Source organism: Pseudomonas sp. UBA6699 (assembly GCF_002454615.1).
GTDB lineage: Bacteria > Pseudomonadota > Gammaproteobacteria > Pseudomonadales > Pseudomonadaceae > Aquipseudomonas > Aquipseudomonas juntendi.
Genome location: NZ_DKJF01000129.1, coordinates 1 through 56400 on the forward strand (window position 1 = coordinate 1; position 56400 = coordinate 56400).

Here is a 56400-nt window from a genome sequence, read left to right on the forward strand (position 1 = left end):
TGAGTTCGCCGGACGCTTACCACCTAAGACGACTGTAGCGGCCCCAACGCCCGCCCCAGCCGCACCCACGGTGCAGTCCGCGCCTGCGACAAGCAACACTGCAGAAAGCACCGACACCCAACAGGCTCAGTCCGCAGCGAATGGGCGCAAGTCCCTCCGCATCGACCTGACCCAAGCATCCACCGGGAGTAGCTCTTCGGGGCTGAACATCCCTCTATAACGAGACCCCATGGCGAAGACCGAGCAAGAACCCGAACGGGGCCTTGCCGCAAGTCTTTATGCCAAGCTCGCACCAGACCGCGAGACCTTCCTACAGAGGGCGCGGGACTGTTCCAAATACAGCATCCCCACCCTGATCCCGCCTGCCGGTCACGCAAGTGGCACGAAGTTCTACACCCCATGGCAAGCGGTGGCCGCCCGAGGCGTTAACAACCTCGGAGCAAAATTGCTCATGGCCTTGCTCCCGCCGAACTCTCCCTTCTTCCGCCTGGAAATCGACGAGTTCACCGAAGAGAAGCTGACCAGCAATCCGCAGATGCACGCTGATGTTCAAGCGGGTCTAGCGAAGATTGAGCGAGCGGTGCAAACCGAGATTGAAACCACCGCCATCCGTGTGACTGGTTTTGAGTTGCTCAAGCATTTGATTGTTGGCGGCAACGGCCTTGTGTACCTGCCCCAGCAGGGCGGCATGAAGTTCTACCCCCTTGACCGCTACGTGGTCCGGCGTGACCCAATGGGCAACGTCCTGGACATCGTGGTCAAGGAGGAGGTCTCCCTGGCGGTACTGCCAGAAGAGGCCCGGTCATTAGTCGAGCCTGGCGATGACTCCGGCGACACCCCCCGAGACCATAACAAGAACGTCTCGATCTACACCCACATCACCCTCAAGGGTGAGACCTGGAACGTGTATCAGGAGGCCAAGGGCCAGATTGTTCCCGGCTCCCGAGGCACGTACCCGAAAGACAAGTGCGCCTGGCTCCCGATTCGATTCGTCAAGATCGATGGTGAGAACTATGGCCGCTCCTACGTGGAAGAGTACCTGGGCGACATCAAGTCCCTGGAAGGTCTCTCCCAGGCCATCGTGGAAGGCTCCGCAGCCTCCGCGAAAGTCCTGTTCCTGGTGAACCCCAACGGGGTCACTAGCTCCAGCGAGCTGGCCGAAGCGCCGAACGGCGAATTTGTGGATGGCGTGGCATCTGATGTCCAGGCCCTCCAGCTTCAAAAGTCCGGTGACTTCCGTGTGGCACTGGAAACCATCAACACCATCACTGAGCGCCTTGAGTTCGCCTTCATGCTGAACTCCGCGATTCAGCGGAATGGTGAGCGCGTGACAGCCGAAGAAATCCGGTACATGGCCGGGGAATTGGAAGCCGCCTTGGGCGGTGTCTATTCCATCCTCAGCCAAGAATTCCAGCTTCCGCTAGTCAACCGCATCATGTTCTCGATGCAGCGCCGCAAGAAGCTCCCCGAACTGCCCAAGGGCACCGTTAGCCCCACCATTGTGACGGGTATGGAGGCCCTTGGACGTGGCAATGACCTGACCAAACTGGACCAGTTCATCTCCACCATCATGCAGATTCCTGATGCCGCCTCCCGGATCAACTGGGGCAACTACATGACCCGAAGGGCCACCGCCCTTGGGATCGACACAGACGGCCTGGTGAAGACCGATCAAGAGGTCCAGCAGGAACAACAACAGCAACAGATGCAGCAGGCAATGCAGTCGGGCGTAGCCCCGGCAGTGCAGGCCGCTGGTCGCATGATGGAGAAAGGCCAACCCGATGGCAGCCAAGCGCAAACCTAAAGAGCCCGAAGAGGGCGCAGTAACAGAGCCCCTTATCGAATACTTCGGTGAGGGCGCAGAGCAAGTTCAATTCAATATCAACCCCCAGGCCAAGCGATACCGAGTGTTCGCTAATGGCCGCGTTCTCGAAGACCTTTAATGGAAAGCATCGAAATCGTATCCCCAAACCCGTCTGCCCCCGAAGGGCATGATGAGGCAATGATTGCCGCCATCGACAAGGCCAATGCTGGCCCGGTAGGCGACAACATCACGACCCCTGCTGAAACCGTAGAGCGCCCCGAAGGCTTGCCCGAAGGCTTCGATTCCTGGGACCAACTGGCGAAAGCCTACGCCGACCTCAAGGCACCTGCCCCCGAGACTCCAGCAGCGACCGCAGAGCCCGAACCCTCTACGGCCACCCCGGATGAGGCGAGCAAGGCCCTGGAGTCGAAAGGCTTGGACCTGGATGAGTTCTCCCAGGAGTTCGACCGCACGGGCGCATTGAGTCCCGAAAGCTACGACCGCCTGGCAAAAGCGGGCTATCCGCGTGGCGTGGTCGACCAATATGTGGCGGGCCAGCAGGCTCTGGCAGACCAGCACATCTCCGCAATCAAGGGCGAAGCTGGCGGTGCCGATGAGTACGCAAGCCTGGTCACATGGGCCAAGGCCAATCTGGCACCGGCTCAAATCGAAGCCTTCAACACCGCAGTAAATGGCAGCTTGGAGCAAGCGAAGCTGGCCGTGAATGGCCTCAACGCGCAGTACCGCTCCGCCATTGGCAGCGAACCAAACCTCATTGGCGGTGGCAAAGCAGCCGCAGCCGATGTCTTCGAATCCACCTCCCAGGTGACTGAGGCGATGAGCGATAAGCGCTACCGCAGTGACCCGGCATACCGTGCCCGAGTCCAGGCCAAGCTCCTCCGTTCCAACGTCTTCTGACGCCTGGCCGCAATAAGACAAACAACAATGAGCGGCTTCACCGACGAACACTTCTCCATCAAGTGGATGGAGGAAGTGGATGGCGTGGACTACTGGGCATCTTCGCCTTTCCGCTACTGGATCGGTCCCGAAGGGACTGGCCGGTACGTGGATGTCCCCGCTGGCTTCATCACTGATGGAGCTTCTGTACCCCGTCCGTTCTGGTCACTGATCCCCCCATGGGGCACATACGGCCAGGCGGCAATCGTCCATGACTACCTGTGCGAGACCCTCACCGTCCAACTGGATGGCGTGCCTATTCGCATCACCCGAAAAGAATGCGACCGGATCTTGCTCCAGGCCATGACCGACCTTGGAGTCCCCCTGTGGAAGCGCTCCGTAATTTATGGGGCCGTGCGTGCTTACGCATTGGCCGCAAACGTGACCCAGCCGTCCGGCCTGGTCCACCTACCCAACCCACCCCAATAAAAGGAAACACCCCCATGAGCTTTCTGAAAACCGTAGCCGTAGACGCTGAGTCGTTCCTGGCAAAAGTCCTGGCAAACCTGGTCTCCGAAGTCGCCGCTGACGGCACTGTGACCAAGGCTGATGCAATCCAAGCGGTGGCATCTGCCGCTGTTTCGACCCTGGCGAGCGCCACTAGCGCCTCCAGCACTGCCGCTGCATCCGGTGCCGTTGTCGCTGACAACTGATCCACCCGGCTTGGCCCGTAGCCGTTAATACGGGCCGCCTCAGCACCTTGAGAAGCAACAGAAAAGTCCAGCCGCACTGCGCCCCTGCGCGGTGGCAACGCGGGCCTCGGGATTCCTCCCGGCTCGCTCCATCGACTTTTTCTCAAGGATTCACCCCCGCAATGTCTGATGCAAATGTTTCCCGCCTGGGCCAAGCAAACCTGAGCGGCGATGCCAAAGCGCTCTTCTTGAAAGTGTTCTCGGGCGAAGTCCTGACTGCCTTCCAGGAGTCGTGCGTCACCGCTGACAAGCACCTGGTCCGCACCATTACCAGCGGCAAGTCTGCCCAGTTCCCAATCCTGGGCAAAATCTCGGCCCAGTACCACACTCCGGGCTCTGAGATTGCTGGCCTGAGCGTTCCTGCGAACGAGCAAGTTATTACCATCGATGACTTGCTCATCTCGCACGCCTTCATCGCTTCCATCGACGAAGCCATGAACCACTACGATGTCCGTGGTCCGTACTCGACTGAGATGGGCCGCGCTCTGTCGTACACCTACGACAAGCACATCCTGCAACTGGGCGTCCTGGCTGCCCGCGCATCGGCCCCGGTCTCGACCGAAGCTGGTGGCGGTTCGGTAACTGACTCCGCGCTGCTGACCGATACCACTGGCGAAGCCCTGGTAGCTGCACTGTTCGCAGCCGCGCAGAAGCTGGATGAGAAATTCATCCCGGCTGATGAGCGTTACGCCTACCTGACCCCAGCGGCGTACTACATGCTGGCTCAGAACACCAAACTGATGAACTCTTTGTGGGGCGGCCAAGGCAGCTATGCCAAGGGCGAACTGCCACAAGTAGCGGGCATCAACCTGGTGAAAGCTGTCCACGCTCCGTTCGGTTCCAACATCGCCACCGTTGCGAATGGCGGCACCGCGCTGACCGCAGCCACTAGCGACAAGTACGCTGTAGATGCCACCAGCACCGCAGCCCTGGTCATGCACAAGGCCGCTGTGGGCACCGTCAAGCTGATGGACCTGGCGATGGAGTCGGACTACGACATCCGCCGTCAAGGCACCCTCATGGTCGCCAAGTACGCCATGGGCCACGGCATCCTCCGCCCAGCAGCTGCTGTAGAGCTGAAAACCGCCTAATCACCAACCTAGCCTCACTCAAGGACTTCCTTGTGTGGGGCTTTTTTTTCGTGCCTAGAAAATGAAGACACTCGCCCAAACGACCGAGCTAGATGCCGTAAACATCATGCTCAATACCATTGGCGAGTCGCCAGTCAACTCCCTGGATGATGGCCTTCCCGTAGCGGATGCCGCCATCGCCCGCTCAGTCCTCCGCGAAGTCACCATCGACGTGCAATCGCCTGGATGGCAGTTCAACACTGAGCGCAACTACAAGCTGACTCCGGCTCTCCTCACGAAGTACATCACCGTCCCCGGCAACTGCCTGGAGGTCACGCCTAGCGGCAAGAGCGCCACCCTGGACATCACTCTCCGGGGCATGCGCATTTACGACCGCCAGAACCACACGTATGAGTTCGGCTCCTCGATCACCGTGGACATGATCGTTCTCCTGGACTTCTCCGAACTTCCACAATCGGTGCGGCACTACATCACCGTCCGGGCCGCCCGAGTGTTCCAGCAGCGGAATGTGGGCTCCGATGTCCTCAACGGCTTCACCGAGAAGGACGAAACGCGGGCCCTGGTCGCCATTCGCAAGTACGACTCGGAGACCGGGGGCTACAACGTGCTGACCGGCAACTACTCCGTCATGCGGGTACTTGACCGATAGCCTATGTCCTTAATCTCATCCTCCATCCCGAACTTCGTTAACGGCGTCTCACAGCAACCATTCACCCTTCGTCTGTCCTCCCAACTGGACGCCCAAGAGAACGGCATCTCGACCGTCTCTGAGGGACTGATGAAGCGCCCCCCAACCACCCACCTGGCCCGAGTGACCGCCTCCCCATTGGAGTCGGCATTCGTCCACACCATCAACCGCGATGCCAGCGAGCGATACCAAGTGGCGATCACCAACGGCGGACTCCGTGTATTTGCCGTAGACGGCACTGAGCGCACGGTGTCTTTCCCGGATGGAACCGGCTACCTGGCCGCAAGCGACCCGGCAAGCGACTTCACCGCGATCACCGTGGCGGACTACACCTTCATCGTGAACAAGGCCATCACCGTGGCGAACCGTGCAGCCGTGAGTGCCACCCGTGGGCCCGAGGCTCTGATCAGTGTCATCCAGGGTAACTACGGGCGCACCTACGGGGTCATCCTCAACGGCGTGACCGTGGCTACATACGCGACCCCAGATGGGTCCGATGCCACGAAAACCTCCCTGGCCTCCACGGACTACATCGCCACGGAGCTGGTGGCGGGCATCCAAAGCGCGGGCTTCACATGCGTGCGTGCGGGCTCCTGTCTGTACATCACCAGCACCGCGGACTTCACCATCGACTGTTACGATGGTTTCAACAACAACGCCATGAAGGCGTACAAGAAGGTAGTCCAGTCGTTCTCCACGCTGCCTTCCAACTGCACCCAGGCCGGTGGCTGCCTGTTCGAAATTACCGGCGACCCTGGCGATTCTTCGGACGACTACTACGTCTACTACGATGTCGGTACTGACAGCACTGGCGTGTGGCGTGAGTGTGTCGGCCCTGGTGTGGCACTGGGCCTGGACGGCTCAACCATGCCGCACACGCTGGTCCGTAACGCGGACGGCACCTTCACCTTCCAGGCAGCCACCTGGACGGACAGAGTGGCAGGCGATGCGGACACCAACGAAGACCCGTCCTTTGTGGGACGGACAATCAACGATGTTGTCTTCTACCGGAACCGCCTGGGATTCCTTGCCGATGAGGCCGTGATCTTCTCGGAGTCGGGGAAATACTGGAACTTCTACCGCACCACTGTGACGGAGCTTCTGGACAGCGATCCTATCGACGTGTCCAGCACGTACACCAAAGTCGCGATCCTCAAGCACGCGGTGTCGTTCAACAAGCAACTCCTGCTGTTCTCCGATGAGGTCCAATTCCTGATCGACAACGGGGACACCCTCACGCCCAAAACCATCTCCATCAAGCCGTCCACGGAGTTCGTGTGCAACGCCTTGACCACTCCTCAATCCGTGGGCAAGAACGTGTACTTCGCCTCTGACCGGGAGAACTGGACGGCCATCCGGGAATACTTCACGGACACCAACGATGTCTCCAACGACTCCACGGACGTGGCTTCGCATGTTCCCCAGTACATCCCTTCGGGCGTGTTCAAGATTGCCTCATCCAGTTCTGAGGATATGTTGTGCGTCCTCACGACAGGGGACCGCCATTCCATCTACGTGTACAAGTTCTACTGGGACGGTGACACGAAGGTGCAAAGCTCCTGGAGCAAGTGGACCTTCCCGGACACCGATACCATCCTGAGCGCGGAGTTCCTGGATTCCGAAGTGTTCCTGGCGATCAACCGCGCCGATGGCTTGTACTTCGAAAAGCTCACTGTAGCCACGGACAGCCTGGGCACCAATGAGCCGTATCTGGTTCACCTGGACCGAAAGCAATACGTCACGAAAGACACCCTGAGTTACGCGGACGGCTACACCACCATCCCGCATTCGTGGGCTATGGATGACGGCACGTACATGGCCGTGACCGCCACCGGGCAGACCCTCAAGCCTGGAGTGGTCGCTGAAATTGTGTGGGATGGGACAACAGCGAAAGTGAAGGGGAATTACACCTCCTCGGACCTTATCGTCGGTCGGCGGTACGTGTTCAGCTTCCAGCTAAGCACCATCACCGTGAAGACCCAAAGCGCAGGCGGGGGCACCAAGAGCGACACCGAAGGCCGCCTCCAGCTTCGCAAGGCGTCCGTGAACTTCGCCAGCACCGGGTACTTCCAGGTGAAGGTGACGCCACGTTACCGGGACACTTACACCTATACCTACTCGGGCAAGGTACTGGGCACCCCAAGCGCCACATTAGGACAGGCAGAGCTAAGCACCGGCAAGTTCACGTTCCCCATCATGACGCAAAACACGGACGCCACCATCGTTATTCAGAACGACTCTCCGATGCCTTCGGCCTTCCTGAGCGCGGACTGGGAGGGCTTCTTTGTCAAACGCAGCCAGGCTGTCTGAGATCGCGTGGGTACTTGAGACGACACCGACACACTGCCATGAGCTGGCCGCCAACATGCGGGAGGAAGACCGGGACGAAATCTGGAAGTCCTCCCGCCTGCAACCCCTGGAAGCATTGCTCCTCGGGCAGATGGATTCCCTGCGCACTTGGACCTTCCTGGTTCATAGTCGTGTGGTCGCCATCTTCGGTGTGGCTCCGCTGACAGATATAGTCGGCGCTCCCTGGATGCTCGCTTCCCCTGAGCTTCCGCAAGCCCGCAAGACATTCCTGGCCCACTGCCGGGACTACATCAACCAAATGCACGAACTCCGTCCGGTCCTCATGAACCGGGCGTGGACGGGCAACCCTGTTCATCTCCTGTGGCTCCGCTGGCTGGGCTTTGAGTTCTGCGACCCGGAACCCTTCGGCCCCGATGGCGAAGCCTTCCAGGAATTCCAGAAGGTCCAATTCCCATGTGTACCATCGTAGCAGCAGCGTGGGCCGCAACGGCCATCGCAGCGGCTGGCACCACCGCGTCCGTGGTCCAGCAGAACCAGCAAGCGAAATCGACCGCAGCATATGAAGAGCAGCAGTCTGAGAACGACTTGAAGGCGTATCAGGACAACCAAGCGCAGACCGGGTATGCGAACGAGCAGGCCCGCCAGTCTGCCTCTCAGCAGGAATACCAGAACAACCTCAAGGCCCGAGCGGCTATGTCCACCGCGCGCGCCCAGGCGAGTGAAGCGGGCGTAGAGGGCAACTCTGTGGATGCGCTCCTGGCCGACCTCTCGGCTCAGCGCGACAACTACAACCAATCCGTAGAGCAGAACTACAGCACGACCGTAGCGAACAACAACACCCAGCTACAGAACAACTACTACGGCACCCAAAGCGCGCTCAACTCCCTCCGCTCTGTGGACTCCCCGAACTACCTGGAAGCGGCCAGCCGCCTCGGCTCCAGCGCTCTCGGGGCCTACAGCACCCAACTCCGGGCCAACTCCGGCTCAACCACCGTCACCCCTAATGGCTCATAAGGAGGCCCCATGCGTGGACAAGTGAACTATGGCCCTGGCGTCCAGGGCATAGAACAAGTAAACCCAATCGCCTTCCAGCCAGTCCGGGCGCACCTGGATGACACGGCTGGATTGAAGGCGAACCAATTGGCCCAGGCACTGGGCTCCTCAGCAATCCCCCAGGCGCTCCAGCAGTTCGGCTCCGCTGAGGACCAACAGGAGCGGCAGAAGGCCCAGGACACAGCCGACTCCATGACCGTGGGCGAGCTGGGCCAGAAGATCAAAGACGGCTCTATCCTGGCCTCCCAGTCCCCAGCCTTCCAGGGCACGCTCCAGCACATCTACGGTGAGAACCTGATGCAAGGCATGGAGCGGGACACCATGTCGAAAATCCAGACTGGCGAACTCCAGTTCACCGACCCGCAGCAGGTGGACGAATACCTCACGAAGAGCCGCAATGAGGCACTTGAGGGGCAGAACCAGTTTGCCGTGGCGGGCTTCGACAAGGGCTATAACGCCTTCCGCATGAACGTGTTCGACACGAACGCACGGACGATGAACGCCAAGGCCATCACCGAGGGCATCCAGCAGTCCAGCGACAACCTCATGAACGTGGTCGGGGATGTCACTGGGAACCAGTTCAACGGCACCACTGACCAAGCCGCCCAGGCCATCGCCAGTCGATTCAACCTTCTGTCGTCCACCTCGTTACTCCGGGACGATGCCCGCAAGACCACCTTGAACAACACGCTGGTCCAGATCGCGCAGACCGGGAACAAGTCCCTGGTGGATGCGCTCCTGGCTCAGAAGCTGTCATCCGGTGCCACTGTGGCGTCCACGCTGGGCGGCACCACCGCTGCCGAAGTGAGCCTCCACGCGCAGAGCATGGATGACCAGAACCAGCGCAAGCGTGTGGATGATGAGATTCGCCCGTTCCTGACCCAAGCGGATGCCGGTGAACTGGACCAGAAGGGCTTCAATGACTGGGCGCAGAAGAACGAACGGTGGGTCACAGCCAGCACCTGGAACGCTGTCATCAACCATAGCCAGTCCCAGTTGAATCAGCGGCAGAACAACATCAACCGCTTCCAGCTTCTGTCCACCGCCCAGCAGTCCATGGCGAACGCCCAGCAATCCACGCGGGTAGCCATCGACCAAGGCAACCTGGCGTACCTCCCGCCCCAGCAGGTGATGAGCCCCGAAGGCAAGATGAAGGCTTTCGAGACCGAGCAGTACGCCCAGCAGTACATGGCAAACCGTGTCCAGCAGGAGCAGATGCCGTTCGACAAGCAGGTGCAGTTCTACTCCACGAACAAGGTGGACAACCCGCAGTGGAAGAGCATTCTCCAATCGGGTCTCACCAACCTGGCGTCCCTCGGCTGGACCCCGGACGGGAAGCAGCAGGGCCAGCTTAACCAGCAGGGCCAAGGCGCAATCGATACCTTCAACCACATCAACGCGGTGAACCCCGCATACGCCCAGCAGCTTGCCGGTGGGGCATACCAGAAGCTCTCCGACATCCAGTTCCTGATGGAGAAGGGCGGATTCCCCGATGCCAACTCAGCGGCATCCCTGGTCTATCAGGGCGGCAACTCCGGTGTCACCGAGGCCGATATGGGGGCCATGAAGGCCAACGTAGCGAGCGCTGTGAATGACGTGGTGAACCCCGGCTTCCTATCTCGCTCTGTCCACTGGGCTGAGGGGCTTTGGGGCAATGACCAGACGAACCTCACGGCAGTCCAGGCGGACATCCGGCGAAGGTCGGAACTCCTCCTCAAGTCCGGTCAGGTGCCCGATGCGGCCAGCGCAGTGAAGGCCACCGTGCAGTACCTGCAAGACCCGAATGTCTCCACGAACATCAACAACACCCTGTACCTGAATAAAGACCTGCCTCAAGTCCCCAAGGGAGAAGACCGGGGGAAGTGGGTAGAGCGCTTCATTGACGAGGTGCCAGGGAAGGTCGCGGATGACCAAGACATCGGCAAGGGGAACATCCGCATGGAGCCCAATGACCGAGGCGGTTACACCATGTGGACCGGGGGAGTGCCCCTCACAGGCGTGAATCACCAAGTCCTCAACTACTCCCGCCAACAGGTGGAGAAGTGGATCGGCAACACCTACGCCGCAGACCTCAAGGCTAAGACAGCCGCAGCTAATGCAGAACATGCCGCCGAAGTGCAGCGTGCGCTGAATCCTATTGACCCGCAGTACCTCCAATAACAAAGGTAAGTAATGACTCAAATTTCTCTGGAAGATGCCCGGAAAATCACTGATTCGACCGAGCAACAATATGGCCTCCCTCAAGGGACGCTGTTCAAAATGAGCGGTGAGGAATCATCGTTCAACCTCGATGCCGAAAGCGGCAAGGGTGCCGAAGGTCCGTTCCAACTGATGCCCGCCACTCAAAAGGCATACGGCGTCACTGCCCCCCACGACTACACCCAGGCCGCTGATGCCGCTGGGCGCTACATGCGGGACAGCCTGGCTAAGTACAACGGCAACATGGATATGGCCCTGGCCGACTACAACGGCGGCCCTCGGGCTGCCAAGGCGCTGGCCGCAGGGAGTCCCTGGCCGGAAACACGGGACTACCTGAGCAAGTTCAACGGCACCACGCCCGCAGCAGGGCAGACCCCCTCGGGAAAGCCTGACCCCCTGTCCTCCGCTTTCACCTCCGGCGATTCGGTCAACCCGGATCAGAGCACTTCCGCCTCGGACCTGGTGCAGATGCAGGCCCAGCAGCGGGCAGAGAACGGGGGGCTCATCAACAACGTAGAGAATATCCCCCAAGCTCTGGCCCTGGGCTTCGCCTCGGACAACTCCGTGGTGAACTGGTGGCGGGACAGGGGCACCCAATCGACGGACTGGAATTTCTCCTGGGACAACGACAAGGCTGGCAAGTACCTGGAGGGCATTCCCGAGAAGAACTGGGACTACATCCTCCAGGCCACAAGTGACTCCGATGCTGACTTCCGGCGCTCCCGTATGCAGCAGTCCATGCAGGATGAGCAGAAGCTGTCTGAAATGGGAGTCGCAGGCTTCGGGGGCCGTTTAGTCGGCGGGCTGGTGGATTTGCCCACGCTCATCGGATTTGTCCCCGGTATGGGCGGCGAAGGCTTACTCACGGCTGGCTCACGGATTGCCAACGCAGTCCGCATGGGCGTGGTTGGGGCTGGGACCAACGTGGGCTATGACGCGCTGATGAACCGATACAACCCGCTCCGCACGGATGACGACTTGTACATCTCTGCTGCGATGGGCCTGGGCCTCGGGGCCATTGGCGGTAGCCTCGCTCACGTAGAGGGGCCGCTGGCTGAGGAAAACGCCCGCCTGGCCCAGTGGGGCCGCCAGGAGTCCGGCAAGGCGCAAATCAAGGAGCTTACCGATTCGGGCCTCATGCGCCCCGGTGAAGGCGCGCTGAGCCAGCCTGAGTTTCTCCGCAGGTTCGGCCAGGACGTGGACACGAAGAACACCCCTGGCAACGCCATTATCTGGCGGACTGAGGACGGAGGCTCCGCCCGCATCCACTCGCCGGGGGAGGAACCCAAGACCGTGGACTTGCCGCCCGAGGAGCCACGGGCACCAGAGGAACCACCGGCAGCGGGTGAGCCACGGGATGAGCCGCAGGAACCATCAGTGGGTACCCCTGGGCGCAAGCAGCCTTGGAGCGAAGAGTGGGACACCCCCCGCTACGAAGCCAGTGGCGGCCGGGATGACAACCTGATCCTCCCCAGTGGCGTCAACCGCGTGAGCCAGTTGGCCGATTACGTCCGGGCGTATTCAAAGAACCCCGAGACGGTCAAAGTGCTGAACCGTGTCCTCAAGGCTGTGGACCTCCGCAAGATGAACTTCAAGGTCATCGAAAAGGGCCAGAAGTTTGGCAATGCGGCGATGGACGCGGTGATTAAAACTGCTAAGGGCGCGGTTCTCACCCCGCACCAGTCCACCGGGGATGGCATTCAAATGTTCCTCCGGGGCCATTCCTACATGAGCCCCACCGGGCGTCTGTCGGACCTGTCTGGCCTGAATGAAGAAACCTTCGTGCATGAGCTGGTCCACGCAGCCACCGTGTACAAGATGCACGCCACCAGCGACCGCCTGATGTCCACGGACCCGCAGATCAGCAAGGCCACTACGGACCTCAGCACGCTGCACGGCTCGATGCTCAAGGCTGCGCAGAGTGAGTTCGGGGAACACTGGAAGAGCGCTCTGGAGGGCCGCCTGGGGATTAACCTGGACAACCCCAAGGAGATGATCGCCTACGGACTGACTAATGCCCGGTTCCAACAGTGGCTCAAGGGGAAGGCCCTTCCAGGCAAGCCCGATGCTTCCTTGTGGGACCGCTTTGTCGGGGGCCTACGAAAGTTGCTGGGAATCGGCAAAAACGAACACAACGCCTTGTCCCGTCTGGTGGAGCTGGCGAACCCACTTACCCGCCCAGGAGGCGTGTCCAGGACGGTGCGCAGCCCCGCATTGGAAGGCAGCGTGGATGCTCAGGCCGCTAAGGCTGCACACATCCCCGAAGCGTTCGGCTGGGGCCTCGGTCTGGAAAACAAGCTCGGCAAAGCTGACTCTCCAACCGCAGTCCGTGCGCTGGCCGCCAAGCTCTTCGGCACGTCCATTGGCTACAAGGACCATTCCGTGGTCGGGCCCAATGCCTGGGACGACACGACGAAGTGGGCAGAGGGCTGGGCCACGCAGATGAAGAAGACCTCGCTCCCGCAGTTCCAGAAGTGGTTCCAGGCCAACGGCTTCAAGTGGCACCAGAAGGCTGAGGCATTTGACCACTTCGGTAGCCTGGTGTCGGACTTCATCCGGGGCCGGGATGCTGACTTCCCTGATGAGGTAGTGCGTGCTGGTGAGGCCATCCGCAAGACCCTGGACCATGTGGCGGACTACATCAACAATCCGCTCAAGGATGAAGGGCGGATCAAGCTGGGCCTGACTGAAACGGAAATCCGTGACTCCGACACGGGCGCTACCTCCGTGGTCGGCACCCTGGAAAAGAACCCGAACTACCTCCCGCGAAAGCATGACGTGAACAAGTGGAACTCCATGGTCAACACCTGGGGCCACGAAGCTGTCACCGGCTGGTGGGCTAGGGCGTATCAGGGAGCCCGTGAGGGCATCTCGGATGAGGCCGCCAACCGCTGGGCGAAGTGGTACGTTCGGACTATCGAAGAGGCCCATGCGAACCGCACGCAGGACGCGATGGGTTCCATGATGATGGGCACCGACCGGGAAGCCTTGAAGCACTCGCTGATGCTCAATGGCGGTTACTCCGAAGAGGAGGCCGTCCGGGTCATGGACGATATGCTGCCCACGAAGGGGACTGATGCGGGGCGTACTGCCTCAAGCCTCAAGAACCGGAACTCCGTGAACGAGCTGCACACCGAGACCTGGACAGGTGCCGATGGGACGAAGAGCGCTGTTTCTCTCAACGACTTCATCCACACCAACGCCTTCGAAGTAGTGGAGCCGTACCTGCGCCGTATGGCAGGGAGCGTAGCCCTTGCAAAGCACCTGGACGTGTACAAGGGGCAGGACATCGAAAAGGCCATCATGGCCGCCACGGAGAACAAGTTCGGGGAAGGGATGCGCCCAGGCGCGAACGTGGCCGGTATGCGAAAGGACTTGAAGTTCGCCTTCGATCGCATCCAGGGCCTCCCGATGGAGGAGTTCTCCACGCTCAACAAGAGCCTGGAAATGTGGCGTAACTTCAACGTCATCCGCCTCATGGGCGGGGCGGTATGGAACCAAGTCTCCGAGCTGTCGCAGATCACTGGGTCCATGGGATGGAAGGCCACGCTCCAGGCCGTGCCCACTCTCCGAGCACTGCGCCGTGACATCGCCACCGGCAAAGCCCCGGATGACCTCCTGGACCACCTGGAGAACACAATCGGAGGTGCCGGGGCTGACTACGTGGCCCGCCTGAATTTCAGCGCCAAGGACGATTGGGTTCGCCATAACGGTGACACCGCGTTCAACCGCAAGCTGGATGCCGTGGACAACGGGCTACGCAAGGTCGCCAAAGGCGTCCTGGACTACACCGGCATGACACCGCTCATGATCCAGCAGAAGCGCATCCATGCTATCGCCCTGGTGAATCACTGGGTCAATCACGCCAATGGTGCGGCGTCCAAGCTCCTCACCGATGACCGACTGGCCTGGATGGGGATGAGCAGAGACCAAGCGAACGGCGTTCTGGCGGACCTCAAGAAATACAGCACTCCCCGGAATGGTGCCTTCGGGCCTTCCCATAAGCTGGACTTCGGGGCCTGGGTTAAGGACTCCCCTGAGAACTACTCCAGGTTCATGACTGCGATGCACCGTGAGTCTCGCCGTGTCATCCAGGAGAACGACCTTAGCTCCATGATTCCACTCATGGGGACCACACTAGGAAAAGCCATGTTCCAGTTCATGGCCTTCACCATGCACGGCTGGAACAAGTCCATGCTATTCGCCGCGAACCACCGGGACTGGGCCACGTTGTCCACTGTCCTGCACGGGGGATTCCTGGCGAGCCTGACCTACATGGGCCGAACCATGCTGGATTCCATGGGGATGAATGAGGAGAACCGCCAGAAGTTCCTGGACCAGCGTATGGCCCCCGGTCAGATTGTGGCCAACAGCTTCGGCAAAATTTCTCAGGCTTCTCTTCTGCCAAACCTCTATGACACGGTGTCTCCGTACCCGCTGTTCTCGGGGATGCGGACCACCAGCGACCTGTCCAGCTTTGTCTCCAACCCAACCTATCAGGCCATCAACGGCCTCATCTCCATGAAGAAGCTCGTCAAGAACGGGCTCTCTGATGACTCCCAAACGTCCGCTTCGGACATCAAGAACTGGGCTCGCCTCCTGCCGCTGAACAACGTAGCGCCCGTTAGCACCATGTTGAACATGATCGCCAACGACTACCCAACCGGCTCGAAGCAGCACTGACACAACCACCTCTACGGGAACCCCGGCTTCGGCTGGGGTTTTCTTTTTTGGAACCCTCTATTTGGCTTACACACCCTACAGCTACGTCCAGTTGAAAGCGGACGGAGCAACCACAAACTTTCCCTTCAACTTCCCATACCTGGACACGGCCCACATCCAGGTGTCCGTAGATACAGTGGTCACGGCCTTCACATGGGTAGATTCGTACACCATCAAGATCGCCTCCGCGCCTGTCGCTGGTAGCGTGGTCGAGATTCGCCGGATCACTCCCAAGGATTCCGCCATTGTTTCTTTCCAGGATGGCTCCACGCTCCTGGAAGCCGACCTGGACCTGATGGTCACGTACAACCTGTACTGCGCCCAGGAGGCGTATGACGGCACCCAGGCCAGCATCCACCTGACCGCTGATGGTGTATGGGATGGGCAAGGCGTCCGCGCCACTGACTTCGCAGACCCTGTAGATGAGCAAGACCTGATGACGCTCAACTACATGAACGTCAACTTCAAGAACACCATGCTCGCGATTGAGCAGGACTCCATCGACAAGACCACGGCTATCCGTACAGCCGCCAACAGTGACCTGGAGGCGATTCACACGACTGCTGTGAACGACCTCAACACCATCACTCAGGCCGCAGAAGCCGCAACCTCAGCTTCCCAAACGGCTGCCAAAACGAGCGAAACCAATGCCGCGAATTCGGCAGCCGCAGCTTCGGCATCGGAGACAGCCTGTGCCGCCTCTCAGACCGCTGCGAAAACCAGCGAGACCAATGCCGCAACGTCTGAGCAGCAGGCAGCCGGTTACGCTGCGAGCTTGAAGCTGCCTGCCGCAACGGGGGAGGCGCTCCAGGCTCTTCGGCAGAACTCCACGGAAACAGGGCTGGAATACTTCCCGTCCCACCTGGCGCATGGCCTGGGGGCCGTTGTGGACTTCCGAAGCACCACCATGGCGGCTGCAACCCCAGCGGACTTGTACGGCACAGGCACCCAGGTGGGGTTCATCTCCGGGGGGCCAGCAGGGTTAGCTATCCCAGGTCTAGGCGACCCTACCTACGGCGTCCTAGTGAATCATGCGCAGTGGAAGGACTCATCGGCGCTGACCGCCATCTGCCAGGAGTTCTCCTCAGGCACTGAGCGCTTCTTCCGTTACGCCACGGCAGCAACTACCTGGTCCGGCTGGCTCACGGTGTACAACAGCGCTCACTTTGCTATCGCTGACTACCTCAAGGCAGGAGAGACGCACGACACAACGGGGATGCGCTTTGCATCAGGCAACCCGCCCGCCATCGCCAATATCACCTCTAGTGGTGCAGCCAACGCACTCACCATTGGTAACGGCTCTAACGACTATGCGTCCGCCGTCATGGCCTTCATTCGCGAGGGGCAGTACGCCTGCTACCTGGGAATCGACACGGACAACGTGTTCAAGGTGGGAGGCTGGTCCATGGGAGACGTGTCCTACCCAATCATCCATGCGGGCAACTTAGGGGCGTATACCGGCCAGCTCGCAGTGGGCGCAGTCGGCACCTACGCCTTCATGTGGGCGAACGGCAACTACGCCCCAGGCACACTCCTGGCTGGCTCTGCCATCTACTACGGCTCCTACAACTACCAATCTTCCGTCACGGCATCCGGCACCTGGATGGTGTGCGGATACCTTTCCTCCGGCTACAAGGCCACTGTTATGTTGCGAGTAGCGTAATGACTGATACCAGCACCACCAGCACCACTCCAGCGGTGTACACCACGGCTTCGGGCCCGGCCTATGCCAACGCTGACAAAACCGCCGTGACCCTCATTGTCACCTTCACGGGGATTGGTGAGGCCCCATTCACGGCCAGCCAGGATGACACTCACGACTACGGGCGCGAGCTATTCACACGCGCAGTAGCAGGCGACTTCGGGACCGTAGGGGACTTTGTGGTCTCCAGCTCCACCACACGGATGGAGTTCGTTCTGAGCCGCGCCGATGCCGTTGCTGCCATCACAGTAACCACCACCGCAGGTAATACCTTCAACGGCGATGAGGCCAGCCAGAACCGCATGGCTCGCTCCATTGTTGCCCTGGGCGACACCGACACCATCACTTGGGTACTTGCGAACAACAGCACCATCCAGGCCACCAAGGCCGAACTCCAGGAGGCGCTCAGGCTCTCCGGGGAAGCCCAGACGGCCCTATGGGTCCAGACCACCACAACCTCTTAATTGATTCGCCCTCGGGAGACCGGGGGCCACCACTTGGAAAACTGCAATGAGCGAAACAATCGACCGTCGCGTGACCCGTCTTGAGGTCCGCGTGGAGGCGCAAGAAAAAGAACTGGGCGTGGTCCAGAAGATGACCGAAGCCTTGAATGAGGCCCTGACCAACATCCAGGACAACCTCACTCAAATCAAATGGCTCGCCTTGGGCGTAGCTATCACCATGGCCGTGAACTACCTCGGCTTTCCCAAAGCACTCGAAATGGTAGTCCACCATGTCCTCGGATAGAGCAACCGAAAAGGAACTTGCAGTAGTCCACAACGAGTTCGCCGTGTGGTGTCTAGAAATCATGCGTGGCGTCCCCGTGACCATCGACGGCGAAGGGGTGATGGAGGAGGGAAAGCTGGTGCGTTCGCCACCTGCACCGGCCTATCTCAACGTCATCCGCCAGTTTCTGAAAGACAACAAGATTGAATCCCTGGCCCCGAAGGGAACCACAATGGGAGACCTTAGCGACCTCCCAGTGTTTGACGATGACAATGTAGTTACGTTGTCACGCTAGCTTCTCATATTCAGCTTTGAGTGCTTCGCTTAACTCGCGATAAAAAGTATCGCGTATTTGGACTCTCTCTTCTGATTCGCCAGGAAAAGCCCCCGTTTCCGCCATCCTAATCAGAGCTTCTATATCTATGCTTTCAGTGTCATCAAAGGGGAATTCAGATTCTTCACAGTGCTTGTAAAGCCAGCCAAGTTTTGACTCTGCGAGGGCGTATAGATGGTCTGATTTAAATTCATCGCTAACAGCAGTGAGGCTCAATATGTAGCCAGCGCTCAGTCTTCTATCCATATCATTTGAGTAGTCTGCTGGGGTGAGTGCGAATCTTCCAGATATGTGTTCCAGGATTGATATGCAGTACAGAAGGACGTAAGGCAATCTGCTGTAAAGGTAGGACCACTGGCTAACCGTATCTCGATAAGAAGAGAAAATGAAATTCGCTTGATAGGGTTTGGTTACGATTGCTGTTTTTGTTGTAAACAAGTGCGTGGCTTTGTTGCAAAAGCCGTCAAAGCTATCAGAGTTGCTTTTATCGTATCTCAACTGGGTAAGGAAATCCGCATTGAATGCATCGGCCTTACCCACCTTGTCGAGTACTCTCTGGATTCTCGCCCTGTGCCCATCAAGGCCACCATTCTTACCGTGGTCGAGCTTCGGCGGGGAATATGAGAATTTTTCAGCAAATGAGTCGCGGTCATCAACAATTGCTTCTAGAACAAATAAATTATCCTGCAACGGTTTGCGCAGTAGTGTGTAGGCTACGGCGAGCTTCCCTTTGCGTGAAGCTTCTAGTGCTTCAAATACATAATGAAGCATGTCGGAAAGGATGGCTGGGAACATTCTGCTTATGAGTAGGTCTGGGATTTTTGACTTGTCTGCAATGCTGTCTAGCCAAGTTGAAATGTCTTCTACCGGGACTTCGTGCGCTCGGAGGTATTCATTGTCAATCGGGATGTCAAATATTCTTTGCTCCATGCCCGACTTTAGCATTTGTACAGCGATGTCGTGTGCGGTGAAACAAGCTTCATAGCTAGAGTGAAATGCGGGCGGGAGTTGAGTGTTTTGTTCCTTTAAGCGAGCGTTCATTTCATCCCTGCTATGTAGTTGATGGGCGTAAGCTCAGATTTTATTTCTAACCAATCCATAAAACAATAACAGGTGCCCCCCAGGCGCGTCCTGGGCTGCCTTACGGTTTTGCCTTGGCTCGTTCCTGCGTGGGCCCAAGGAGTTTCTTTGCCGTATGGCTGACCGCGTTAAAGTCCATCCCGCCCAGGAGGATTTTCGAAAGTTTATCTACTTGGTGTGGAAACACCTCAACCTCCCTGAACCCACCCCCGTCCAATACGACATCGCCCGATACCTACAACATGGTCCCCGGCGATGCGTCATTGAAGCCTTCCGAGGAGTGGGCAAGTCATGGGTCACAGCCGCGTTCGTGTGCTGGCTCCTGTGGCGAAATCCCCAACTCCGCATCCTGGTAGTGTCCGCCTCCAGCGCACGCGCCGATGCCTTCTCCACCTTCGTCAAACGCCTCATCCACGAAATGCCTTTGCTCCAGCACCTCAAGCCGGGGCCGGATCAGATCGACAAGATGGTAGCGTTTGAGGTTGCCCCCGCGCTGCCTGACCAGTCCCCCTCGGTTAAATCCGTGGGCATCATGGGCCAGATCACTGGTTCCCGTGCTGACATCATCATTGCGGACGACATCGAAATCCCGAACAACTCTGCCACGCAGATGATGCGGGACAAGCTGTCCGAGGCCGTAAAGGAATTCGATGCGATCCTCAAGCCGCTCCAGTCGGCACGCATCATTTACCTGGGCACGCCTCAGTGCGAGATGTCCTTGTACAACCGGCTCCCCGAGCGCGGCTATGAGATCCGTGTGTGGCCCGCGCTGTATCCGACACTCCAGAAGGTGCCGCACTACAAAGGCAGCCTGGCCCCATTCATCACGCAAGCGATGGAAGCGGACCCAACACTATCGGGCAAGCCAACGGACCCACGAAGGTTCGATGAGAAAGACCTGATGGAGCGTATGGCCTCCTACGGCCGCGCTGGCTTCGCCCTCCAGTTCATGCTGGACACCAGCCTCAGTGACGGTGATAAGTTCCCTCTCAAGGTCCAAGACCTGATGGTGATGAACCTCAACCCGATCATGGCCCACGTCAAGTTGGCCTGGGCTGCATCGCCTGAACTCTGCATCAACGATATGCCCACCGTTGCGCTCACCGGGGACCGCTTCTACCGGCCTATGTGGCACGCCAGCGAGATGAGCGAGTACACCGGATGCGTGATGGCTATTGACCCCTCGGGCCGTGGTCAAGACGAAACCGGCTATGCCGTGGTGAAAGTCCTCATGGGCAACCTGTTCCTGGTGGCCGCTGGGGGCCTCCGTGGTGGCTACTCCGATGAAACACTGGAGACGCTCGCCAAGATCGCCAAGGCTCATCAAGCAAACCACATCATCATCGAAGCCAACTTCGGTGACGGCATGTACACCAAGCTCTTCCAGCCGATCCTGCAGAAGCATCACCGCTGCCTGGTCGAAGAGGTGAAGCACTCGCAGCAGAAAGAGCAGCGCATCATCGACACCCTGGAACCCGTCCTCACGCAGCACCGGCTCATCGTGGACCAGAAGCTGATTGAGCGGGACTTTGAGTCGGCCCAGGCTGACATCAAGTACAGCTTGTTCTACCAGCTCACGCGCCTCACACGCGACCGTGGGGCCTTGTCTCATGATGACCGGCTCGATGCCCTGGCGATGGCCGTGGCGTACTGGGTAGACCACATGGCTCGGGACAACGACAAGGCTGTCCAGGAGATGCGGACCAAGAACATGGACGCCGAATTGAAGAAATTCATGGGCCACGTACTGGGCCGCGCTCAGCGCAACAAAGGCTGGATGGGAGGCAACGCCGGAGCCCGGTAGCCACAGATGCCAGCAAAGAGCCATAATCCGCCATTCTCAAGGAGGAAAATGATGCGATTACTCATTGGCTCAGCATTCCTGATGGTCGTTCTTTCGGGATGCTCGGATGGCGGCGACCCTACTATCAACGCTGCTAAGCCTCAGATTGCCGCTCAGTTCCGCGACCCCGATGCCGTTCAATTCAAAGACCTTAAGATCAAAGGGACTGAGCCGCATCGGTATATCTGCGGTTCCGCAAACGGAAAGAACGGCTTCGGAGCCTATGTTGGGTTCACGCGGTTCACCGCTGACATCGCTGGGACCGGAAAGGAGGTCTCCGTCACCTGGGTGGAGACTGAGGCCGAAGCGGCGAAGCGTGTGCAAGATGCGCCTGGCGAACGTGGTCGGCAGATAATGGGCTCCATCGTGGCTGAGCGCTTGTCTTGTAAGTAGGCACGTTCCCTGCACGTTCGCCGCCAAGTCCCCGAGGGACCACAATAGGATGACGGAGACGTTCATCCGGGGGCTACATCACGGCTTACGTGGTGCCGGACACTGTTCGGACTGCAGGGAAACCTCAGTGTGTCCGTCATGGCTTGACTGCTGATGATGACCATTGGGAACCTTACCTTTCCACTCTCTTTATGGGGGGTAGGGGGGCTAACTGAGGTTTCCTAATGGTCTATCATGGAGATGCAGTCACTGATTCATCTCTAGTGGTCCTTAATAGAAGAACATCACCATCACCTTCCTTTATGAGCAGAAGGCAGATGGATCGCATCGGCCCTCAAGGTCATCAGCAAGGCCTCAGCGCCACTGCCTACGTTGTTCAGTGGATTCTGTTGGCACCAGCGCTGTATCCAGAGGGTCCAATCGTCGGGGCCAGTCTTTTTGGTCACATCATCGTTGCCGTCCTTCACATTGTTGTAGGCCGTGAAGTAACCACTCAGCCATATCCCTACACCGTCCTGGATGATGTTGTCGTTAGCCGCACGGACAAATTCCCCGCACCCCATCGTGCCAATACCCAGTTGCCTAAACCGGCCGTTCACTGCGGCCTGGGCATCTGCGGCCCCTACACATAAAAGCAAAGCCAGCGCTACAAATTTCAATTGCGTCCCTCTGAGTGGTTCCTAAAAGCCACCATAGTACCAGCGAGCGGAGCCAAATGATTTTGCTGCAAAAATTTGAGAGCTCACCTCGAAATTGATAGGCCGCGACTACCCCCCGGTGCCCCCAGCGAGCGGTCAGAATCCACCCTCAGGAAACCTCCGGGCAGGCCCCAAGTGGCCCAGCGGCAGCCCAGTGTGTCCCGGAATGTGTCCCGCATGGCCGGAAACCCCAGTAAACACAGGGCCTGTCACCAGATTAAGAATCCCGCGCTCCACCTTCTCAGCCTCACAGGCGGCCACCACCGGCCCTTTGTGGGGCTTTTTTGGGCCCTCAGCGGCAAATCCTGAGCGTGTGGACGTTCGGCTATCTGTTTTTTGCGTAGAGCTAAGCGGTGGGACTACATGCGGGAGGACGAGATTCGCAGAAACCGACTATCTAAGTGGGAGGGACGACGAGGATGGATTAAGGCGCAGGATCTTGGTTGGCTGGGCCTGAGATCAGTTATCCCAGCCATGACCAAGAAAAACTTGATGGCCTTACTGGCCTCAAGCCACGGATCGTTTGCTAACGTGGCTGTCCGCTGCTAAACGCCGTGCACGTCCCACGCCCCAAGCCAATGCTCTGGTCATGGATTCACCTGGACGGGAATCGAAAGCTTCTTCATGAAGGGCCATGCCGGTGCTTGCGTACACACCGATGAACATCTGCGTATTGCCCGTTCTTGACAGCCGCACCTGCACATCAATTGTCGTGCCGTTGTCCAAAGCTTCGTCATGAGTCCGATGGTGTAGCGTAGGGTCAGCCCAGTTCCAAAATACGTCACCCCGTATGCGCATGTCGGTCTCCTACGGCGCAATCTTATATGTCCTGTCCACCATAGCGCAGGAGGATATCTGCGCAACGATTTTTCGTGCTGCTCGGAAGGAAAGCGACAAGCGGATTAATTCTTGTACAGGAATTGAAATGTGTACAGGTTTTTCTCCTGCTAGTAATTCGATCACGGCTCACATATTCAACTTACAATCGCTTTTTTTATGTTAATGCAGGTGATGGAAATCGGCGTTGTTACTGCTTGGCGGTATTATTAATTTTTCAAGTTCTTCCTTGAGGGCAGCGAGACGGATTTCCAGATGGGCAATACTATTGGCTATTGACTGGATAAGCTCATGCTCGGTTGGGTCATTCCTATCATCGCTAGCAGGAGTGCTGGAGGTGAAAAATTCCTGGCTATTAGTTTTGCTGGTGGTTGAAGGTGTGTTGAGCCACAACTTCATCGCCTGGTATGAGGGGCGCCCCTTGGTCTTGCAGAAATTACTTAGGGGGACACCAGAATTTAAATACTCATCAATAAGCTTTTTGCGTTCTTCGTGATTGTACCGCTTCGCTTGTTTAGCGGCAGTCAGCTTGCTAGCCATTTTCAAATCTCCATTCAACGCACCAGGGCGGCAGGCCTCTGGGGCTGGATCGCTGGGCCTTGATGCTTTGTGGTGCTGCTGGCTAAACAATCCAGTGGAGAAGGATTGTCGCCAGGCCGACTCCAATCAGCGACCCTACAAAAATTAAAAGTAATTCTAGGGGTGGCGTAGGATTGCCCATATCAATTGCGCCTCCGAAAACTCATAGGCCATGCAAATGAATAAAAGGGCAGTGGCAATTGCAATAGCGCCATAATATATGTCGATCTTGTCCGTGGATGGGTTCATGGCACTAGGTCCCTTAAGTTTTTATTATTCCGTCCGCATTACAGGAAACAACTCGGAAGGATTGCGCGAATTATTTATCATCTTCTCGCATTCTTCTATGGCTTTCGCTCGGTTAGGGAAACCCCGCTTTAATCTTATTTTTTCTTGATTGTCATAAATGTCGAATCCCCCGGAGCTTGTAGCGGCGTAAAAACGATTTCCGATTTGAAAGGATTCATTCTCGATAGGTACTGCTGGAACGATAACGAATCTTGGTTGCATTTTGCCATCTCCCCATCTTCAAGAGCTAAGTAATAGTCAGGCTAATGTCTGCACGCAAGGATATTCGCAACAAATTTCCAAGGAACCTTTATGCTTATTGTTTTGACTAATCACTCTAAATTTTTCTGGCTCGACGGCGGGAATGGGCCGTGACGAAGATGAAGTGTGCCTCGATTTCCGAGCCTTGAGCGAGTCGAGCTCGTCAGGGTCCGTCCTGGCGGGCTTTGCAGCCACCGCAGGGTGCCGGCGAAAATTTCTACGGGTAAGAGATGAAGCTTTCTTTAAATGACCAGCCTTAACCCGCTAGTGGCTACACCATGTCGGAGAGGTCCTGGTATCCAGACAGCTTCCAACAGCACCGAACTGCCCCGCATCGTTCCGTTTACCACCGCGCAGCCCCCAAGCCGAATTTAGATCGCTAGGAACGGCCTGTATGAATTTACAGTGTGACAGTATCGCGGAGGTTTCACGAAGCGTAGACTCCCCGGATTTTTCAATTTTGTAGGTGATAAGGTCTCTCAAGGGAGAATTCGTTAGCACGGCAAATGTCACTTGAACAATACCTTTCCATTTGTGACAATTATCCGCCACTGGCTCACCAAAAGGATCCAAAGGCGTGTTTTTGACATTGTTCGGATGGGAATTCTTCCTCGAAACATATTCGCGTTCGGGAATATTCCTTGACTATTACTTTTCCATCTGTGAGAATCATATCTGGCTCCTGGGCCTTCACTTGGTTTTCAACAAGGTGGTAGTTAAGAAACATGGACAGCGCACAGATCACAAGCCTGGTCACGGCACTTGAGAAGTTCCACGACCTTGACCCCAAAATGCCCATCCGGCAAGTCATCTATTTGCTCACTCTCGCCCAGCAGAAGGAGCCTGTAGGTATCTCGGAAATGGCCGACTTGGTTGGGGTAGGTGTAGCTGTCGCATCCCGCTACGCTGCGAGCTACGGGCGTGGTGGGCGCACTGACGCTGGTTTGGGCTTCCTGGTAGCTAAGGAAGACCCCAACGATTGGCGTAAAAAGCAACTGGTGTTCACTGACACCGGGCGCAAATTCATCGAAAACTTGTTCGAATCAGAGGACAAAAATGCCCATATACAGGAAGGGAAATAGGTATCTAGTCTCGCTTGGGTCACGTAACGACCGCTACCGACAAACGTTCGCCACAGAGGAAGAGGCGAAGGCCGATGAGGCCAGAGAGCTCGCAAGGAGGGCCACGCTACCCAAGGCGGTACGTGGCGAAGGCACCGGCACCATCTCCCCGCTGAAATCCCGCAAGACCCTTCAAGAAGCCTACGACCTGACATTCCGCCTGGAGTGGAAGGGTGGCAAGTCTGAAAAAACTATGACACTCAATGGCGGCAACGTGCTGAAAGTACTAGGGGCCGATACGCTGCTGAGCGACATCACGACCGAGACCATTACTGAAATGGTCCTGGAGTTTGAAGATCTGGGCAACTCAGGTTCGACTGTGAACCGCAAGCTCTCGCTTCTTTCTATGGTCCTCAAGACCGCCGTGAACCACAACTGGCTTCTCAGTGTGCCGCGTATGATCCGCCGTAAAGAAGGCAAGCACCGTATCCGCTGGATGAACACGGAGGAGGAGGGCAGCGTCCTTAAGGCGTGCCAGCACCTGGGGCTCAATTGTCTTCATGACTTCATCATTGTGGCGGTCGACACCGGGTTCCGCCGCGCTGAACTCCTCGGGCTCAGTGCTCCTGACTTCCAGGAAGGAATGATTCACCTGTACGCCGGACAGACCAAGAATGGAGATGCCCGTGCCATCCCGGCTACCAGTCGCGTGGCGCGCATCCTGCACCGCAGGCGGATGAACCTGACTACATTTGAAGGGCTCACCGTTTCGTCTCTGCGTCACCAGTGGGCCACTCTGCGCGCGTACATGGGCATGGAAGAAGACCCGCAGTTCATCGTTCACATGCTTCGCCACACCTGCGCTTCGCGCCTGGTACAGCGTGGCGTCCCATTGGCTTCTGTCCAGCATTGGATGGGCCACAAGAACATCAACACGACTCTCCGGTACGCGCATCTGGCACCGGAAAATCTGATGCAGGCGCGCAATGCGCTAGAGGCAGCACCGGCACAGCCGACCGCTTTTGAGTCGGTAGAGCGCGACACGTTCTTCAACTATGGTGAGGCTACAACGGCCTAGTTGGGACACATTTTCTGATTCGTGGCTCGGGCAGAGTAGGCCCTGAGCGGCGACCGTGGGCCCACCCAAAACGGGGCGGGACACACCGGGACACATGGGGACACTTGGGACACGAATTTAGCGTTGCATAGTGTGTCCCACCTGTGTAAGATGCGCGCCAAGCCCTTGTATCTAAAGGGTTTCGCGAATTGACCAAGCTCTGGCACCAGATTTAGGTTCCAGCGGCGCAAGCTGTAAGAGTTCGAGTCTCTTCGTCCGCACCATGTTTTTGTAAGGTTGTACCGTAACACCGCACTATGGTGGGCGTAGCTCAGTTGGTAGAGCGCTGGATTGTGATTCCAGTTGTCGTGGGTTCGATTCCCATCGTCCACCCCATATTTCAAAGAGGCGCCTTGGTCGTGAGATCAGGCGCCTTTTTTGTTTTCATTGCTCCGTCATGCGGGCACTGCACGGTTCAGCACAAAATCTTCGTGATTCCCCCCTTGCAATGCTCTGGTGGCAGCCCAATAAAAGCTGTTAGATTTCAGCCGGTTGAAGCACCGGCCCCGTTGGCCGGCAGAGGAACAGCCCGATGATTGCAAAAGAAGCCCGTCAGGCCTTGGCGCTGCAGCGATTTGCCGACGCCAACCCGCAGCTGCTCGAGGAGATTCGCGAGCTGGATGCGCGCGAGCAGGCCCAGCAAATCGAGTGGGCGTTCGAAGATGCGGCCCAGGAGCAGGGGCTGCAGCCCTGGGAGCTGGCGCTGCAACTGATCGCCGAAAGCCCGGAACAGTTGCGGGCCATGCGCCTTGAAACGCACCGCGAGGTCGCCGAGGCGCTGGGCCTGGAGTGGGAAGAATACTGTCAGTTCAACGAAATCGACCCTGAATAAAGGCAGCGAATTCGCCACTGGCAGTTGTTTGACAAGTTATTACGGCTGCACTGCGCCATGGGCAGGGTGCCGCTCTTGATGAAGGAGGCCCGGCGGCACGCCGTGCGGGCCTTGAAAGCTAATCGACCGGCGTGGTTTCCCGTCGTCCCGTGTGGGGTGACTTCTGCCGCGCGACTCACTAGAATGCTTGCCCTTGATTCTGGAGTCGGGCTAACGCCGGCTAACGTCTGTGCAACGAGGAATATCCATGCAAGTTTCTGTTGAAAACACTTCCGCTCTCGAGCGCCGCATGACCATCGCCGTTCCGGCCGAGCGCGTCGAGAACGAAGTCAACAAGCGTCTGCAACAGACTGCCAAGCGCGCCAAGGTTGCCGGCTTCCGCCCAGGCAAGGTGCCAATGAGCGTGATCCGTCAGCGCTTCGAAGCCGATGCACGCCAGGAGGCGTTCGGTGATCTGGTCCAGGCTTCCTTCTATGAGGCCATCGTTGAGCAGAAGCTGAACCCTGCAGGTGCCCCATCCGTTGAACCCAAGTCGTTCGAAAAAGGCAAGGACCTGGAGTTCGTCGCCATCTTCGAAGTGTTCCCGGAGTTCACCGTTTCCGGCCTGGAGTCGATCAACGTCGAGCGCCTGAGCGCCGAAGTGGCCGACGCCGACCTGGACAACATGCTGGAAGTGCTGCGCAAGCAGAACACTCGCTTCGAGGCTGTCGAGCGCGCCGCGCAGAACGATGACCAGGTCAACATCGATTTCGTTGGCAAGGTCGACGGTGAAGCGTTCGCCGGTGGCTCTGCCAAAGGCACCCAGCTGGTACTGGGTTCCGGCCGCATGATCCCGGGCTTCGAAGACGGTCTGGTGGGCGCCAAGGCTGGCGAAGAGCGCGTTGTCAACGTGACCTTCCCTGAGGACTACCAGAACCTGGACCTGGCCGGCAAAGCCGCCGAGTTCACCATCACCGTCAACAGCGTTTCGGCCCCTGTGCTGCCTGAGCTGAACGAAGAGTTCTTCGCCCAGTTCGGTATCAAGGAATCGACCCTGGAAGGCTTCCGCGCCGAAGTTCGCAAGAACATGGAGCGTGAGCTGCGCCAGGCAATCAAGACCAAGGTGAAGAACCAGGTCATGGACGGTCTGCTGGCCGCCAACCCGATCGAAGCGCCGAAGGCCCTGCTGGAAAACGAAGTCAACCGTCTGCGCGTCCAGGCTGTTCAGCAGTTCGGTGGCAACATCAAGCCTGACCAGCTGCCTGCCGAGCTGTTCGAAGAACAAGCCAAGCGCCGCGTAGTGCTGGGCCTGATCGTCGCCGAAGTGGTCAAGCAGTTCGAGCTCAAGCCGGACGATGCCAAGGTTCGCGAGATGATCGAAGAAATGGCTTCGGCTTACCAGGAGCCTGAGCAGGTCATCGCTTGGTACTACAAGAACGACCAGCAAATGAACGAAGTGCGTTCGGTTGTGCTGGAAGAGCAAGTTGTAGATACTGTTCTGCAGAAAGCTACTGTGACCGACAAGTCGGTCTCGTACGAAGATGCCGTAAAACCAGCCCAGGCACCTGCCGAAGCTGAGTAATACGTTTTCTCTCGTAGGAAAACCCCACAAGCCAGCCTTCGAGCTGGCTTGTGCGTTATCAAGCCATGACTATTTGGGAGTGAGCGCAGGACATGTCCCGCAATTCTTATATTCAGCAGAGCTCTGACATCCAGGCCGCAGGCGGCCTGGTCCCGATGGTTATCGAGCAGTCCGCCCGTGGCGAGCGTGCGTACGACATCTATTCGCGCCTGTTGAAGGAGCGAGTGATTTTCCTGGTTGGCCCGGTTGAAGACTACATGGCTAACCTGGTCGTAGCGCAGATGCTGTTCCTCGAAGCGGAAAACCCGGACAAGGATATCCATCTCTACATCAACTCCCCGGGCGGCTCCGTCACCGCGGGCATGTCGATCTACGACACCATGCAGTTCATCAAGCCGGACGTCTCGACCATCTGCATCGGCCAGGCCTGCAGCATGGGCGCCTTCCTGCTGGCCGCAGGTGCCAAGGGCAAGCGTCACTGCCTGCCGAACTCGCGCGTGATGATTCACCAGCCGCTGGGCGGCTTCCAGGGCCAGGCGACCGATATCGAGATTCATGCCCAGGAAATCCTCAATATCAAGGCGCGCCTTAACGAGTTGCTGGCCTACCACACCGGCCAGGATCTGGAGACCATCAAGCGTGACACCGAACGTGACAACTTCATGAGCGCCTCGCGCGCAGCCGAGTATGGCCTGATCGACTCGGTCTACGACAAGCGGCAACTGGCCTCCTGAACCGGGGGGTCAGAGCAGGTGGGTGCGCGAAGCGTCCACCTGCGGACTTGAAAAAGCCCGCAATTGCCTTCATCTTGTGTTGCAAGCCTACCGGATTGGATCGATCGAATGACTGACACCCGTAACGGCGAGGACAGCGGCAAATTGCTCTATTGCTCCTTCTGCGGCAAAAGCCAGCACGAAGTGCGCAAATTGATTGCCGGGCCCTCGGTATTTATCTGCGACGAGTGCGTCGACCTGTGCAATGACATCATCCGTGAGGAGGTGCAGGAAGCCCAGGCCGAGAGCAGCGCGCACAAATTGCCTTCGCCGAAAGAAATCAGCGGCATCCTGGACCAGTACGTCATTGGTCAGGAGCGCGCGAAAAAGGTGCTGGCTGTAGCGGTGTACAACCACTACAAGCGCCTTAACCAGCGTGACAAGAAGGGTGACGAAGTCGAACTGGGCAAGAGCAACATCCTGCTCATCGGGCCTACTGGCTCGGGCAAGACCCTGCTCGCCGAAACCCTGGCACGCCTGTTGAACGTACCGTTCACCATTGCCGACGCCACCACCCTGACCGAGGCCGGTTATGTGGGTGAAGACGTCGAGAACATCATTCAGAAGCTGTTGCAGAAGTGCGACTACGACGTGGAAAAGGCCCAGATGGGCATTGTCTACATCGACGAAATCGACAAGATCTCGCGCAAGTCGGACAACCCGTCCATCACCCGTGACGTCTCGGGCGAGGGCGTGCAGCAGGCGCTGTTGAAGCTGATCGAAGGCACCGTGGCCTCGGTACCGCCGCAAGGGGGGCGCAAGCACCCGCAGCAGGAGTTCCTGCAGGTTGACACCCGCAACATCCTGTTCATCTGCGGTGGCGCGTTCTCGGGCCTTGAAAAGGTCATCCAGAACCGTTCCACCAAAGGTGGCATTGGTTTCGGCGCTGAAGTGCGTAGCAAGGAAGAGGGCAAGAAGGTTGGCGAGTCCCTGCGTGAGGTCGAGCCGGACGATCTGGTCAAGTTTGGCCTGATTCCGGAGTTCGTCGGCCGCCTGCCGGTTCTGGCTACCCTGGACGAGCTGGACGAGGCTGCATTGGTGCAGATCCTCACCGAGCCGAAGAACGCCCTCACCAAGCAGTATGCCAAGCTGTTCGAGATGGAAAGTGTCGACCTGGAGTTCCGCAGCGATGCGCTCAAGGCCGTGGCACGCAGGGCTTTGGAGCGCAAAACCGGCGCCCGTGGCCTGCGTTCTATTCTCGAAGGCGTGCTGCTCGACACCATGTACGAGATTCCTTCGCAGAAGGATGTCAGCAAGGTGGTGATCGACGAGAGCGTCATCGACGGCACTTCGCAGCCGCTGATGATCTACGAGAACACTGAGCCGCAAGCCAAGGCTGCGCCAGACGCCTGATACAGGCAAATGCCAGTTTGTGGTTGCAAGCATGAAGGGGCCTACGGGCCCCTTCATGCTTTTCCTGTGCTAATGCTTGTAATTTCCCAAGCCTGCCCCCACATTAGGTCCAAGCATCATTTCCACCGGTTTCCGGCCACAAGGCCGCTGTAGAGGCGAAATCATGAAGACCACCCTCGACTTGCCTCTTTTGCCATTGCGCGATGTCGTTGTATACCCGCACATGGTTATCCCGCTGTTTGTGGGGCGTGAAAAGTCCATAGAAGCCCTTGAGGCCGCGATGACGGGCGAAAAGCAGATCCTCCTGCTGGCCCAGAAAAACCCAGCCGATGATGACCCTGGCGAAGACGCCTTGTACCGTGTCGGTACTGTTGCCACCGTGCTGCAACTGTTGAAGCTGCCTGATGGCACCGTCAAGGTGCTGGTCGAAGGCGAACAGCGTGGCGCCGTCGAGCGCTTCACCGAAGTGGAAGGGCACATCCGTGCCGAAGTTTCGCTGATCGACGAAACCGACTCCGCCGAGCGCGAGTCGGAAGTTTTCGTGCGCACGCTACTGTCGCAGTTCGAGCAGTATGTGCAACTGGGTAAAAAAGTCCCTGCCGAAGTGCTGTCGTCGCTGAACAGCATCGAAGAGCCAGGGCGGCTGGTCGATACCATGGCTGCGCACATGGCCCTGAAGATCGAGCAGAAGCAGGAAATCCTCGAAATTGTCGACCTCACCGCCCGCGTGGAGCACGTGCTGGCACTGCTGGATGCCGAAATCGACCTGTTGCAGGTGGAAAAGCGCATTCGCGGTCGGGTCAAGAAGCAGATGGAGCGCAGCCAGCGCGAGTACTACCTGAATGAGCAGATGAAGGCCATTCAGAAAGAGCTCGGCGATGGTGACGAAGGCCACAACGAAGTCGAAGAGCTGAAAAAGCGCATCGAAGCTGCCGGCCTGCCCAAGGATGCCTTGACCAAGGCCCAGGCTGAGCTCAACAAGCTCAAGCAGATGTCGCCCATGTCAGCCGAAGCCACCGTGGTGCGCTCGTACCTCGACTGGCTGGTGCAGGTGCCGTGGAAGGCCCAGAGCAAAGTCCGCCTGGACCTGGCCAAGGCCGAGGAAATCCTTGATGCCGACCATTATGGTCTGGAAGAGGTCAAGGAGCGCATCCTCGAGTACCTCGCCGTACAGAAACGGGTGAAGAAAATCCGTGGTCCTGTGCTGTGCCTGGTAGGCCCACCCGGCGTCGGCAAGACTTCGCTCGCCGAATCGATCGCCACCGCCACCAACCGCAAGTTCGTGCGCATGGCACTGGGCGGGGTGCGTGACGAAGCCGAGATCCGTGGTCACCGTCGTACCTACATCGGTTCGATGCCGGGCCGCCTGATCCAGAAGATGACCAAGGTGGGTGTACGCAACCCGCTGTTCCTGCTCGACGAAATCGACAAGATGGGCAGCGACATGCGTGGCGACCCTGCCTCGGCGTTGCTCGAAGTGCTCGACCCGGAGCAGAACCACAACTTCAATGACCACTACCTGGAGGTCGACTACGACCTCTCGGACGTCATGTTCCTGTGCACCTCGAACTCGATGAACATTCCACCGGCGCTGCTGGACCGCATGGAAATCATCCGCCTGCCGGGGTACACCGAGGACGAGAAGATCAATATCGCCATCAAGTACCTGGTGCCCAAGCAGGTCAAGGCCAACGGCTTGAAGAAAGACGAGTTGGAGGTCGATGTCTCGGCGATTCGCGACATCATCCGCTTCTACACCCGTGAAGCCGGTGTGCGTGGCCTGGAGCGGCAGATCGCCAAGGTTTGCCGTAAAGTGGTCAAGGAACATACCGGGCAGAAGCAGGTCAAGGTCAAGGTGGCCAGCGAACAGCTGGAGCACCTGCTGGGCGTGCGCAAGTTCCGCTACGGCCTGGCCGAGCAGCAAGACCAGATCGGCCAGGTTACGGGCCTGGCCTGGACCCAGGTGGGCGGCGAGTTGCTGACCATCGAAGCCGTGGTTATCCCGGGCAAGGGCCAACTGATCAAGACGGGCTCGCTGGGCGATGTCATGGTCGAATCGATCACTGCCGCGCAAACCGTGGTGCGCAGCCGCGCCCACAGCCTGGGTATAGCCGCCGGCTTCCACGAGAAGCACGACGTGCACATCCACATGCCCGAAGGGGCCACACCGAAAGACGGCCCGAGTGCCGGTATCGGCATGTGCACGGCGTTGGTCTCGGCCCTTACGCAGATCCCGGTGCGCGCTGATGTCGCCATGACGGGTGAAATCACCTTGCGCGGCCAGGTGCTGGCAATTGGCGGGTTGAAGGAAAAACTGCTGGCAGCACACCGGGGCGGTATCAAGACGGTCATCATTCCGGAGGAGAACGTTCGCGATCTGAAGGAAATTCCGGAAAATATCAAACAGGATCTGCAGATCAAACCCGTCAAATGGATTGACGAAGTCCTGCAAATTGCGCTGCAATACGCCCCGGAGCCCTTGCCAGATGTGGCTCCCGAGATCGTCGCGAAAGAAGAAAAGCGCGACAGCGATGCCAAGGAAAGAATCAGCACGCATTAGTGGTTTTGGGCTGGGAGGCTTTCCTTGACAGTTTTTTCGAGGCCTTGCTATAAAGCGGCTCGTTATTGTCAACAAGCCTCCCAACGTACGTTTCGTAAGCTTTCCATTACATACTTAGAAACAAACTCAATAGAGAAATAAGGGGACTTAGAGTGAACAAGTCGGAACTGATTGACGCTATCGCCGTATCGGCTGACATTTCCAAAGCTGCTGCAGGTAAGGCTCTGGACGCTGTGATCGACTCCGTAACCGGTGCCCTGAAAGCAGGCGACGACGTCGTTCTGGTTGGCTTCGGAACCTTCACGGTCAAAGAGCGCGCCGAGCGCACTGGCCGTAACCCACAAACCGGCAAGGCGATCAAGATTGCAGCCGCCAAGGTTCCAGGTTTCAAGGCAGGCAAAGGCCTGAAAGACGCCGTCAACTAAGTCGTCTTCAGCCGGACCCGGCCAGGCCTGGTCCGAGCACGCTGATGGCGGGGCGCAAACGTTCCCGCCTGACACGTTTGCTAAGCAAAGGCGCATCCTCGGATGCGCCTTTCTTTTATCAGGATTCTACCCACGCTCCGCGGTTGTCGACGCAGTGGTACAGCCGTTTCTGGGGGACGCATGCTGCAAAATATCAGGGACAATTCACAAGGTTGGATTGCCAAGTCCATCATCGGCCTAATCGTCGTATTGATGGCGTTGACCGGTTTCGAAGCCATTTTTCAGGCCGCCACACATAGCCAGGACGCCGCCAAGGTAAACGGCCAGACCATCAGCCAGAACGAGCTGAGCCAGGCGGCCGACATGCAGCGCCGCCAGCTGATGCAACAGTTGGGCAAGGACTTCGACCCAGCGCTGCTGGATGAAAAACTGCTGCGTGAAGAGGCCCTCAAGGGCCTGATCAGCCGCAAGCTCTTGCTGCAGGGGGCTGAAGACGCCAAGTTCGCCTTCTCCGATGCCGCGCTGGATCAGGTGATCCTGCAAACGCCGGAGTTCCAGGTAGACGGTAAATTCAGCGCCGACCGCTTCGACCAGGTCATTCGCCAGATGGGTTATGGCCGCATGCAGTTCCGCGACATGCTGGCCGAGGAAATGCTCATCGGCCAGTTGCGCACCGGCCTGGCCGGCAGCAGCTTCGTCACCGACCAGCAAGTCGATGCCTTCGCCCGCCTCGAGAAGCAGACCCGCGACTTCGCCTCCCTGACCTTCAAGGCCGACCCGGCCGCGGTCAAGGTCAGCGACGCCGAGGTCAAGGCGCACTACGACCAGCACGCCAAGGAGTTCATGTCGCCTGACCAGGTGGTGATCGACTACATCGAGCTGAAAAAGTCTGCCTACTTCGACCAGGTCAAGGTGACCGACGAAGAGCTCAAGGCCCAGTACGAGAAAGAAATCGCCAACCTCGCCGAGCAACGCCACGCGGCGCACATCCTCATCGAAGTGAACGACAAGGTCAGCGACGCACAGGCCAAGGCCCGTGCTGAAGAGATCGAGCAGCGCCTGGCCAAGGGTGAGAACTTTGCCACCCTGGCCAAGGAGTTCTCCCAGGACCCGGGTTCGGCCGGCAACGGTGGTGACCTTGGTTTCGCCGGCCCGGGTGTGTATGACCCGGCCTTCGAAGAGGCGCTGTACAAGCTGCAGGATGGCCAGGTATCGGCGCCGGTGCGTACCCAGTTCGGTTACCACCTGATCAAGCTGTTGGGCGTACAGGCGCCAGAGGTGCCGAGCTTCGCCAGCCTGAAGGACAAGCTTACCCGTGACCTGAAGACCCCGCTGGTCGAGCAGCGTTACGTGGATGCCAGCAAGCAGCTGCAGGATGCTGCCTATGAGGCTTCCGACCTGGCCCAGCCGGCTCAGGACCTGAACCTCAAGGTCCACACCTCTGCACCATTCGGTCGCGAAGGCGGCGAAGGCATTACTGCCAACCGTTCGGTGGTGCAGGCTGCGTTTTCCGAAGAAGTACTCGACGAGGGGGCCAACAGTACCGCCATCGAGCTCGACCCGGAAACCACCGTGGTATTGCGCGTCAAGGAGCACCGCAAGCCTGAGCAACTGCCGCTGGAGGCAGTGGCCCAGAATATCCGCCAGCACCTGGCCAAGGAGAAGGCCACGGCCGAACTCAAGGCCAAGGCGGACAAGCTGATCGCCGGCCTGCGCGACGGTTCCATTGCTGCTGGCAGTGTGCATGAGGGCCAGGGCTGGAAAACCCACGAAGCCGTGACCCGCGGTGAGGAAGGCATCGATCCTGAGGAACTGCAGGCGCTGTTCCGCCTGGCGAAACCGCAAGCCAAGGACAAGCCGGTGTATGGCAGCGTCGTGCTGCGTGACGGTAGCCTGGTGGTGCTGCAGCTCAAGGGCGTCAACGAAGGCACTACCGCCACCGACGAAGAGAAGCAGCAGATTCGCCGCTACCTCGCCTCGCGTGCCGGCCAGCAAGATTTCGCGGCCTACCGCAAGCAGCTGGAAGCCAATGCCGACATCACCCGTTACTGACGTGATCGCTGCATGACGAACGGGCCGCCTAGTGCGGCCCGTTCTGTTTCTGCTGCCTGCTCCGGCCTAGCGCTTCACCCCTTCATGATTATCCAGCGTGTCCCGCGCGATCTCCCGCCCCAGGGCAATCAGCTCGGGCGCCTTGTAGAATTCGAAGAACCGGCATACCCGTTTCGGCACGTTGATCAGCACATCCGGCGGATAGCCGGCGATCTTGTACTGCGCCAATGAGGTCTGCATGACCTCGAAACTCTGGTTGATCAAGTCCAGCAGCGAGGCTGGGCCCACGTTGTCGATGATGAACGAACCGGTAGCCGACTTCGGCGCGCCTTCGCGCTCTGGCGCAGCCGCCGGCTGCTGTGTGCCCGGGCTGGCGGCTTCGCTTTGCCATGGGTTGGGCTGTGCCAGCCCTTCAGCGACGATTTCCTGTTCGATGCGGATCAATTCTTCGGCCGGTTTGCGCCGGAACGGCAGGTGTGCGCCCAATGAACTGAGCAAGGCATCGAAGCGCATCTTGAACGCCGCCGGGCGTTCGATCACCGGCAGCTGGTACTGCTTCTGGTTGGTGGCGTTGAGGTTGACCGCGATGATCAGGTCGCAATGGCTGGACACCACCGGTACGATCGGCAGCGGGTTCAGGATACCGCCATCAACCAGCATACGGTTGCCCTGCATTACCGGTGTAAACAGGCTGGGGATGGCCGCCGAGGCGCGCATGGCCTGGTGCAGGCAGCCCTCCTGAAACCATATCTCCTGCTGGTTGGTCAGGTCGGCGGCAACCGCCGTGTAGGGGATGCGCAGTTGCTCGATATTGATCTCGCCGACGATCTTGCGGATCTGCCCGAACACCTTGTCACCGCGGATGGCGCCCAGGCGAAAGCTGACATCCACCAGGCGCAGCACATCCAGATAATCAAGGCTCTCGATCCAGTTGCGGTACTCGTCCAGCTTGCCGGCGGCATAGATGCCACCGATGACTGCACCCATGGAGCAGCCAGCGATGCAAGCGATATCGTAACCCCGGCGCTCGATTTCCTCGATCACGCCTATGTGCGCATACCCTCGAGCCCCGCCCGAACCCAGTACCAGTGCCACGCGTTTACTCATCAACTTTCCCCGGCCAGTGCCATCATGCCCCTACAATGCACCCATCGTTGCCTCTGCTTCAATGTAGATTGTGTGCAGCTACTGTAGTAAAACCGCTTTGGCAAAGCCGGCCGGGCAGGGCACTTTTGAACTGCCGGGGCGTCGAAATGCCACCGTTTTTTTCCTTGAGGTATCACCGATGAAAGCCTGGATCTGCCTTCCCCTGATTGCTCTGGCCCTTGCCGGCTGCGCAGGCAAGACGGCCTACCGAGAAAGTTGTGCGACCCAGCTGGATGCCGCCTGGAAGGAGCTTGACCTGGCCAAGGCCGAAGGCTTTGCCGGCGCCGTGAGTTATTCCAAGGCTTTGTCGTTACTCACCGGTGCTAAAACCCAGCAGCAGTTCGAAGGTTATGAAAGCTGCACGCGCAAAGCCGAGAAGGCGCGCTTCTACATTCGTGAGTCCCGCGCCGGGCGTTGATCGAGGAGCGTTCCATGTCTGCCATGCTTGACTCCGTCGTTGCCCAGATACTGGCCTTGCAGGTGCGCCTGCTGGCGTGTCGCGAACGCCTGGCTGCCGATACCGACAGCGAGGCCCTGCATGACCTGCGTATTGCCGTACGGCGGCTACGCAGCCTGCTGCGGCCACTGAGGGGGCTGCCAGGGGTGGAGCAGCTGGAGGCCGCTGCAAGCGCGCTGGGGGCCCTGACCACGCCCTTGCGTGACCATGAAGTATTGGCTGCGCAACTGATCGCTAGCGGTTACACCGAAGCTGGGCAACGCCGCATGCAAGGCCGCGGTAGTGCATACGCCAGCGTTGCCCGCAGCCAGCAGTTGGCCCGGGTGCTGGCGATTGCAGATGCCTTTCCACTGTTCCTGCGCGCAGCGGGCCGCGAAGGCTTGGCCAAGGCATTGGGCAATCGCGTCGACAAGCGCTTGGTCAAGCAGTGGCACAAACTGCACCACGCCTTGCAGGACCCCAACCACGACCGTCACCGGCTACGTTTGTTGATCAAGCGTGCGCGCTATGGCGACGAGGCCTACCCGCAATTCCAGCATGCCAGCCAGAAACTGCAGCGTCTGCTGAAAAAAGCCCAGGCCGACCTGGGCGACTGGCACGATCGCTTGCAGTGGCTGCTACAGGCGCGCGACCACGCCGACCTGGCACCTTGCCAAGCCGTTTGGCAGCAGCAGTTGCAGGAGGCCGAGCAACGAGCCGATGTGACCTTGGCCGCGCTGGCCAAGGCCATTGCACGGCGCCAGCCCGGAAAATGACCGAAATGAGGGCTGTTCGTCCCGCGTTAGCTGGCTAGGATGGGCACACCCTTTTCGCCGCAGGCAGGAGCCGGTCCATGAATTTCAATCAACTGCTCGACGCCGTGCGGGCCAACCCCGACGCAGTCAGCATTCCGCCGACCTGGGCGCAAGGCCGAGCGGCATTTGGCGGCCTCATGGCGGCCCTTGTGTACGAGGCGATGCGCCTCAAGCTGTGTGACAGCCGCCCAGCGCGCTCCCTGGCCATCACCTTCGTGGCCCCTGCAGCGGCAGACGTACCTATCCGCTTCGAGGTGGAGGTGCTGCGCGAGGGCAAGGCGGTCAGCACCTTGCTTGGCCGCGCGGTACAGGAGGGCCAGGTGGTGACGCTGGTGCAAGGCAGCTTCGGGGCAGGGCGGCCTTCGGTCGTACAGGTACCGGCGTTACCGGCTACGGAAATGAAGGCGCTCGAAGAGGCGGCACCGGAGCTGCCCTATATCAAGGGGGTCACGCCGGAATTCATGCGCCATGTGGCCTTGCGCTGGGCCGTGGGCGGGCTGCCGTTCAGTGGTAATCAGTCGAGGAAGATGGGCGGTTGGGTGCGCTTGCGCGATGTCGCCGACGAACGCGTCAATGAGGCGCACCTGCTTGCCTTGGTCGATGCGTGGCCGCCGAGCCTGATGCCGTTCCTGAAGCAACCCGCAGCTGGCAGCACGCTGACCTGGACGATCGAGTTCATTCAGCCTGTGGTCACGGTGTCTACCCAGGACTGGTGCCGCTATTGCGTTGAAACCGAATATGCCCGGGATGGCTATGGCCATGCGGCAGCAGCCCTGTGGACCGCTCAAGGTCAATTGCTGGCGCTGAGCCGGCAGACTGTCACCGTGTTCGCCTGACAGGCCGGCACAGGGCCATCGGCTCAGCGCCGGTGCTTGTGGCGCTCCCGCCATGCCTTCAGCCAGGCGCCACTGAAAACAAAACGCGGGAAGGTGATGAACTGCTCCGTCAACAGGCGCTGCACGGCATCCTGGCGGTTAGCGAACGGCTCAGGTTGCTGGGCTTCCAGGCGGTGCCCCTGGCGCTGCAGGCCCAAGCCGGCAACCAAGGCGATGATACCCACCGCGATCTGGCTCAGGTCGAGCCCGAACAGGCCCGACAGTACCAGCAGCGCGCCCAGGATGAACAACGGGACGGCAATCAGGTGCAGCACCAGGTTTGTCGGGTGACGGTGGTTATGGTGGTAGCCGCGCCATTGCCAGGCGGGCAGGTTGGGCAGACGTTTACTCATGGGCATTTCCTCATCCAATGCCCAAAGCTTAGTGCTGCCCGCGCAGGGGGGCCAATCGAGGCTGGCTATGGTGGCTATAGCTTGAGCTGGCCGATGGCCTTGTTGAGCGCCCCAGCCAAGGTCGCCAGCTCGCTACTGGTGGTGGCCGAGCACACCGTCTGTTGCACGGTCTGCTCGGTGACATCACGAATGCTCACCACCGCGCGGTTCATTTCCTCGGCCACCTGGCTTTGTTGCTCGGCTGCCACGGCAATCTGCGTGTTGCTCTCGCGCATCTGCGCCACGGCACCGGTGATCTCGGCCAGGGCTTCACCGGCTTCCTGAGCCTGGCGCACGCAATCATCGGCCTTGTACGAGCTTTCCTGCATGAACTCCACCGCATCGCGGGTACCCGACTGCAGTGCCGAGACCATTGTGGTGATTTCGTCAGTGGAGGTTTGCACGCGCTTGGCCAGGTTGCGCACCTCATCGGCGACCACGGCGAACCCGCGGCCCAGGTCGCCGGCGCGTGCGGCTTCGATGGCGGCGTTGAGCGCAAGCAGGTTGGTTTGTTCGGCAATGCTGTGAATCACATTGACGACCCCGTTGATTTTCTGGCTGTCATCGGCCAACTGGCGAATCATCTCGGCGGTTTGCTGAACACCGCTGGACAGCCCGGAAATCGAATCCTGGACCCGGCTTACCACCTCTTTGCCGCTGCCGGCCAGGGTGTCGGCGGTTTGGGACAGGTCACGGGTAGCGCCGGCATGCTGGGCGATGTGGTGCACGGTTGCCGACATTTGGTTGATGGCGGTGGCCGCCTGGTCGGTTTCGCTTTGCTGGCCAAGCATGCCGTGGCGCACATCGTTCATGCTGGCGGCCAGGCGCGCAGCGCCCGAGTCCAGCTGCGCGGCAGTGTGGGCGACGGTGCTGACGACGCGGTGGTAGGTGGCCTGCATGGCGTTGAAGGCACCGGCCATCTGGCCGACCTCATCACCACAGGCCAGTGGCACACGGGCTGCCAGGTCGCCGGTTTTTTCCACGTGCAGTATCACATCCTTGAGGGTATTGAGCTGGCTGAGCAGAAAACGGATGAGCAGTTGCGAGGCAGCGAGCATGGCCAGCATCAGAATCAGGACACACACCGCGTAATTGCTGAAGCGTTCGAAGAACACCTGGCGCAGACTGGGCGACGGGGCCACTACCGCCATGTACTGATTGCCGCTGCGCACGACCTGTGCGCCGCGCAGCGGGTTGTCGCCCAGCACCCAGGCACCTGGCAGGTCCACCCAGCCCTGGCCGTCGCGCAGGGGCTCGAGCGGTTCACCGGCAAAGGTGGGCGTTTGCCCGGCTGACCAGCTGATCACATTGGCCTGGCGCGGTATTGGCTGCTGGCTTGGCCAGGCAGCCAGCAGCTCGGCTTGCTGCACCGCCTGTACCTGGGCCACCTCGGCGCGGGCGCGTTGCTCCAGGTGCACGGCATACACCACCAGCAGCAAGGTCGTGACAAAGGCCACCGCGTTGACGGCCCAGAATTTGTACTTCAAGGAAACATTGCTAAGCCAGGCACCCATGGGCAGGTCTTCTCTGAGTTGAGCGGAAACAATATTGGCAAGGTGCCATCATTGTGCCAGCTCGTGCCAGAGCCGTTGTTGATATGTATCAAGAAAAAACAACGGTGTTGTTCTCCTGCCTCAACCGGCCCCGTCAGCTCAGATCTGGAAGAACGCCCGTGCCGTGGCCGTGGTGTGCGCTGCCGTATGTTCGACCGTTTCACCCCGGTGCAAGGCCACTTCATGCAGTACTTGCGGCAAGAAGGCCGGCTCATTGCGGCCGTTCTTGGGTTTGGGGCGCAGGGTGCGGGGCAGCAGATAGGGGGCGTCGCTTTCCAGCATCAGCCGGCCTTCGGCAATGTTGCCCACCAGCGCGTGCAGGTGCGTCCCCCGGCGCTCGTCGCAGATCCAGCCGGTGATACCGATGTGCAGGTCCATGTCGAGGTAGGCGAACAGCGCCTCACGCTCCCCGGTGAAACAATGCACGACCGCCGCGCTCAGGTGGTCGCGGTAATCCTTGAGAATGGCCAGCAAGCGCTCGCTGGCATCGCGCTCATGCAGGAACACCGGCAGGCGTAGCTCAACGGCCAGCGCCAACTGGGCTTCCAGGGCTTTTTCTTGCAGGGGGCGAGGGGAGAAATCACGGTTGAAGTCCAGGCCGCATTCGCCCACAGCACGTACCCGTGCCTCGCTTAGCAGTTGGCGCAGCCGGCCTTCGCTACCGGCCTCCCATGCCTTGGCATCGTGGGGGTGCACGCCGGCAGTGGCAAACAGATGCGCGCCACTGGCGTCCAGTTGCTGGCACAACTCCAGTGCCTGTTCGCTGCCTGCCAGGCTGGTGCCCGTCAGCACCATTTGGGTCACCCCGGCTTCGATGGCGCGCTCGACGACGGCCGCCTGCTGGTCGTGGAAGCTGCTGTTGGTCAGGTTGACGCCGATATCGATCAGTTGCATGGTGGTATCTCGTGCCGCGGAGCGGCCAGCATAGCAAAAACCGGGTTTTTCTGAACAAAACCAAGAACTTCATGCTGTGGCCGGGGTCTTTTGCCGTCATTTATCACTTGGCGTGCGACCCTGGATGCCGCCCCCGAATGGATCTTTTTGCGCATGCGATTCTGGCTCACTTTCCTGTTGGCGCTCGGGTTGGTCTTGTCCGGGGCGGCCCTTGCGCAAACCCAAGGGCCGCAACATAACCCTGCGCCTGCCAAGGTTCGCGACTTGCAGCAGATCCGCAGCAGCAAGGTGCTGCGGGTGCTGGTCAACCAAAGCCGCAATAGCTCGGGCGAGGTCAAGGGCGAACCAGTCGGCATCGAGTATTACCGCCTGCGGGCCCTGGAACACTTCCTCAACGCGCGCAGCGACGACGATCAACAGATCGAGCTGCAGCTCATACCGCGGGCCAAGGAGCAATTGCTCGGCGCCCTGGCGCGTGGCGAGGGCGACCTTGCTGCACCGGGCGAGCTGTTGGACCCAGGCACTGTGCGCGGTGTCAGCAGCAGCGCACCGCTACTCGATCAGGTGCCGCTGACATTGGTCGGGCGCAAAGGCGAGCGCAGCTTCAGCAAGCTCGAGCAGCTGTCGGGGCGAACCGTGGCATTGACCAGTGCCAGCGCGGCGGGGCCATTCATCCAGCAGGCCAACCAGCAATTGGCCCTGCGCAAGCGGCCGCCGATCAAGGTGGAGTGGGTCGACTCGACATTGGCCGTGGAAGATGTGCTGGAGATGGTCCAGGCCGGCATCTACCACCTGACCGTGGTGGAGCAGCCTATTGCCCGGCGTTGGGCGCGGGTGATGCCGCGCCTGCGCCTGCACAGCGGTGTGCGGCTGGGGCCGCCGCAGGCCATGCGCTGGTATGTCGGGCGTGATGCGCCGCAGCTGCTCGCTGCAGTCGATCGCTTCCTCAAGGGTTACCGGGCGCCAGACAACCAGGATGCCGCGTTTGAGCGGATTTACCGCCGCCAGTATCGGGTGCACAACCCTTTGGCCAGCAAGGACCGCCGGCGTCTGGCAGCGCTGCGGGCCGTGTTGCAGAAGCATGGGCAGGCGCAACAGATCGACTGGCTGAACCTGGCGGCGCTGGCGTTCAAGGAGTCGACACTGAACCCGGCCGCACGCGGCAGCGGTGGGGCCCATGGGCTGATGCAGATCACCCCGGCAGCAGCCCAGCGTGTGGGGGTGAGCAACACGGCCACGGTAGACGGCAACGTGCTGGCCAGCGCGCGCTACCTGGCGCTGATCCGCCGCACGTTTTTCGCCAGCCCCAAAATCAACGAGCGCGAGCGCATGGCGTTCGTGCTTGCTGCCTACAACCTTGGCCCCGAACGCGTTCAGGCCATGCGCGCCGAAGCTCGCCGACGCGGGCTCAATGGCAACCAATGGTTCTTCCAGACCGAGCGTATTGCCATGGAGCAGGTGGGCATGGGGCCGGTGAACTTCGTCAACAGTGTCAACAAGTACTACCTGGCATTCAACCGCGAACGTGCAGCGCTTGAACGTGTAGCCAAGCGATGAAGTATCGATTTATTAGATAGCTATGCTGGGTTTTTTGCGATTCTAATATCTTAGAAACTGATTAAGATGGCGTCCATCTCAACATAACTGCATCGCCTCAAGGACGCTTCGCCATGAACAACAACACGCTCAATGCCCTGTTTTCCACCCGTGCCGGCGCTGGCCTGAGCATTATCCGCATACTGGTCGGCATCATCTTCGTGGCGCATGGTGCGCAAAAGCTGTTCGGCATGTTTGGCGGCTATGGCCTGGAAGGCACCGGCCAGTGGATGGAAAGCATCGGCCAGTGGATGGAAAGCATCGGCCTGGCGCCGGGTTATCTGATGGCCCTGTTGTCCGGTAGTGCCGAGTTCTTCGGCGGGTTGGCCCTGGTGCTGGGGCTGCTGGCGCGCCCGGCGGCGCTGGCACTGAGCGTGACCCTGATCGTGGCGATTTTCTCGGTGCACATTGGCAATGGCTTGTTCATGTCCAACAACGGCTACGAGTTTGCCCTGGCGCTGCTCGCCGGTACCGTTGCCGTGATGATCGAAGGTGCCGGGCGCTTCTCGCTGGACCGCCTGATCGCCCGCTGACCCTTTGCAAGCTGTGAGCGACAAGCCGCAAGCAAGGGCGGGCCTTTCCTCGGCCTGCTTCTGCTTGCGGCTTGTCGCTTGCAACTTGAAGCTCATCGCTCTAGCATACCGCCTGCGCCGATTTAAACAGCTACTTGCGGGGCGCAGGAAAGCCCCTTGTGCGGCTCGTCCGAAATACCGCTAAAGCGCTGGTTCGGTGACGCCTCCCACCGCTGCCCAGCGGGATTCGCGAGGCGGAGAGAAGCACCATGAGTTGCCCACGTACCAGTGTCTGTTTGAGCCCTTTGCCTGCACACCAGGCATCCCGCACGCCGCGCATCCTGCTCGGCGGCCAGCATCAGCCCACTCTTTTGCGTCACCTCGAAGGCCTGTCCCGGCGCAAGGGCCAAGCACGCGCATTCCTGATCCAGTTCGCCGATGACGCCTGCAATCTTGCGCAGTATGGGCAGGACCGTTTCGACCTTGCGGTCATTCAGTCGCCCGGCCCGCAGGACGCTGCCGAGGTCATCGGCCACCTCACCCGTATCGCGCGCCAGGGCCTGATCACCCGCCGCTGAGGAGCGTTTGTTGAGCACCAACATCATCACCAGCGAAGGCCACGCGGCGCTGAAGAAAGAGCTGGACCACCTGTGGCGGGTCTATCGCCCCGAGATCACCCAGAAGGTCGCCTGGGCGGCGTCGCTGGGGGACCGTAGCGAGAATGCCGACTACCAGTACAACAAGAAGCTGCTGCGCGAGATCGACCGCCGGGTGCGGTATTTGCGCAAGCGTCTCGAGGATGTGAAGGTGGTGGCCTATTCCCCCGAGCAGGAAGGCAAGGTGTTTTTCGGCGCCTGGGTCGAGATCGAGAACGACGACGGCGAGACCATGAAGTTTCGCATCGTGGGTTATGACGAAATCTACGGCCGCAATGACTACATCTCGATCGACTCACCCATGGCCCGCGCCTTGCTGAAGAAGCAGGAGGGTGACGAGGTGCTGGTACACACACCTACCGGTGAAGCCACGTGGTATGTGAACAGCATCAGCTACGGCCAGTGAATTGCGGCTGCATGTGCCGGCCCGGATGCCGGGCCGGCACATGCAGCCTCAAGTGTCCCGCAGTACCGCCAAAGGGCTGGCATTGAGCGCCCGCCGCGTGCCTATCACCCCCGCGCCGCCTACCAGCAAAGCCCCTGTCAATGGCAGCAACAGCAACCAGGGGTGCGGCCCCCACTGCAGATTGAAGGCATAGCGGTAAAGCACCAGGGTGATCAGTTCGCAACCCAGGGCCGCCAACAACCCGCTGGCTGCCCCGAGCAGGCCGAACTCGATCCGCCGTGCCCTGACCAGCAGCGGCCTGGGCGCGCCCAGTGCACGCAGCAGGGCGCCTTGGCGAATGCGCTCATCCAGCGTTGCCTGCAAACCGGCGAACAGCACCGCCAGCCCTGCCGCCAGGACGAACAGCAGCACATATTCCACGGCCAGGGTCACCTGGGCGAGGATGCTGCGCAGTTGGTCGAGCAGGGCATCGACCTGCAGGATGGTCACTGCCGGGAACGCACGTGACAGGGTCACCACGTCCAGGTCGTGCCCCGGCGCCAGGTAGAAGCTGGTCAGGTAGGTGGTCGGCAGACCTTGCAGGGTGCCGGGTTGGAAGATCATGTAGAAGTTGGGCTGGAAGCTGTCCCAATGCACACTGCGCAAGCTGCTGACCCTGGCTTGGCGCTGTTGGCCGCCGATATCGAACGTCAGCAGGTCGCCAGTCTGAAGCTTCAGGCTCTTGGCCAGCTCTGCCTCCACCGATACCCCGGGGATTTCGTGTTCGCCGGGCAATGCTTGCCACCAGCTCCCGGCTGTCAACGCATTGCCTTCGGGCAGTTCGGCGGCCCAGGTCAGGCTGAGGTCGCGCTGCACGGCGCGCTCGCCTGCCGAATCCTTGCTGACGATCTGCTGCACCGGTTGTTGGTTGATCTGCACCAGCCGCCCCGGTGTCACCGGGTATAGTGGGGCCGCGACGGCGTTGACCTGCTGCAGGTGCTGAGCGAACGGCTCGCGGTCGTCTGGCAGGATATTCAGGGCGAAATAGTTGGGCGCATCCTTGGGTAGCTGGGCCTGCCAGGTGTCGAGCAATTCCGCCCGCAGCAGGGCGACCAGGGCCATGGCCAGCAGGATCAGGCCGAACGCCAACGCCTGGCCAGCGGCGGCCATGGGGTGGCGCAGCAACTGGCCCAACCCCAGGCGCCAGGTCAGCGGGGCGCCGGCCAGCAAGCGGCGCAGGCTGCGCAAGCCGAGCAGCAGCAGGCCACCGAGCAGCAGCGCAGCAACCAGGCCGCCAGCCAGCAGGGCGAAGGTCAGCAGCAGGTCCAGGCTTAGCCGCCACATGATCAGGCCTAGCGCGAACAGGGCTGCACCGTAGACCAGCCGACTGCTGGGCGGTATCGGCAACAGGTCGCGGCGCAGTACGCGCAATGGCGGCACCTGGCCCAGCGCCGCGATCGGTGGCAGGGCAAAGCCGGCCAGTGCTACCAGCCCTGTGGCGATGCCGGCCAGGGCCGGTAGTACGCCCCCGGCTGGGACCACGCTGGGAAGCAGGCCGTGCAGTACGCGGAACAGGCCCAGCTGGGCAAGCCAGCCCAGCAGCGCGCCGGCCAGCGCCGCTACTACGCCGAGCATGGCCAGTTGCAGGCAGTACAGGCCAAGGGCCTGCCGGCGCGACAGGCCCAGGCAACGCAGCAGGGCACTGGCGTCCAGGCGCCGTGCAGCGTAGCGGCTGGCCGACAAGGCTACGGCCACGCCGGCCAGCAACACTGCCACCAGGCTGGCCATGTTCAGGTAGCGTTCTGCCTTGCCCAGGGCGCCGCCGATCTGCTGGTTGCCATCGCGGGTATCGCGCAGGCGCTGGTTGGCGGCCAGGCCTTTCTCAATTGCCTGGCGGTACTGCGCCAGTGCTTCGCTGTCGCCACGCCACAGGTCCCGGTAGGTAACCCGGCTGCCAGGCTGGATCACCCCGGTCGCCTGCAGGTCGGCCAGGTTGATCATCACCCGCGGCGTGAGGCTGTAGAAGTTGTTGGCGCGGTCCGGCTCATAGGTCAGTACCCGGCTCATGCGCAGGGTTTTCATGCCGACGTCGATGCTGTCGCCTATCGACAGCCCCAAGGCCGCCAACAGGCGCGGTTCCACCCATGCTTCACCGGGCGCCGGCCCGCCACCCGGGCGTTCAGCACCATATGGGGCCGCGGCGCTGCGCAGCTGCCCACGCAGGGGGTAGGCGCTGTCGGCCGCTTTCACGCTGGACAGCTGGATACCGCTATCGCCGCCGACCACACTGGTGAACTCGACCACCTGAGCGTGGCGCAAGCCCAGTGCCTGGCCGGCCGCGAGTTGTTGTTCTCGGGCCGGGGCGCTGCCTTGCAACACCAGGTCGGCGCCAAGGAATTCGCTGGCGCGCAGTTGCATGGCGCCGTTCAGGCGGGCACCGAAATAGCCGATGGCGGTGCTGGCTGCCACCGCTACCAGCAGGGCGAAGAACAACACCCGCACTTCGCTGGCACGAAGGTCGCGAAGCAACTGGCGCAGGGCAAGGCCGCACAGGCGGGACAGCGGCATGTGCTTCATCAGGCCTCCACCGCTGCCACCAGGCGGCCTGCGTCCAGCCGGATCTGGCGGCGGCAGCGGCGGGCCAGGCGTTCGTCATGGGTAACCAGCACCAGTGTGGTGCCACGCTCCTGGTTCAGCTCGAACAGCAGGTCGCTGATACGCTCGCCGGTGTGGCTGTCCAGGTTGCCGGTGGGTTCATCGGCGAACAACACGGCAGGGTGCGCGGCGAAGGCGCGGGCGATGGCCACCCGTTGTTGCTCGCCCCCGGACAGCTGGCGTGGCGTGTGGCTGAGGCGCGCGCCAAGGCCGACCCGTTCAAGCAAGTTGCGCGCTTGCTCGCGGGCATCGCTGCGCCCGTCAAGCTCCAGCGGCAGCATGACATTCTCCAGGGCGTTGAGGCTGTCCAGCAGTTGGAACGACTGGAACACGAAGCCGACATGTTCGGCGCGCACCCGGGCGCGCTGGTCTTCATCCAGCGGCCCGAGGTCGTGCCCGGCAAGTATCACCTTGCCAGCGCTGGGTTGGTCCAGGCCGGCGAGCAGGCCAAGCAGCGTCGACTTGCCCGAGCCCGAAGCGCCGACGATGGCCAGGCTGTCGCCCTGGGCCAGGTCGAGGGACAGGGCGTGCAGGATGGCGAGGTCACCTTCCGCACTGGGGACCACTTTGCTAAGGTTCTGCGCAACGAGAATGCTGGGGCCCATGGAGAATCCGATGCGAATAAGGTGGCTGAGTGCCGGTCTGGCCCTGTATTGCCTGGCCCAGAGCGCGGCGGCGGGAACGTTGCTGGTGGTTGGCGATAGTATCAGCGCCGGTTTTGGCCTGGATAGCCGCCAGGGGTGGGTCTCTCTGTTGCAGACCCGGCTGGAGAAGGAAGGTTTCGACGCCAAGGTGGTCAATGCGTCGATCAGTGGCGACACCAGTGCGGGTGGCCAGGCGCGCTTGCCCGCGCTGCTTGCAGCGCATAAGCCCAGCCTGGTGGTACTGGAGCTGGGCGGCAACGATGGCCTGCGCGGGCAGCCGCCTGCGCAATTGCAACAAAATCTTGCTTCGATGATCGAGCGCTCGCGGCAGGCTGGCGCCAAAGTGGTGCTGCTGGGCATGCGCCTGCCGCCCAATTACGGTGTGCGCTACACCCGTGCGTTTGCCAACGTGTATGAGCAGTTGGCGGCGGACAAAAAGGTCCCGCTGGTGCCGTTTTTCCTTGAAGGGGTAGGGGGTGTGCCAGAGTTGATGCAGGCTGATGGCATTCATCCGGCCCAGGGTGCCCAGCAGCGCTTGCTGGAAAATGCCTGGCCGGCGATAAAACCCTTGCTGTGATGCTTTAAACGGGGGCAGCTTTCGGCTAATGTTGCGCCCCCCGTTTCGAGTGCCACCGATGCCGCGCCCCGCCTGGTCCCTGTACGCCTACCAATTGATCGAGCCCGATGAGCAGCTTGACCTGTTTGCCTGCCAGGAGGTCCGCGTGCACCTGGTGGCCCGGCAGCTGGAGTTGGGTGTGCCGGTAGATCGTACCTTGTGCGGTGGGCTGCTGCCCGCGCAACCGCGCTGGTCGGGGGTGCCGCGCTCGATCTATCGCGATGGCCGCCTGTGCGAGCTGTGCCGGGCCATCCTCGATGCCCAGCGGCGGGGCATGCGCCCGGTGTGGCCTGAGCTGCACGGCAGCTGAACGACTCGCACCTTTCATCATCTGAAACGCTTGCCGCTCAGCAATGCCTCCCGCTGGCACCAGTGCAGGTGTACAATCGATTCTCTTGACCCACCTTTCGAAGGATTTACCGGATGTTGCCGCGCTTTCCTGCCGTCACCCGTAGCCTGTCCCTGGCCGCCCTGCTGGTAGCAGGCCCCGCTGCTGCGCTGGAGCTGCCACTGCCACCTCCTGGTGAAGACATCGTCGGCCAGGTGCATGTGATCAAGGCCAAGTACGAGGACACCTTCGCCGATATCGGCACCGCCAACGACCTCGGCTACCTGGAAATGATCGCTGCCAACCCGGGTGTGGACCCGTGGTTGCCGGGCGCCGGCACCGAGATCATCCTGCCCACCCGCTACATCCTGCCACCGGGACCGCGCGAAGGCGTGGTCATCAACCTGGCCGAGTACCGGTTGTACTACTACCCGAAAGGTCAAAACGTGGTGTACACCTTCCCGCTCGGTATCGGTCGTGAAGGCTGGGGTTCGCCGATCGCCAACACCAAGATCATCGCCAAGACGCCGAACCCGACCTGGACCCCGCCCGCATCCATCCGCAAAGAGCACGCGGCAGACGGCGATATCCTGCCTGCGGTGGTGCCGGCAGGCCCGGACAACCCACTGGGGCCGTTCAAGTTCACCTTGGGCGTGCCCGGCTACCTGATCCACGGTTCGAACAAGAAGTTCGGTATCGGCATGCGCACCAGCCACGGTTGCTTCCGCATGCTCAACAACAACGTGTTGGAACTCTCCAAGCTGGTGCCGGTGGGTACGCCGGTGCGCATCATCAACGAGCCTTACAAGTTTGGTATCAGTGGCGGCAAGGTGTACCTCGAGGCACACACCCCGCTGGATGACCAGGGCAATCCGTCGGTAGTCGACAAGCATACCGCTGTCATCAATGCCTTGCTCAAGCGCGAAGACCTGGCCAACAACCTGCGCATGAACTGGGACATGGTGCGTGATGTGGTGGCTGCAGAAGATGGCATGCCGGTAGAAATTGCCGTACCGGTCGAAAACCAGGCAGGCGCACCGGTGGTTTCCAGCATTCCCCCAGAACTGCAGTAAGGCAGTGGCGATACAGGGAGGCCCGCCTTTGTGCGGGCCTTTTCGTAACAGTTGGAAGGCGCGGCAACGAGCAGGCAAAAAAAAGCCGACCCACAAGTGGGTCGGCTTCTTAACAATCCGTAAGGATTATTACTTGCGGCTGGCTTTGTCCAGCATACGCAGAGCGCGCTCGTTGGCTTCGTCAGCGGTCTGCTGAGCCTTCTGAGCGGCTGCCAGTGCGTCGTCAGCCTTACGGTAGGCTTCATCGGCACGGGCTTGAGCGCGAGCGGCTGCGTCTTCAGTCGCAGTCAGACGAGCTTCAGTTTCTTTGGAGACGCTGCTGCAACCGGTAGCCAGAACTGCGGCCAGAGCCAGAGCAGAGAATTTCAGAACGTTGTTCATCGTGTTCCCCTTCAAGGACTTTCTATTAAATAGCCATCTCTCGGAAAAGAGAAACTGGCCGGCGTACATAGTACTCATTACTTGTAGTAAGTAAACTGACTGAGCGCAAGAACTGCAAAAAAAATGTTGCTTGACGTGCCCCCGACACGCTGCGCGAGCTGGGCGTGATCAACAACCTGCCGTGCCCGCAAGCAAGTGTAATACAGGAACTTTTTTGTTGAACTAAGGGTGACTTGTACGGTCTTTCGGCGTCTTAAAGCCTAGAGCATCCAGCGGCTGCAGGGGCAACGGCATTAAGTGAAGAGGGTAGCGCCAGGCCCTTTTTAACTGTCGAAACCTTGAGTAAATCCGCATGCCGCGCCTACTATCTTGTGAGCGCCAGAAGACTCGAACGATTGCAACCGTCCAGTGGTCGTATGGGCAACAGGTGGCGTAGAGCATTCTGTGCCGGATTAAACCACCATCGGTTAAGGGAAGGGTCTACCTGAAAGACCTGCGAGGAGTAGTGATGAGCGAATCGTTGACCATCCACCATGACCAGGCCGGTCATCAGTTCGAGACCACCGTGGACGGTCATCGTGCCTACCTGACGTACATGGACCTGGGCAAGCAAACGCTGGATATCTATCGCACCTTCGTGCCTAACGCCCTGCGCGGCCGTGGCATCGCTGCCGCGCTGACCGAGCAGGCACTGGCTTATGCCGAGCAGATGGGCTACACGGTGATACCGTCGTGCTCATACGTGGAGCGCTACATGGAGCGCCAGCAGCGGCACTCCACCAAGGCCTGAGCCAGGCCATGAGAGCGGGCCATGGTGAGCCCGCTCAGTAGGGCGTCAATCAGCCACGCTTGCGCTGCGGCAATACATCTTTGAGCTTGGCACGCATGCTGCGCAGCGTTTTTTCGGTTGCCGACCAGTCGATGCAGGCATCGGTAACCGACACGCCGTATTGCAGGTCTTCCAGGTTCTTCGGAATCGACTGGCAGCCCCAGTTCAGGTGGCTTTCGACCATCAGGCCGATGATCGACTGGTTGCCTTCGAGAATCTGGTTGGCGACGTTCTCCATCACCAGTGGTTGCAGGGCCGGGTCCTTGTTGGAGTTGGCGTGGCTGCAGTCGACCATGATGTTTGCCTTGATCTTGGCCTTGGCAAGGTCTTGCTCGCACAGCGCAACGCTGACCGAATCGTAGTTGGGTTTGCCATTACCGCCGCGCAGTACCACGTGGCCGTATGGGTTGCCCTTGGTGGTGACGATCGACACGCCGCCTTCCTGGTTGATACCCAGGAAGCGATGTGGCTTGGACACCGACTGCAAGGCGTTGATGGCGACGGTCAGGCCGCCATCGGTGCCGTTCTTGAAACCTACCGCCGATGACAGCCCCGAGGCCATCTCGCGGTGGGTTTGCGATTCGGTGGTACGGGCGCCGATAGCCGACCAGCTGATCAGGTCCTGCAGGTATTGCGGGGAGATAGGGTCCAGCGCTTCGGTCGCGGTCGGCAGGCCCATTTCCGCCAAATCCAGCAGCAGCTTGCGGCCGATGTGCAGGCCGTCCTGGATCTTGAACGAGTCATCCAGGTACGGGTCGTTGATCAGGCCTTTCCAACCGACCGTGGTGCGCGGCTTTTCAAAGTACACGCGCATGACCAGGTACAGGGTGTCGGACACCTCTGCGGCCAGTACTTTCAGGCGCTCGGCATATTCGTGAGCGGCCTTGATATCGTGGATGGAGCAAGGGCCGACCACAACGAACAGGCGATGGTCCTTGCCGTCGAGAATATTGCGCACCACTTCACGGCCGGCAGTCACGGTCTGCAGGGCCTTGGCGCTGAGGGGGATTTCCTTCTTGAGCTGATCAGGGGTGATCAGGGTCTCGTTGGAGGCAACGTTCAAGTCATCGATCGGTAAATCAGCCATCGTGTTACTCGTCAGGTCACGGGTGCCGGCCGCCAACAATCCCCGTGCGGCCCAGCAGCAAGAATAATCGCAACGGGGAGCCGAACCTTAGCGCGTTACAAGGGGCGGGACAATGGGCTGAGCCCAGTCATTGTGGGGTTTTTACCTGTACCAAGGGTTGAAGCGCGAATGGCCTGCCCAGCGTTGCCCAACCGGTGTAAAAAGAACGCCTACCTGTTAGCTGGAGATTGGCATGCATTCGCGCGCACTACGTATTGGCATCATTGGCAGTGGCGCCATTGGCGGCTTCTATGGGTTGATGCTGGCCAAGGCCGGTTTCGATGTGCATTTTCTGCTGCGTAGCGAGTACCCGGCGGTATGTGAGCATGGCCTGAGCCTGGACAGTGCCGAGCACGGCACGCTGCACATGAAGGTGCAAGCCTATGCCAGGGCCGCCGATATGCCGCCCTGTGACTGGTTGTTGATCGGGGCCAAGGCGACCAGCAACGACCACCTGGCCCCGTTGATCGTGCAGGCTGCCGCACCGGGTGCCAAGGTGGTGCTGTTGCAGAACGGCCTGGGGGTCGAGGAGCAGCTGCGCCCGGCACTGCGCAGCGACATGCACCTGCTGGGCGGGCTGTGCTTCATCTGTGTCAACCGGCAGGGGCCAGGGGTGATCCGGCATCAGGCCTTGGGTACCGTGAACCTGGGGTACCACAGCGGGCCTGCCAGCGATGGTGGTACGGCGCTGGTCAGTGAGGGCACAGGCTTGTTCCAGGCGGCGGGCATCGACTCGCACGCCATGCCGAACCTGGCGCTGGCGCGCTGGCAGAAACTGGTATGGAACGTGCCTTACAACGGGCTCTCGGTATTGCTGGGTGCCAGCACCACTGCATTGATGGGCAACGCCGCCAGCCGTGAACTGGTCCTGGCGCTGATGGCAGAAGTTGTGCAGGGTGCCGCAGCATGCGGCCATACGCTGCCGGAAGGCTACGCCCAACACCTGTTCCAGGTCACCGAGCGCATGCCTGATTACTGGCCCAGCATGTACCACGACCATGCACACAAGCGCCCATTGGAGTTACAGGCCATTTATGCCGAGCCGCTGGCGCTGGCGCGGGCGGCTGGCTGCCGCTTGGCGCGCATGGAAATGCTCTACCAGGCGCTGTTGTTCATCGACCAGCACCAAGGCCGGGTCTGAGCGTTTCGAGGGGGTATTCCCAGCCCGATACAGCTCACCCGTGCAGCGCGCCGGACGGCGAAGCGTGCCTCTGCCGCGCTGCTAAGCTGAAGCTTGATCTGCCGCAGCGGCAGTCCAGGAGGTCGAATGATCCGCTCCATGCTGTACGCCACCGACCTCGGTGTCTATGCCCCGTTTGTCATGCAACATGCGCTGGCGCTGGCGCGGACATTCGGGGCTGAGTTGTACGTGATCCATGCGGTCGAGCCCATGGGCCAGTTCGCTGAATCTCTCCTGCAAAGCTACCTCGACGAGCAAACGCTCGACCAGTTGCACAGCCAGGGGGTGAATACGGTAATGGCCAATATAGAGCAGCGCGTGCTGGAGAACTTTCGCGATGAGCTGGGCGAGGAGGCCGACCTAGCCGTCATCAAGGCCGTACGGGTTCGCCAGGGCGACCCGGCGCAGGTCATTCTGGATCAGGCGCAACGGCTCAGTGTCGACCTGCTGATTTTTGGTAGCCACAGTGCCGGTGCCGGGGTGGATGTGCCAATCGGCCGCACGGCGGTGCGGCTGCTGCAACTGTCGCCGGTCCCGGTCTACATGGTGCCGTTGGCGCAGCATTTGGGGCGTAGGAAAACGTGAGCGCGGCTGTAGGGCATATCCTCAGCATGTAACAAAATTGTTCTAGATTTATTTCCGGAACCACTAATATAGTTATATATCGTCGCTGCTTGCTGCCGCTGACTCATCGCTGAACCGAGGGAAATCTATGAAGCTTCAACAACTGCGCTACATCTGGGAAGTGGCGCATCATGACCTCAATGTCTCCGCGACGGCGCAGAGCCTGTATACCTCCCAGCCGGGTATCAGCAAGCAGATCCGCCTGCTGGAAGACGAGTTGGGTGTTGAAGTATTCGCGCGCAGTGGCAAACACCTGACCCGCGTTACCCCGGCCGGTGAGCGCATCATCAATACCGCGGGCGAAATCCTGCGCAAGGTCGAGAGCATCAAGCAGATCGCCCAAGAGTTCTCCAACGAGAAAAAGGGCACGCTGTCCATCGCCACCACCCATACCCAGGCGCGCTACGCGTTGCCGCCGGTGATCAGCAGCTTCATCAAGCAATACCCGGAAGTGTCCCTGCACATGCACCAGGGCTCGCCGATGCAGATTGCCGAAATGGCCGCAGACGGCACGGTCGACTTTGCCATTGCCACCGAGGCACTGGAGCTGTTCGGCGACCTGGTCATGATGCCTTGCTACAAGTGGAACCGTTGCGTGGTCGTGCCGCAAGGTCACCCACTGGCCAAGCTGCCCAAGCTGACGTTGGAGGCCGTAGCCGAATACCCGATCGTGACCTATGTGTTCGGTTTCACCGGGCGCTCCAAGCTGGATGAGGCCTTCAACCACCGCGGCCTTACGCCGAAGGTAGTGTTCACTGCCGCCGACGCCGACGTGATCAAGACCTATGTGCGCCTAGGGCTGGGCGTGGGCATCGTTGCCGGCATGGCAGTGGACGCCAAGCTCGACAGCGACCTGGTGGCACTCGATGCCAGCGAGCTGTTCGAGGCCAGCATCACCAAGATCGGTTTCCGCCGTGGCACCTTCCTGCGCGGCTTCATGTGTGACTTCATCGAGAAGTTCGCGCCGCACCTGACCCGCGAAGTGATGGCCAAGGCAATCCAGTGCCACAACAAGCAGGAGCTCGAAGCGCTGTTCGAAGGGGTCGAGCTGCCCGTGCACTGAAACGCGAACACCGGGGGCTTTGCGCCCCCGGTTCTACAGCGGCGTTACGGGTTCAAGCCTTGCTGATCAGGTTGCCAGCGTGCAACCCGCACTCCTTCTGGGTGGACTCTTCCCACCACCAACGCCCTTCACGTTCATGCTGGTTCGGCAGCACCGGGCGCGTGCAGGGCTCGCAGCCGATGCTGATGAAGCCACGTTCATGCAGGCTGTTGTACGGCAGCTCCAGCATGCGGATATAACCCCACACTTCTGCGCTGCTCATCTGCGCCAGCGGATTGAACTTGTACAGCGTGCGCTCGGGCGTGGAGAAGGCGCTGTCGATTTCCAGCGCTGCCACCTGGCTGCGAGTGCCAGGGCTCTGGTCACGGCGCTGGCCAGTGGCCCAGGCGCTGACGGTTGCCAGCTTGCGCCGCAACGGCTCGATCTTGCGAATGCCGCAGCACTCGCCATGGCCGTCCTTGTAGAAACTGAACAGGCCCTTTTCCTTGACGAATGGGTCAAGCTGGGCGCGGTCCGGGCTGAGGATTTCGATCGGCAGGCCATACTGCTCGCGCACCTGGTCGATGAACCGGTACGTTTCCGGGTGCAGGCGGCCTGTGTCGAGGCTGAATACCTTGACCTGCTTGTTAA

54 protein-coding genes and 1 tRNA gene (1 of these 55 only partly in view) are annotated in these 56400 nt (G+C 60.0%); 41 read left to right on the top strand and 14 right to left on the bottom strand.

Features of this window, described 5'->3' with window-relative positions:
- Positions 1-229: 229 nt before the first annotated feature.
- The 15 genes from B3361_RS23450 to B3361_RS23520 all read left to right on the top strand — a co-directional run bounded on the left by B3361_RS23450 (position 230) and on the right by B3361_RS23520 (position 18239).
- Positions 230-1804, top strand: coding sequence for a portal protein (locus tag B3361_RS23450; RefSeq protein WP_182337313.1), 1575 nt, complete (start codon positions 230-232; stop codon positions 1802-1804).
- A gap of 138 nt (positions 1805-1942) precedes the next feature.
- Entirely contained in the window at positions 1943-2722 is a 780-nt protein-coding gene (locus tag B3361_RS23455) for a capsid assembly protein (RefSeq protein ID WP_010953253.1), read from the top strand.
- Positions 2723-2749: 27 nt separating this feature from the next.
- Complete coding sequence (locus B3361_RS23460; protein ID WP_049587553.1) at positions 2750-3190, top strand: DUF1353 domain-containing protein; 441 nt, start codon at positions 2750-2752, stop codon at positions 3188-3190.
- A 14-nt stretch (positions 3191-3204) separates the two neighbouring features.
- On the top strand, positions 3205-3414 hold the full coding sequence (locus B3361_RS23465; RefSeq protein WP_182337314.1) for a hypothetical protein: 210 nt from the start codon (positions 3205-3207) through the stop codon (positions 3412-3414).
- A 161-nt stretch (positions 3415-3575) separates the two neighbouring features.
- Positions 3576-4544 (top strand): capsid protein, encoded by a 969-nt coding sequence (locus B3361_RS23470; protein ID WP_182337315.1) that lies wholly within the window; start codon positions 3576-3578, stop codon positions 4542-4544.
- Positions 4545-4605: 61 nt separating this feature from the next.
- Complete coding sequence (locus B3361_RS23475; RefSeq protein WP_182337316.1) at positions 4606-5193, top strand: hypothetical protein; 588 nt, start codon at positions 4606-4608, stop codon at positions 5191-5193.
- 3 nt (positions 5194-5196) lie between these two features.
- The gene (locus B3361_RS23480) at positions 5197-7542 is read left to right on the top strand and encodes a hypothetical protein (protein ID WP_182337317.1); all 2346 of its coding nucleotides are present in this window, start codon (positions 5197-5199) and stop codon (positions 7540-7542) included.
- A gap of 55 nt (positions 7543-7597) precedes the next feature.
- Positions 7598-8011: a hypothetical protein gene (locus tag B3361_RS23485; RefSeq protein ID WP_182337318.1), complete on the top strand. Its 414-nt coding sequence runs from the start codon at positions 7598-7600 to the stop codon at positions 8009-8011.
- Positions 7996-8556, top strand: coding sequence for a virion core protein, T7 gp14 family (locus B3361_RS23490; RefSeq protein ID WP_010953257.1), 561 nt, complete (start codon positions 7996-7998; stop codon positions 8554-8556). Before B3361_RS23485 ends, B3361_RS23490 begins: the two co-directional genes overlap by 16 nt.
- 9 nt (positions 8557-8565) lie before the next feature.
- A complete protein-coding gene (locus B3361_RS23495; RefSeq protein WP_182337319.1) occupies positions 8566-10755 on the top strand; it encodes a hypothetical protein in 2190 nt (729 codons plus the stop codon).
- 12 nt (positions 10756-10767) lie between these two features.
- Positions 10768-15477 (top strand): transglycosylase SLT domain-containing protein, encoded by a 4710-nt coding sequence (locus tag B3361_RS23500; RefSeq protein WP_182337320.1) that lies wholly within the window; start codon positions 10768-10770, stop codon positions 15475-15477.
- 61 nt (positions 15478-15538) lie between these two features.
- The gene (locus B3361_RS23505) at positions 15539-17179 is read left to right on the top strand and encodes a phage tail fiber protein (RefSeq protein ID WP_182337321.1); all 1641 of its coding nucleotides are present in this window, start codon (positions 15539-15541) and stop codon (positions 17177-17179) included.
- Complete coding sequence (locus tag B3361_RS23510; RefSeq protein WP_182337322.1) at positions 17179-17682, top strand: hypothetical protein; 504 nt, start codon at positions 17179-17181, stop codon at positions 17680-17682. The genes B3361_RS23505 and B3361_RS23510 overlap by 1 nt, the downstream gene beginning before the upstream one ends.
- Positions 17683-17728: 46 nt before the next feature.
- Positions 17729-17965: a hypothetical protein gene (locus B3361_RS23515; protein WP_009682604.1), complete on the top strand. Its 237-nt coding sequence runs from the start codon at positions 17729-17731 to the stop codon at positions 17963-17965.
- On the top strand, positions 17952-18239 hold the full coding sequence (locus B3361_RS23520) for a hypothetical protein (protein WP_182337323.1): 288 nt from the start codon (positions 17952-17954) through the stop codon (positions 18237-18239). The genes B3361_RS23515 and B3361_RS23520 overlap by 14 nt, the downstream gene beginning before the upstream one ends.
- Here the strand turns inward: B3361_RS23520 and B3361_RS23525 are convergent.
- Positions 18231-19319: a hypothetical protein gene (locus B3361_RS23525; protein WP_280086730.1), complete on the bottom strand. Its 1089-nt coding sequence runs from the start codon at positions 19317-19319 to the stop codon at positions 18231-18233. The genes B3361_RS23520 and B3361_RS23525 overlap by 9 nt on opposite strands.
- A 154-nt stretch (positions 19320-19473) precedes the next feature.
- On the opposite strand from B3361_RS23525, the gene terL reads away from it, so the two are divergent.
- The gene (gene terL / locus B3361_RS23530) at positions 19474-21162 is read left to right on the top strand and encodes a phage terminase large subunit (RefSeq protein WP_182336745.1); all 1689 of its coding nucleotides are present in this window, start codon (positions 19474-19476) and stop codon (positions 21160-21162) included.
- Positions 21163-21213: 51 nt separating this feature from the next.
- A complete protein-coding gene (locus B3361_RS23535; protein WP_182408859.1) occupies positions 21214-21594 on the top strand; it encodes a hypothetical protein in 381 nt (126 codons plus the stop codon).
- 290 nt (positions 21595-21884) lie between these two features.
- Here B3361_RS23535 and B3361_RS23540 read toward each other — a convergent pair whose 3' ends face one another.
- The 4 genes from B3361_RS23540 to B3361_RS23555 all read right to left on the bottom strand — a co-directional run bounded on the left by B3361_RS23540 (position 21885) and on the right by B3361_RS23555 (position 24218).
- A complete protein-coding gene (locus B3361_RS23540; protein WP_182336741.1) occupies positions 21885-22253 on the bottom strand; it encodes an HdeA/HdeB family chaperone in 369 nt (122 codons plus the stop codon).
- A 546-nt stretch (positions 22254-22799) separates the two neighbouring features.
- Positions 22800-23090: a hypothetical protein gene (locus B3361_RS23545; protein WP_247721916.1), complete on the bottom strand. Its 291-nt coding sequence runs from the start codon at positions 23088-23090 to the stop codon at positions 22800-22802.
- A gap of 201 nt (positions 23091-23291) precedes the next feature.
- A complete protein-coding gene (locus B3361_RS23550) occupies positions 23292-23669 on the bottom strand; it encodes a hypothetical protein (protein ID WP_182336739.1) in 378 nt (125 codons plus the stop codon).
- 312 nt (positions 23670-23981) lie between these two features.
- On the bottom strand, positions 23982-24218 hold the full coding sequence (locus B3361_RS23555) for a hypothetical protein (protein ID WP_247721917.1): 237 nt from the start codon (positions 24216-24218) through the stop codon (positions 23982-23984).
- A 764-nt stretch (positions 24219-24982) separates the two neighbouring features.
- Between B3361_RS23555 and B3361_RS23560 the strand changes: the two genes are divergently transcribed.
- The 10 genes from B3361_RS23560 to B3361_RS23605 all read left to right on the top strand — a co-directional run bounded on the left by B3361_RS23560 (position 24983) and on the right by B3361_RS23605 (position 35991).
- The gene (locus B3361_RS23560) at positions 24983-25339 is read left to right on the top strand and encodes a hypothetical protein (protein ID WP_009683202.1); all 357 of its coding nucleotides are present in this window, start codon (positions 24983-24985) and stop codon (positions 25337-25339) included.
- Positions 25314-26396: a tyrosine-type recombinase/integrase gene (locus B3361_RS23565; RefSeq protein ID WP_247721918.1), complete on the top strand. Its 1083-nt coding sequence runs from the start codon at positions 25314-25316 to the stop codon at positions 26394-26396. Before B3361_RS23560 ends, B3361_RS23565 begins: the two co-directional genes overlap by 26 nt.
- A gap of 299 nt (positions 26397-26695) precedes the next feature.
- Positions 26696-26771, top strand: a tRNA-His gene (locus B3361_RS23570).
- Positions 26772-26967: 196 nt separating this feature from the next.
- Complete coding sequence (locus B3361_RS23575; protein WP_009683823.1) at positions 26968-27267, top strand: DUF6388 family protein; 300 nt, start codon at positions 26968-26970, stop codon at positions 27265-27267.
- Positions 27268-27514: 247 nt separating this feature from the next.
- The gene (gene tig / locus B3361_RS23580; RefSeq protein WP_029884960.1) at positions 27515-28828 is read left to right on the top strand and encodes a trigger factor; all 1314 of its coding nucleotides are present in this window, start codon (positions 27515-27517) and stop codon (positions 28826-28828) included.
- A 92-nt stretch (positions 28829-28920) separates the two neighbouring features.
- Positions 28921-29562, top strand: a complete 642-nt coding sequence (gene clpP, locus B3361_RS23585; RefSeq protein ID WP_009683825.1) for an ATP-dependent Clp endopeptidase proteolytic subunit ClpP — start codon at positions 28921-28923, stop codon at positions 29560-29562.
- 108 nt (positions 29563-29670) lie between these two features.
- On the top strand, positions 29671-30954 hold the full coding sequence (gene clpX / locus B3361_RS23590; RefSeq protein ID WP_009683826.1) for an ATP-dependent Clp protease ATP-binding subunit ClpX: 1284 nt from the start codon (positions 29671-29673) through the stop codon (positions 30952-30954).
- Positions 30955-31117: 163 nt separating this feature from the next.
- The gene (gene lon / locus B3361_RS23595; protein ID WP_009683827.1) at positions 31118-33514 is read left to right on the top strand and encodes an endopeptidase La; all 2397 of its coding nucleotides are present in this window, start codon (positions 31118-31120) and stop codon (positions 33512-33514) included.
- Positions 33515-33666: 152 nt separating this feature from the next.
- Positions 33667-33939 (top strand): nucleoid-associated protein HU-beta, encoded by a 273-nt coding sequence (gene hupB, locus B3361_RS23600; RefSeq protein WP_009683828.1) that lies wholly within the window; start codon positions 33667-33669, stop codon positions 33937-33939.
- Between the two features lie 180 nt (positions 33940-34119).
- Positions 34120-35991 (top strand): SurA N-terminal domain-containing protein, encoded by a 1872-nt coding sequence (locus B3361_RS23605; RefSeq protein WP_009683829.1) that lies wholly within the window; start codon positions 34120-34122, stop codon positions 35989-35991.
- 66 nt (positions 35992-36057) lie between these two features.
- On the opposite strand, the gene B3361_RS23610 is transcribed toward B3361_RS23605, so the two are convergent.
- On the bottom strand, positions 36058-37098 hold the full coding sequence (locus B3361_RS23610) for a patatin-like phospholipase family protein (RefSeq protein WP_054905356.1): 1041 nt from the start codon (positions 37096-37098) through the stop codon (positions 36058-36060).
- A 178-nt stretch (positions 37099-37276) separates the two neighbouring features.
- On the opposite strand from B3361_RS23610, the gene B3361_RS23615 reads away from it, so the two are divergent.
- From B3361_RS23615 to B3361_RS23625, 3 genes are all read left to right on the top strand, one after another.
- Positions 37277-37555: a hypothetical protein gene (locus B3361_RS23615; RefSeq protein ID WP_003259403.1), complete on the top strand. Its 279-nt coding sequence runs from the start codon at positions 37277-37279 to the stop codon at positions 37553-37555.
- 14 nt (positions 37556-37569) lie between these two features.
- Positions 37570-38349 (top strand): CHAD domain-containing protein, encoded by a 780-nt coding sequence (locus B3361_RS23620; RefSeq protein ID WP_054905357.1) that lies wholly within the window; start codon positions 37570-37572, stop codon positions 38347-38349.
- Positions 38350-38426: 77 nt separating this feature from the next.
- Positions 38427-39224, top strand: a complete 798-nt coding sequence (locus tag B3361_RS23625; protein ID WP_054905358.1) for an acyl-CoA thioesterase — start codon at positions 38427-38429, stop codon at positions 39222-39224.
- Between the two features lie 23 nt (positions 39225-39247).
- Here the strand turns inward: B3361_RS23625 and B3361_RS23630 are convergent, their stop codons facing one another.
- From B3361_RS23630 to B3361_RS23640, 3 genes are all read right to left on the bottom strand, one after another.
- The gene (locus tag B3361_RS23630; protein WP_054905359.1) at positions 39248-39616 is read right to left on the bottom strand and encodes an Mpo1-like protein; all 369 of its coding nucleotides are present in this window, start codon (positions 39614-39616) and stop codon (positions 39248-39250) included.
- Positions 39617-39690: 74 nt separating this feature from the next.
- Positions 39691-41169: a methyl-accepting chemotaxis protein gene (locus B3361_RS23635; protein WP_054905360.1), complete on the bottom strand. Its 1479-nt coding sequence runs from the start codon at positions 41167-41169 to the stop codon at positions 39691-39693.
- Between the two features lie 138 nt (positions 41170-41307).
- The gene (locus B3361_RS23640; protein ID WP_054905361.1) at positions 41308-42102 is read right to left on the bottom strand and encodes a TatD family hydrolase; all 795 of its coding nucleotides are present in this window, start codon (positions 42100-42102) and stop codon (positions 41308-41310) included.
- A 153-nt stretch (positions 42103-42255) separates the two neighbouring features.
- Here B3361_RS23640 and B3361_RS23645 point away from each other — a divergent pair, with 153 nt between their 5' ends.
- The 4 genes from B3361_RS23645 to greB all read left to right on the top strand — a co-directional run bounded on the left by B3361_RS23645 (position 42256) and on the right by greB (position 45272).
- Complete coding sequence (locus B3361_RS23645) at positions 42256-43659, top strand: transglycosylase SLT domain-containing protein (RefSeq protein WP_029884954.1); 1404 nt, start codon at positions 42256-42258, stop codon at positions 43657-43659.
- Between the two features lie 113 nt (positions 43660-43772).
- Positions 43773-44231, top strand: a complete 459-nt coding sequence (locus B3361_RS23650; RefSeq protein WP_054905362.1) for a DoxX family protein — start codon at positions 43773-43775, stop codon at positions 44229-44231.
- Positions 44232-44479: 248 nt separating this feature from the next.
- Positions 44480-44788, top strand: coding sequence for a hypothetical protein (locus B3361_RS23655; RefSeq protein ID WP_009683839.1), 309 nt, complete (start codon positions 44480-44482; stop codon positions 44786-44788).
- A 10-nt stretch (positions 44789-44798) separates the two neighbouring features.
- Positions 44799-45272 (top strand): transcription elongation factor GreB, encoded by a 474-nt coding sequence (greB, locus tag B3361_RS23660; protein ID WP_009683840.1) that lies wholly within the window; start codon positions 44799-44801, stop codon positions 45270-45272.
- Positions 45273-45320: 48 nt separating this feature from the next.
- On the opposite strand, the gene B3361_RS23665 is transcribed toward greB, so the two are convergent.
- Both B3361_RS23665 and B3361_RS23670 read right to left on the bottom strand, forming a co-directional pair.
- The gene (locus tag B3361_RS23665) at positions 45321-47828 is read right to left on the bottom strand and encodes an ABC transporter permease (RefSeq protein ID WP_054905363.1); all 2508 of its coding nucleotides are present in this window, start codon (positions 47826-47828) and stop codon (positions 45321-45323) included.
- Positions 47828-48511, bottom strand: a complete 684-nt coding sequence (locus B3361_RS23670; RefSeq protein WP_054905364.1) for an ABC transporter ATP-binding protein — start codon at positions 48509-48511, stop codon at positions 47828-47830. The genes B3361_RS23665 and B3361_RS23670 overlap by 1 nt, the downstream gene beginning before the upstream one ends.
- 10 nt (positions 48512-48521) lie before the next feature.
- On the opposite strand from B3361_RS23670, the gene B3361_RS23675 reads away from it, so the two are divergent.
- The 3 genes from B3361_RS23675 (at position 48522) to B3361_RS23685 (ending at position 50567) form a co-directional block, all read left to right on the top strand.
- Positions 48522-49127, top strand: a complete 606-nt coding sequence (locus B3361_RS23675; RefSeq protein ID WP_009683844.1) for an arylesterase — start codon at positions 48522-48524, stop codon at positions 49125-49127.
- A gap of 58 nt (positions 49128-49185) precedes the next feature.
- Positions 49186-49476 (top strand): hypothetical protein, encoded by a 291-nt coding sequence (locus B3361_RS23680; protein ID WP_009683845.1) that lies wholly within the window; start codon positions 49186-49188, stop codon positions 49474-49476.
- Between the two features lie 113 nt (positions 49477-49589).
- Positions 49590-50567 (top strand): L,D-transpeptidase family protein, encoded by a 978-nt coding sequence (locus B3361_RS23685; RefSeq protein WP_009683846.1) that lies wholly within the window; start codon positions 49590-49592, stop codon positions 50565-50567.
- Between the two features lie 129 nt (positions 50568-50696).
- Here B3361_RS23685 and oprI read toward each other — a convergent pair whose 3' ends face one another.
- Positions 50697-50948 carry an outer membrane lipoprotei OprI gene (gene oprI, locus B3361_RS23690; protein ID WP_003259780.1) on the bottom strand — a complete coding sequence of 84 codons (252 nt, stop codon included), beginning with the start codon at positions 50946-50948 and terminating at the stop codon, positions 50697-50699.
- A gap of 508 nt (positions 50949-51456) precedes the next feature.
- Here oprI and B3361_RS23695 point away from each other — a divergent pair.
- Positions 51457-51738, top strand: coding sequence for a GNAT family N-acetyltransferase (locus B3361_RS23695; RefSeq protein WP_009683847.1), 282 nt, complete (start codon positions 51457-51459; stop codon positions 51736-51738).
- Between the two features lie 49 nt (positions 51739-51787).
- On the opposite strand, the gene B3361_RS23700 is transcribed toward B3361_RS23695, so the two are convergent.
- Positions 51788-52864 (bottom strand): 3-deoxy-7-phosphoheptulonate synthase, encoded by a 1077-nt coding sequence (locus tag B3361_RS23700; protein WP_009683848.1) that lies wholly within the window; start codon positions 52862-52864, stop codon positions 51788-51790.
- A gap of 232 nt (positions 52865-53096) precedes the next feature.
- On the opposite strand from B3361_RS23700, the gene B3361_RS23705 reads away from it, so the two are divergent.
- The 3 genes from B3361_RS23705 (at position 53097) to cysB (ending at position 55770) form a co-directional block, all read left to right on the top strand.
- On the top strand, positions 53097-54044 hold the full coding sequence (locus tag B3361_RS23705) for a putative 2-dehydropantoate 2-reductase (RefSeq protein ID WP_054905365.1): 948 nt from the start codon (positions 53097-53099) through the stop codon (positions 54042-54044).
- Between the two features lie 126 nt (positions 54045-54170).
- On the top strand, positions 54171-54668 hold the full coding sequence (locus B3361_RS23710; protein ID WP_009683850.1) for a universal stress protein: 498 nt from the start codon (positions 54171-54173) through the stop codon (positions 54666-54668).
- A gap of 127 nt (positions 54669-54795) precedes the next feature.
- Entirely contained in the window at positions 54796-55770 is a 975-nt protein-coding gene (cysB, locus tag B3361_RS23715; RefSeq protein WP_009683851.1) for an HTH-type transcriptional regulator CysB, read from the top strand.
- Between the two features lie 52 nt (positions 55771-55822).
- On the opposite strand, the gene B3361_RS23720 is transcribed toward cysB, so the two are convergent.
- Positions 55823-56400, bottom strand: the 3' portion of a protein-coding gene (locus B3361_RS23720) for a phosphoadenylyl-sulfate reductase (protein ID WP_009683852.1). It continues 157 nt past the right edge of the window; 578 of the gene's 735 nt are visible here — the last part of the coding sequence; its start codon lies off the right edge, out of view; it ends in the stop codon at positions 55823-55825.

Bases quoted from the DNA above. Each gene is read 5' to 3' on its own strand.
- B3361_RS23450 (WP_182337313.1), top strand. From the start codon at position 230: ATGGCGAAGACCGAGCAAGAACCCGAACGGGGCCTTGCCGCAAGTCTT.
- B3361_RS23455 (WP_010953253.1), top strand. From the start codon at position 1,943: ATGGAAAGCATCGAAATCGTATCCCCAAACCCGTCTGCCCCCGAAGGG.
- B3361_RS23460 (WP_049587553.1), top strand. From the start codon at position 2,750: ATGAGCGGCTTCACCGACGAACACTTCTCCATCAAGTGGATGGAGGAA.
- B3361_RS23465 (WP_182337314.1), top strand. From the start codon at position 3,205: ATGAGCTTTCTGAAAACCGTAGCCGTAGACGCTGAGTCGTTCCTGGCA.
- B3361_RS23470 (WP_182337315.1), top strand. From the start codon at position 3,576: ATGTCTGATGCAAATGTTTCCCGCCTGGGCCAAGCAAACCTGAGCGGC.
- B3361_RS23475 (WP_182337316.1), top strand. From the start codon at position 4,606: ATGAAGACACTCGCCCAAACGACCGAGCTAGATGCCGTAAACATCATG.
- B3361_RS23480 (WP_182337317.1), top strand. From the start codon at position 5,197: ATGTCCTTAATCTCATCCTCCATCCCGAACTTCGTTAACGGCGTCTCA.
- B3361_RS23485 (WP_182337318.1), top strand. From the start codon at position 7,598: ATGCGGGAGGAAGACCGGGACGAAATCTGGAAGTCCTCCCGCCTGCAA.
- B3361_RS23490 (WP_010953257.1), top strand. From the start codon at position 7,996: ATGTGTACCATCGTAGCAGCAGCGTGGGCCGCAACGGCCATCGCAGCG.
- B3361_RS23495 (WP_182337319.1), top strand. From the start codon at position 8,566: ATGCGTGGACAAGTGAACTATGGCCCTGGCGTCCAGGGCATAGAACAA.
- B3361_RS23500 (WP_182337320.1), top strand. From the start codon at position 10,768: ATGACTCAAATTTCTCTGGAAGATGCCCGGAAAATCACTGATTCGACC.
- B3361_RS23510 (WP_182337322.1), top strand. From the start codon at position 17,179: ATGACTGATACCAGCACCACCAGCACCACTCCAGCGGTGTACACCACG.
- B3361_RS23515 (WP_009682604.1), top strand. From the start codon at position 17,729: ATGAGCGAAACAATCGACCGTCGCGTGACCCGTCTTGAGGTCCGCGTG.
- B3361_RS23520 (WP_182337323.1), top strand. From the start codon at position 17,952: ATGTCCTCGGATAGAGCAACCGAAAAGGAACTTGCAGTAGTCCACAAC.
- B3361_RS23525 (WP_280086730.1), bottom strand. From the start codon at position 19,319: ATGAACGCTCGCTTAAAGGAACAAAACACTCAACTCCCGCCCGCATTT.
- terL (WP_182336745.1), top strand. From the start codon at position 19,474: ATGGCTGACCGCGTTAAAGTCCATCCCGCCCAGGAGGATTTTCGAAAG.
- B3361_RS23535 (WP_182408859.1), top strand. From the start codon at position 21,214: ATGCGATTACTCATTGGCTCAGCATTCCTGATGGTCGTTCTTTCGGGA.
- B3361_RS23545 (WP_247721916.1), bottom strand. From the start codon at position 23,090: ATGCGCATACGGGGTGACGTATTTTGGAACTGGGCTGACCCTACGCTA.
- B3361_RS23550 (WP_182336739.1), bottom strand. From the start codon at position 23,669: ATGGCTAGCAAGCTGACTGCCGCTAAACAAGCGAAGCGGTACAATCAC.
- B3361_RS23555 (WP_247721917.1), bottom strand. From the start codon at position 24,218: ATGCAACCAAGATTCGTTATCGTTCCAGCAGTACCTATCGAGAATGAA.
- B3361_RS23560 (WP_009683202.1), top strand. From the start codon at position 24,983: ATGGACAGCGCACAGATCACAAGCCTGGTCACGGCACTTGAGAAGTTC.
- B3361_RS23565 (WP_247721918.1), top strand. From the start codon at position 25,314: ATGCCCATATACAGGAAGGGAAATAGGTATCTAGTCTCGCTTGGGTCA.
- B3361_RS23575 (WP_009683823.1), top strand. From the start codon at position 26,968: ATGATTGCAAAAGAAGCCCGTCAGGCCTTGGCGCTGCAGCGATTTGCC.
- tig (WP_029884960.1), top strand. From the start codon at position 27,515: ATGCAAGTTTCTGTTGAAAACACTTCCGCTCTCGAGCGCCGCATGACC.
- clpP (WP_009683825.1), top strand. From the start codon at position 28,921: ATGTCCCGCAATTCTTATATTCAGCAGAGCTCTGACATCCAGGCCGCA.
- clpX (WP_009683826.1), top strand. From the start codon at position 29,671: ATGACTGACACCCGTAACGGCGAGGACAGCGGCAAATTGCTCTATTGC.
- lon (WP_009683827.1), top strand. From the start codon at position 31,118: ATGAAGACCACCCTCGACTTGCCTCTTTTGCCATTGCGCGATGTCGTT.
- B3361_RS23605 (WP_009683829.1), top strand. From the start codon at position 34,120: ATGCTGCAAAATATCAGGGACAATTCACAAGGTTGGATTGCCAAGTCC.
- B3361_RS23610 (WP_054905356.1), bottom strand. From the start codon at position 37,098: ATGAGTAAACGCGTGGCACTGGTACTGGGTTCGGGCGGGGCTCGAGGG.
- B3361_RS23615 (WP_003259403.1), top strand. From the start codon at position 37,277: ATGAAAGCCTGGATCTGCCTTCCCCTGATTGCTCTGGCCCTTGCCGGC.
- B3361_RS23620 (WP_054905357.1), top strand. From the start codon at position 37,570: ATGTCTGCCATGCTTGACTCCGTCGTTGCCCAGATACTGGCCTTGCAG.
- B3361_RS23625 (WP_054905358.1), top strand. From the start codon at position 38,427: ATGAATTTCAATCAACTGCTCGACGCCGTGCGGGCCAACCCCGACGCA.
- B3361_RS23630 (WP_054905359.1), bottom strand. From the start codon at position 39,616: ATGAGTAAACGTCTGCCCAACCTGCCCGCCTGGCAATGGCGCGGCTAC.
- B3361_RS23635 (WP_054905360.1), bottom strand. From the start codon at position 41,169: ATGGGTGCCTGGCTTAGCAATGTTTCCTTGAAGTACAAATTCTGGGCC.
- B3361_RS23640 (WP_054905361.1), bottom strand. From the start codon at position 42,102: ATGCAACTGATCGATATCGGCGTCAACCTGACCAACAGCAGCTTCCAC.
- B3361_RS23645 (WP_029884954.1), top strand. From the start codon at position 42,256: ATGCGATTCTGGCTCACTTTCCTGTTGGCGCTCGGGTTGGTCTTGTCC.
- B3361_RS23650 (WP_054905362.1), top strand. From the start codon at position 43,773: ATGAACAACAACACGCTCAATGCCCTGTTTTCCACCCGTGCCGGCGCT.
- B3361_RS23655 (WP_009683839.1), top strand. From the start codon at position 44,480: ATGAGTTGCCCACGTACCAGTGTCTGTTTGAGCCCTTTGCCTGCACAC.
- B3361_RS23665 (WP_054905363.1), bottom strand. From the start codon at position 47,828: ATGAAGCACATGCCGCTGTCCCGCCTGTGCGGCCTTGCCCTGCGCCAG.
- B3361_RS23670 (WP_054905364.1), bottom strand. From the start codon at position 48,511: ATGGGCCCCAGCATTCTCGTTGCGCAGAACCTTAGCAAAGTGGTCCCC.
- B3361_RS23675 (WP_009683844.1), top strand. From the start codon at position 48,522: ATGCGAATAAGGTGGCTGAGTGCCGGTCTGGCCCTGTATTGCCTGGCC.
- B3361_RS23680 (WP_009683845.1), top strand. From the start codon at position 49,186: ATGCCGCGCCCCGCCTGGTCCCTGTACGCCTACCAATTGATCGAGCCC.
- B3361_RS23685 (WP_009683846.1), top strand. From the start codon at position 49,590: ATGTTGCCGCGCTTTCCTGCCGTCACCCGTAGCCTGTCCCTGGCCGCC.
- oprI (WP_003259780.1), bottom strand. From the start codon at position 50,948: ATGAACAACGTTCTGAAATTCTCTGCTCTGGCTCTGGCCGCAGTTCTG.
- B3361_RS23695 (WP_009683847.1), top strand. From the start codon at position 51,457: ATGAGCGAATCGTTGACCATCCACCATGACCAGGCCGGTCATCAGTTC.
- B3361_RS23700 (WP_009683848.1), bottom strand. From the start codon at position 52,864: ATGGCTGATTTACCGATCGATGACTTGAACGTTGCCTCCAACGAGACC.
- B3361_RS23705 (WP_054905365.1), top strand. From the start codon at position 53,097: ATGCATTCGCGCGCACTACGTATTGGCATCATTGGCAGTGGCGCCATT.
- B3361_RS23710 (WP_009683850.1), top strand. From the start codon at position 54,171: ATGATCCGCTCCATGCTGTACGCCACCGACCTCGGTGTCTATGCCCCG.
- cysB (WP_009683851.1), top strand. From the start codon at position 54,796: ATGAAGCTTCAACAACTGCGCTACATCTGGGAAGTGGCGCATCATGAC.